This window comes from Ancylobacter vacuolatus, assembly GCF_030813595.1.
Lineage (GTDB): Bacteria > Pseudomonadota > Alphaproteobacteria > Rhizobiales > Xanthobacteraceae > Ancylobacter > Ancylobacter vacuolatus.
On sequence record NZ_JAUSUH010000005.1, the window covers coordinates 280535 to 335910 of the forward strand.

Sequence of the window (55376 nt, forward strand, 5' to 3'; positions counted from 1 at the left end):
ATCGAGGGTGGAGAAGAACGGCTTGGGGCCGGGCGGCGGCAGGCGCTCGCCGGGCATGAAGTCCACCGTCAGGCCCATGGTGATCTGGGCGATCCGCTTGATCCGCTCCTGGTCCTCCTCCGTGGGGAAGGCGAGGGCGAGCTGGGTGACGGCGGTGATGTCCTGCGAGACCGCCGCCGAGAGCCGGCGGGTGACGGTGTTGTAGTGGCGCTCCATGAAGACGAAGGCCAGCACCGATTGCAGGATCACCACCGGGGTGACGATGATGATCAGCGAGCGGGCGAACAGCCCCTTCGGCATGATGCGGTTGAACCACGCGCCGAAGCGGGCATTGTTCTCGCGCATGCGGCGCTGGGTCAGGCGAAGGCGGGCGCGGGCGGCGCCGACGACGCTGGTGTCGCGGGCGCTCAAGGAGCGACGACCAGCCGGTAGCCGACGCCGCGCACCGTCTGCACATAGGCGGGATTGGCCGGGTCGCGCTCGATCTTGCGGCGCAGCCGGTTCACCTGCACGTCCACCGCCCGGTCGCCGGCGGCGACGCCGGGGGCGACGAGGTCCTGGCGCGGCACGGTCTGGCCTGGCGCCTCGCCCAGCACCCGGAGCATGTCGCGCTCGCGGTCGGTGAGGCGCACCATCTCGCCCTCGCGGGTGAGTTCGCCGCGCGCCAGATGGAAGCTGAATGGGCCGAAGCGCACCGTCTCGATCGCCTGCGCCGGCGGGGTGGCCGAGCGCTTGATGATGTTGCCGATCCGCAGCAGCAATTCGCGCGGCTCGAACGGCTTGGCGAGGTAGTCGTCGGCGCCGATCTCCAGCCCCTGGATGCGGTCGCCCGGCTCGGAGCGGGCGGTGAGCATGAGGATCGGCACGGAAGAGGTTTCGCGCACCCCGCGGGCGAGGTCGAAGCCGGTCTCGCCGGGCATCATCACGTCCAGAATCAGCAGGTCGAAGGTGAGGCCGGCGAGCCGGGCGCGGGCATCGGCGCCCGATTCCGCCGTGGTGACGCGGTAGCCATGCTCGCTGAGGAAGCGCGAGAGCAGATCGCGGATGCGGCGGTCGTCATCGACGATGAGCAGGTGGAAGGCGTCGTCGGCAGGCATGGTGCGGGCTTCCCTTGCCGCCGCGACCGGGCTGTGGCGGGCGTCGAGCATGGCGATCCTCCCCGTCAGCCGGCTGGCCGGCTGCGGGCGGCGCTGCGCGCCTCCACGGCCTGGTCGGCGCGGGCGATCAGCTTCTCGGTCGGGCTGCGATCTTCCGGGTCGATCATGGCGACAAGAAAGCGGCGCACGACATCGCGTGCATCGCCACCGCTCTCCTCCAGCGCCCGGCGCAGGCGGCGCGACTGGATGGCGACGAATTCCTGGGTCAGCGCCTCGCCCTTCGGCGTGAGGTAAAGCAGACGCTGGCGGCGGTCGGAGGCGCCGGCGCGGCTGTCGATGAAGCCCTGGTCCACCAGCTCGCGCAGCACCCGGCCGAGGCTCTGCTTGGTGATGCGCAGAATGTCGAGCAGGTCGGTGACGCGCATGCCGGGATGGCGATTGACGAAATGCAGCACCCGGTGATGCGCCCGGCCGAAGCCGAAGCCGTGCAGGATCTCGTCGGGATCGCTGACGAAATTGCGATAGGCGAAGAACAGAAGCTCGATCAGGTCGAGCATCGGTTCGCCTTCCGGGGCGGGGGACAGACGCGGGGCAGCCCCCGGCTCGCTCTTGCCGGTGCGCGCTGTCAGCGAGACATTTATGTCAGCCATGTTGACTTTTTTCGTTATGATCGTTACCCAGATGTCCCGTTCAACGAAAGGATCGTTCGGCTAGCCGCCCGATCCGCCTCGGAACAGGATAGAGTCGCGCTCGCTCTTACTGAGCCGCGACGATAACGGGACTTCGGCCGCGAGGCAAAGCGTTGCGCTCTCGCCTGACGGGCCGTAGCCACCATGCCGAAGGAACAGAAGGGCTCCGGCGCCTCCCATGGCGCGCTGGCGCCCCGGTTGGGAGACTTACCATGGCGAGCGAACCTTTCGACAAACGCAGCGGCTGGATCTGGTATGACGGCGCCTTCGTGCCCTGGCAGGACGCGCAGGTCCATGTACTGACCCACGGGCTGCACTATGGCAGCTGCGTCTTCGAGGGCGAGCGCGCCTATGGCGGCGAGATCTTCAAGCTGGACGAGCACACGGCGCGGCTGAAGCACAGCGCCGAACTGCTCGACTTCGAGATCCCCTATGGCACGGACGAGATCAACGCCGCCTGCCGCGAGCTGCTGGTGCGGCAGAAGCTGAATGACGCCTATCTGCGTCCCGTCGCCTGGCGCGGCTCGGACATGATGGGCGTCTCGGCCCAGCACAACCAGATCCACCTCGCCATCGCGGCGTGGGAATGGCCGAGCTATTTCGATCCGGCCCAGCGGCTCAAGGGCATCCGCATCGGCATGGCGAAGTACCGCCGCCCCGACCCGATGACCGCGCCCTCGACCTCCAAGGCCGCCGGGCTCTATATGATCTGCACAATCTCCAAGCACGCCGCCGAGCGCGAGGGCTTCGCCGACGCGCTGATGCTGGACTGGCGCGGGCGCGTCGCCGAATGCACCGGCGCCAATGTGTTCTTCGCCAAGGACGGCGTGATCCACACGCCTGAAGCCGACGCCTTCCTGAACGGCATCACCCGCCAGACGGTGATCGCGCTGGCCAAGCGGCGCGGCATTGAGGTGGTGGAACGGGCGATCATGCCGGAGGAACTGGCGAGCTTCGACGAGTGCTTCATCACCGGCACCGCCGCCGAGGTGACGCCGGTCGCCGAGATCGCCGGCCAGCACTTCCAGCCCGGCCCGGTCACCAAGACGCTGCTGGAGGACTACATGTCCGAAGTGCAGCCGAAGAAGGCCGAGGCGGCCTGAGCCCGTTCGCCGATCCGCTTTTCAGATGAACGTTATGCCCGGCCTCGTGCCGGGCATTGACGTTTTTGGATGCGCGCAGCGCCGTTGTCGGGTTGGACGCCTGCGGCGGAGCGCTGCGCTGGGTCCCGGCGCAGCGCTCCGCCTTCAGCTCCGCTGGGCCAGGACAGGAAACTGTTCCGTCATCTCGGCCGCAGGGCGGAGAGCCGGGATCGCCTCCCGCTATCGGCCAACGCTCCCGGATCGGCCTGCGGCCGTCCGGGATGACGGCGGCTGGCGGTCGGCCTCGGTGTCAGGCCCAGCGTTCCGCCGCCGTGTCGTCTTCGTCCTTGGCGGCGACCCAGCCTTTGCCGTCGTCGCGCTCTTCCATTTTCCAGAACGGCGCGCGTGTCTTCAGCCAGTCCATCAGGAATTCGGCCGCCTCGAAGGCGGCGGCGCGGTGGGCGGAGGCGGTGACGACGAGCACGATGTTGTCGCCCGGGACCATGCGGCCATAGCGGTGGATGACGGTGGCGCCGACCAGCGGCCAGCGGGCGCGGGCCTGTTCCACCAGCCGGCCGATCTCCTCTTCCGCCATGCCGGGATAATGCTCCAGCGTCAGGGCGATGAGCGGCGCGCCGCCGGGCGCGTCCTGCGCGCGGCACAGGCCGGCGAAGGTGACGAGCGCGCCGATGTCGGTGCGCCCGCGCGCGAGGGCGGCGGCCTCGGCGGCGGCGTCGAAATCCTGCGCCTGTATGCGGACGGTGAACATCTCCGCCCTCCCGGTTCAGCCGCCCGTCATGGGCGGGAAGAAGGCAATCTCGCGCGCGGCACCGAGCGGCGTGTCCGGCTTGGCGTGCCGCCGGTCGAGCGCCGCCCGCACGATACGCGGATTCTCGAAGGCGTGGGCATAGCCCTCGCCGCGCGTGCCGAGGAAGGCGGCAAGCTCGGCTACGGTGGCGACGCCCTGCGGCAGTTCGATCTCCTCCGCCTCGATCCCGATACGCTCGCGCACCCAGGCGAAATACAGCACCTTCACGCGTCATCCCCGATCAGATGGCGGGCGCCGGCGCGGAAATAGTCCCAGCCGGTATAGAGCGTCAGCAGCGCCGCGATCCACAACAGGCCGATGCCGAACAGCGTGATGCCCGGTACCAGAAGATCGGCCGCCGGCCCGGCCAGCAGCACGCCCACGGCGACGAGCTGGGCGGTGGTCTTCCATTTGGCGAGGCGGGTGACGGGGACGCTGACCCGCAGCTCGGCGAGAAATTCACGCAGGCCGGAAACGAGGATCTCGCGGCACAGAATCACCAGCGCCGCCCAGAGCGACCAGCCGCGAATGGTGCCGTCCGAGGCCAGCATCAGTAGCGAGGCGGACACCAGCAGCTTGTCGGCGATCGGGTCCAGCATGCGGCCGATGGCCGATTGCTGCTGCCAGGCGCGGGCGAGGTAGCCGTCGAAGAAATCGGTGACGGCGGCGACGACATAGATGACCACCGCCACCCAGCGCAGCCAGACGCCGCCTTCCAATATGTCGGACCAGAACAGGCAGGCCGCCACCAGCGGCACCGCCACGCAGCGGCCATAGGTGAGCAGATTGGGCAAAGACAAGGCGTGACCGCGAGTCACCTTGGTCGGCTCCCGTGCTGTCTGCGGGTTTGATGCAACATCGACCATAGTGCGCCGGCTCCCTCACAGGCAGGTAAACACGCGAGCCGGCTACGTCAATTGCGTGGCGGCCATTGCTTTGCCTGCCGTGGCGCTTTCACGATGCGGCAGGGCTGTGGCCATCGCATGACGGGAATGGCCGGACAGGCGCTTCATGTGGCTTTCGCATGAAAGAAGTCATAAACCGCCCGCGCCATCGCCGCGTTCACCCCCGGCACACCCTCAAGATCGGCGAGCGAGGCACGCTCGATCGCCTTCAATGTACCGAAATGGTGCAGCAGCGCGCGTTTACGAGTGGGGCCGATGCCGGGAATTTCCTGCAGGCCGGCCTGGGTGATGTCCTTCTTGCGGCGGGCGCGGTGCGAGCCGATGGCGAAGCGGTGCGCCTCGTCGCGCAGGCGCTGCACGAAGTAGAGCACCGGGTCGCGCGGCTCCAGCCGGAAGGGCTCGCGGCCATCGGCATAGAAGGTCTCGCGGCCGGCATCGCGGTCCGGGCCCTTGGCGACGCCGACCATCGGCACGTCGGTGACTCCAAGCCCGGCCAGGGTTTCGCGCGCGGCCTTCAGCTGGCCGGGGCCACCATCGATCAGCAGCAGGTCCGGCCAGGCCGAGGAGGCGGCGGAGGCTTCCTCGCCCTCGCCCGGTTGGGGGGAGGGGGCAATGACCAAAGCCTGCTCCTCACCCGATGCCTGCCCCTCAGCCGATAGCTGCGCCGTCGACGTCTCCCCGTCGGTGACTGGTGAGGCGCCGGCCCGTGGATTCTCCTTCAGCAGGCGGGAGAAGCGGCGGGTCAGCACCTCGCGCATCATGCCGTAATCGTCGCCGGGAGTGAGTTCGGTCGAGCGGATGTTGAACTTGCGGTACTGGCTCTTGGCGAAGCCCTCGGGCCCGGCCACGATCATGCCGCCCACCGCATTGCTGCCCATGATGTGGCTGTTGTCATAGACCTCGATCCGCCGGGGCGGCGCCTTGAGGGCGAAGGCGCGGGCGAGTTCTTCCAGCAGCCGGGCCTGGCTGGCACTCTCGGCCAGCTTGCGGCCCAGCGCCTCGCGGGCGTTCTGCAAGGCGTGCTCGACCAGTTCGCGCTTCTCGCCGCGCTTGGGTGCCGCGACCTCCACCCGGTGGCCGGCGCGGGTGGAGAGCGCTTCCTCCAGCAGTTCGCGCTCGGCAATGTCGTGGCTGATCAGCACGAGGCGCGGGCAGGGCTTGTCCTCGTAGAACTGGGCCAAGAACGATTCCAGCACCTCGCCGATCTCCAGCGTGCGGTCGGCGCGGGGATAGAGCGCGTGGTTGCCCCAGTTCTGGCCGGTGCGGAAGAAGAACACCTGCACGCAGGTCGCGCCCCCCTCCTGGTGGATGGCGAACACATCCGCCTCTTCCACCGAGCGCGGATTTATACCCTGCGTGCCCTGCACGGCGGAAAGCGCGGCGAGGCGGTCGCGCAGGGCGGCGGCGCGCTCGAATTCCAGCTCGTGCGAGGCGATCTCCATCTCGCGCGCCAGCTGTTCCTTCACCGCCTTGCTGCGGCCGGAGAGGAAGTCGCGCGCCTCGCTCACATATTCGGCATAGTCGGTGTGGTTCACCTCGCCGGTGCAGGGGCCGGCGCAGCGCTTGATCTGGAACAGCAGGCAGGGGCGGGTGCGGGCCTCGTAGAAGCTGTCGGAGCAGGAGCGCACCAGGAACGCCTTCTGCAGCGCGTTGATCGTGCGGTTCACCGCCCAGACCGAGGCGAAGGGGCCGTAATAATCGCCCGGCCGGTTGCGGGCGCCGCGGTGCTTGGTGATCTGCGGCGACACATGATCCTTGGTGATGAGGATATAGGGAAACGACTTGTCGTCGCGCAGCAGCACGTTGAAGCGCGGGCGCAGCTGCTTGATGAAGTTGGCCTCCAGCAGCAGTGCTTCGGTCTCGGTGCCGGTGGAGACGAACTCCATCTCCATGGTGGCCGCCACCATCCGCATGATGCGGGCGGTCAGCCCCGTGGGGCGGGTATAGGCGACGATGCGGCGCTTGATGCTCTTGGCCTTGCCGACATAGAGCACCGCCCCGTCCGCGCCGATCATGCGGTAAACGCCGGGCCCGTTCGGCGCGTGCTTGAGGGCGCGCGCGATGGCGGCGCGGCCCATGGCGACGGAGCCCGGCGCGGGCTCGGCCTCCTCGGCAAGGTCGGCAATGAGGGCCTCGTCCTGGTCAAGCTCGGCGATGTCGGCATCGTCGGCGTCGAGGTCGGGCATGTCGCGGGTCGGTCGGGCAATCATGAGTCCCTAGATACGTATTTGCGCCCCCGGCGAACAGGGGGCGGAGCGTTTCGAGGCGCGTCTTCCCGCTACGGCACAGGGCACGAAAATGCATCGGGCGTCGGAAGGCCATGCGCCCGCAGCCGGTGTCAGCGGCGGCAAAAGGGTCTAAGGGAGCCCATCATGACCCGTTCCGGCGATGCCGTTTCCCACCCGCCCTTTCCCCTGGCCGGCTACGCCTTCGGCGCCGCCGGGGCGATGTTGTTCGCCTCCAAGGGCATCATCATCAAGCTCGCCTATGCCGAGGGCATCGACCCGGAGACGCTTCTGGCGCTGCGCATGGCGTTCTCGCTGCCGTTCTATCTCGCGGTCGGCGCCTTCGCGCTGCTGCGGCTGCGCGGCATGGGTGAGCCTTTGCCGAGCGGCCGGCTGGTGGTGCAGTCCATGCTGGTGGGCGCGCTGGGCTACTGGTTGGCCAGCTATCTCGATTTCGCCGGGCTGCAATACACATCCGCCTCGTTCAGTCGGCTGATCCTCTTCACCTATCCGATCTATGTCGCGCTGTTCGGCGCGCTGCTGTTCGGCCAGCCGATCCGGCCGAAGGCGATGCTGGCCTTCGCGCTCGCCTATGGCGGGCTGGCGCTGATCTTCCTGCAGAATGTCACCGCCATGGGCTCGGACGTGGTGAAGGGTTCCGTGCTGGTGACGCTGGCGGCGATCTCCTTCGCGCTCTACCAGCTCTGCGCCCGCTCGCTGCTGCAGCGGGTCGGCTCGGCCCTGTTCACCTGCATCGCCATGATCTCGGCCTCGATCATGGCGATCGGCCAGTTCGCGGTGTTGCGGCCGGTCGAGGCGCTGATGGTGTCGCCGCATGGGCTGATGCTGGCGGTCAGCGTGGCGATCGGCGCCACCGTGCTGCCGACCTTCCTGATGAACGCAGCGCTCAAGCGCATTTCGGCGCAGGCCAATTCGATGATCAGCACGGTGAGCCCGGTGGCCACCATGGTGCTGGCGGTGATTTTTCTCGGCGAGAGCGCCAGCCCGGCCGAGCTCGCCGGCGCGGTGCTGGTCATGGCCAGTATCGGCTGGTTCACGCTGAGCGACGCAAGACGCCGCTGAGCGCTGCCGCCGCTGAGTGCCGCCGGCGCGCAGGTTCAGTCGTCTTCCACGTCCGGCGTGCGCCAGGCGAGGTGCTGCCCGCCATCGACCGCGATCATCTGCCCGGTGACGCTGGCGGCGCGGGCGAGATAGGCGACCGTGTCGGCGATCTCCTCCGGGCTCGGGCCGCGCCCGAGCAGCACCGAGGCGGACTGGCGGGCGAAGGCGCCGTCATCCTGCCGGCCATTGGCCAGCGTCGGGCCCGGGCCGACCGCATTGACCCGCACGCGCGGCGCCAGCGCCTGCGCCAGCATCCTTGTGGCGGCCCACAGCGCCTCCTTGGTCACACTGTAGGAGAAATAGGCCGGGGTCGGCTTCAGCACGCGCTGGTCGATGAGGTTGACGATCGCCCCCGGCACGCCCTCCGGCAGCTGCGCGGCGAAGGCGCGGGCGAGCTGCACCGGCGCACGCAGATTGACCGCCATGTGCCGCTCCCACACGCCGAGATCGAGCGCTGCCACGCTGTCGGGATGGAATTCCGAGGCGTTGTTGACCAGCAGGGCAAGCGGCCCCAGCGCCGCCACGGCGGCCGGGACGACGCCGTCCACCGCCTCGGCCTCGGCGAGCTCGGCGACGATGATGGCCGCGCGTGCTCCCGCCTCCCGGATCGCCGCGGCGGTCTCCTTCGCCGCGGGGCCGGGCCGGCGCACATGCAGGGCGATGTCGTATCCCTCACGGGCGAGGCGCAGGCTGATGGCGCGGCCGATCCGCACCGCGCCACCGGTGACGAGGGCGACGGGGCGGGTGACAGCGGGCGTGAGCGTGCGGGACGTGTCGGGGCCGGGCGGCGAGGGGGGAGGGGTCATCAGATTTGAGGCGCTGCATTGGAAGGGCGGCGGGCAAGGGACGGCTTCGCCGCCCGGCTGACAATACGCTGCGCAACGGTGCGCGGATGAGGATGCCGGCGCGGATCGGGTAATTTCGTGCCGGCGTTCACGGCCACCTTTTTAGCGGGGCAATGGCCGGCGGGCCATCTCTGCCTGATGTGCCGCCGGATCTGTGATCGGTATTCAAGTATACATGAAGGTTACGTTTCATTAAGTATAATATAGCCTTTCGGCATTCGACATTATTTCGGCCGCACCTTTCTGGAATCGTCGGACTTATCTCAGCGACGGCGATGTCTTTTCGCCGGCTGGCAGGCTGAGCCAGGATCCAGGAGACGATCATGAAGAACAGCATCCGCGCAGGCCGCATTCGTGCAGGTCGCATTCTCGGCGGTCTCGGGCTTGTGGCCCTGATGGCCGTTCCCGCCGCTGCGGCGGATATGTCCTACCCGGCCCCGGCGGGGGGCGCCTATGCGCCGGCGCCGGCGTTCACCTGGACCGGCTTCTATCTCGGCGCCAATGCCGGCTATGGCTGGGGCACGGCGGATGGCTCGCCTGATATTGACGGTTTCCTCGGCGGCCTGCAGGCCGGCTACAACTGGCAGGGCAGCGGCCCGCTGGTGCTCGGCGTCGAGACCGACATCCAATATGCAGACCTGTCGAGCTCGGCCTTCACGCTGGACTATTTCGGCACGGTGCGGGCGCGCCTCGGCTTCGCCTTCGACCAGTTCCTGGTCTATGGCACCGGCGGCCTGGCCTATGGCGGCGGCAGCTATGAGCTGCTCGGCCTTTCCAATGACCGCAACCATATCGGCTGGACCATCGGCGCCGGCGCCGAATACGCCATCGGCGGCAATTGGAGCGTCAAGGGCGAGTATCTCTATATCGACCTCGGCGAGGAGACTTATGCGAGCTATTTCGGCCCGCGCGATGTCGGCATGAGCGCGAATGTGGTGCGCGCCGGCGTGAATTACCGCTTCTGATCGGCGTGCGGCGGGCATTGACGCCGAATCCGGCGCGCCCGCCCCCGTCTTCGGGCGGTGAAGTCGCGCAATTTGTGACATCGAAAACACACATGCCGACGATCTGTGGCTGATCATGGCGAAATTGTTGCGCGTTTCGCGGTTCTATGGATGCGGTATTTCTAGCGCAGGTTCAGTGCTGCGAAGGCTTTGCGGGCCCTCAGACCTCATTCGGTGGAAGGTGCGGGCGGCAAATGCGGCGGTGTTGCCCCAATCCAGCCCTTGGCCTGCCCATCTGGGCTTCTACTTCACACTCCGAGACGCAGGCCTTTCCTGGATGCCTTTCCTGGTGCCGGGATTCTTTCGGAGAATACCAATGAAGAAGATCCTCTGCTCGGGCGTCGCCGCGGTCGCCCTTCTCGCCGCTGCCCCCGCCTTCGCGGCCGACCTGGCGCAGCAGCAGTCCTACCCCACCAAGGCCGCGCCGATGTATGTCGAGCCGGTGTTCACCTGGACGGGCTTCTATATCGGCGCCAATGCCGGCTATGCCTGGGGCCAGGGTGAGGGCGGCGCGGGCGTCGTCAATCTCGACCCGACGGGCTTCCTCGGCGGTGGCCAGATCGGCGTCAACTACCAGTTCGACAACAACATCGTGCTGGGCGCCGAAGCCGACTTCCAGGGCTCGGACATCAAGGACACCTATGCCGGTTATGAGTCCAAGATGGACTATTTCGGCACGGTCCGTGCCCGCCTCGGTTATGCCTTCGGCAATGTGATGCCCTATGTGACCGGCGGTCTCGCTTGGGGTCACACCGAGGTAAACGACAACCTGTTCGGCCTGTCCTCGGACAAGACCCAGGTGGGCTGGACGGTTGGCGGCGGCGTGGAATACGCCCTCACCAACAACTGGACCATCAAGGGCGAGTATCTCTACATGGATCTCGGCGAGGACTACTACGACAGCATCGGCTACAAGACCGGCCTGACGGCCAACATTGTCCGCGCTGGCGTGAACTACAAGTTCTGACGCGAGCCTGACGGCTTCTCGACCACAAGGGCCCCGGATCGGCGATCCGGGGCCCTTTTTGCGTTGCCGGGGTCGTCGGCGGGATGAGACCTGTGGTCTCAGACCTGTGCGTCAGACTTGCGGGGTCGTTGCCTCGAAAGCGGGCACACGCTCTGAAAAAGCGTCGAGCCAGGCGACCAGTGCCGGATGGCCGGCGCGCCAGGCGCCGGCAAAGCGCAGGTCGAGATAGCCGAGCGCGCAGGCCACCGCGATCTCGCCGACGTGGGCGGCGCCGCTGACCGGCAGGGTCTGCGGCGGCGCGGCTTCCAGCGCCGCCAGCCCGCGCGCCACCTTGCCCGCCTGATGGTCGAGCCAGCGGGCGCTGTGGGTTTCCGGTTCGCGGAACCGGCTCTCATACATCTGCAGCAGCGCCGCGTCGGCAATGCCGTCGCCGAGTGCCAGCATGGTCAGCGCCGCGATACGATCCTCGCCGCTGGCCGGGATCAGCACGCCGCCTCCCGCCGCCATGTCGAGATACTCGACGATGACGCGCGAATCATAGATCGCCGGCCCGTCGTCGCGCAGCAGCACGGGGATCTTGCCGAGCGGATTCTGCTCCCGCAGCGAATCGGTGGGATCGGTGGTGTCGGCCGGCAGGACATCGAGATGGATGTCGCACAGAATGGCGCCGATCTTGACCTTACGCCCGAACGGGGACAGCGGGGAGGAACGAAGCTTCATCGGGTTCGACACCTGTTGGGGGCCAGCCGCCCCCTGCCGGATGCCCGGCGGCGCCTGCGCCCGGCCGCGGCGGAGCCGCAGCTTCGGCCGGCAGGCTTATCAGTCGGCCGGCTGCAGGTCGATCGCCTTCGGGCCCTTGCCGCGCTTGTCCGGCTCGATCTCGAAGCTCACGCGCTGCCCCTCCATCAGCGTGCCCAGCCCGGAGCGGGTGACGGCCGAGACATGCACGAACACGTCGCGCCCGCCATCGTCCGGTCGGATGAAGCCATAGCCCTTTTCGGTGTTGAAGAATTTGACGGTGCCCATCGTCGCCATGCGCCTGCTCCTGACCCTCGGATGGCCGCACCCATCCGCCGCTTGACTCTACCCGGGCAGGGTGAAGCAAGACCGATGCCGATTGATGACGCGGGGGAGGTGCGGCGGGCGGGGTCAGCGTTCCGGCGTCAGCCAGCCGAGGCGCACGCGCCCTGTGCCGTCGGTGGCGAGCACCGGCGCGAGGGCGCCCAGCACCGTGCGCAGTTCCTCGGCGAGGGTGAAGGGCGGGTTGACCACGATCAGGCCGCAGCCGGTCATCGTGTCCGCCTGCCGCACGCTGCGCAGGTCGAACTGAATGTTCAGCGTCTTGGGGATTCCCGCGCGTTCAATCTCGCGGCGGAAGCCGTCCACCGCGCGCACATCCTTGATTGGGTACCAGAGCAGGTAGATGCCGCCGGACCAGCGCCGGTGCGCCTCGGCGAGGCCATGGGCGAGGCGGTGGAACTCGCCCTGTTCCTCGAAAGGCGGGTCGACCAGCACCACGCCGCGCCGCTCCTTGGGGGGCACATAGGCGCTGAGCGCCTGCCAGCCATCGGTGGCCAGCACCTTGGCGCGGACATCATGGCCGATCGATTCCTCCAGCGCCGCCCGCACGCCCGGCTGGGTCTCGCATAGCAGCAGGCGGTCCTGGGCGCGGGTGAGCGCCTGGGCGATGAGTGGCGAGCCGGGATAGCGCGCGAGCGTCGCCGCCAGCGCGGCATCGTCCGCCGCCGGCGGGTTCACCGCCCGCACGGCGTCGAGCCAGGGAGCGAGCAGTTCGGCCACAGTGGGGGCGAACTGGGCGCGCAGCACGGCGCCAATGCCGCCCTCCCACTCGCCGGTGCGGCGGGCCTCGTCGCCCGTGAGGTCATAGAGCCCGGCGCCGGCATGGGTGTCGATGACGCGATAGGCGGCATCCTTGCGCCCGAGATAGGCAAGAATGCGCGCGAGCACGACATGCTTGACGACATCGGCGAAATTGCCGGCATGGAAGGCGTGGCGGTAGTTCATCGCGTCCTCTATTTCGCGCCGGCGCTCTCGCGCAGCGGCGGCATCACCACGCGGCCCGCCCGGCAGGCGCGGCGGTCCACCTCCTCGCAAGGGGTGAAGCCGAGCGCGCGGTCCATGCAGATACGGACCTCGGTCAGCCGGCGGCCATCGCAGGCGACGGCGATCATATCAGGCGCCAGCCCGGGATTGGCGGCGCGAAAGGCGTCCTCGACCTCGCCGGGCGACACCATGCGGTAGTCGTCCAGCCGGCGGAAGCCTTCCGGGATCGTCACCCGCTCATAGGCCCGGCGCACCTTCGCGAAATAGGCGGCGGCATCGGCGCCGTCGCAGGTGCCGTGCTTGCGCCACTGGTGCAGCACCAGCCGGCGGCTCGGCATGATATCGAGCATGCCGCGCAGCACCGGCTCGGGGACGAACGGGGCGGGGGCGACGCAGTTTTCCGGCCAGCCGCGCTTATGTTGCGGCCAGAGCCCGTGCGCGACGAAGGCGAAGGGACGTGTGCCCGCGCATTGCGCCGGCTCGGCGCGATCACCCATCGACTCGCAATAGGAGGGCGACCAGGACAGAGCGAGCACATAGTGGTCGAAGCGGCCCGGCTCGCCCTTCTGCTGGGCGAGCGCCATTGCCGGCCAGAGCAGCAGCGCGGCGAGGGCGAGCCCCGCCGTGCGCGCCTGCTTCACGGACGGGCCATGCGGCAATTCGGGGCGTAGGTCCAGGAACGGTCGAAGCCCTCGACGCAGAAATCGACGCCCCAGGAGGCGCCGAGGAAGCCGCCATCCTCGATGATCGAGTACCAGACGGTGTGATAGAGCGGGGCGCCATGGGCCTTGCCGACGACCTTCCCCACCGGCCTGCCGGTCGCCTGGCCCTCATAGGGGCTGCTGCCATAGGCACCGCTGCCATAGGCGCCCTCGGTCTGGAAGCTGGGCGTGCCCTCAATGCCGGAGACGATGACCTCGGCGCGGCAATAGCGGCGGGGCATGTATTCCTCGCCCCAGGGCCGGAACGCGACCTCGCGGACATGCTCGATGCGGTCGATGGTGAGCTTGGAATTCCAGAAGCGTGATTCGGTGGTGGAGAAATCCCGCTGGATCTTCGACAGCGCCGAGGGCGTGTCGCAGGCCGGCACGTTGCCGCTGTAATTGGGGCCCGACATCCAGAAGTTCTTTTCGAAGAAATTGGCAGCCTGCGCGCCGCCGAGCGAGCCGGCCAGCATGCCAATGACGGCGAGGCCGGTGGCGGCCCGCGCCTTGGCCCGCTTCGCCCGCCCTGTCGCGCCCTTCATGTCGGCCAGCATCGCACATCTCCTGCATCATCTGCGGCGAAGATGCGTCGCGCCTGCCGCGCGGTCAATGACGGCAAGGCCACACCCGGCCGGATTCGGGCACCGTTCTCAGATGAGGCGGATGACATAGTGCTTGCGGGTGGTCTCGATGACTTCCCACACGCCCTTGAAGCCTGGCCGCAGGGCGAAGCTGTCACCGGCCTTCACCGTCACCGGTGCCTCGCCATCCTCGTGCAGGACGGAGACGCCTTCGAGAATCGAGCAGAATTCCCATTCCTCATAATCCACCCGCCAGGCGCCGGGCGAGGATTGCCAGATGCCGGCGAACAGGGCGCCGTCCGGCAGGGTCTCGATGTTCCAGGTGAGGTGGCGGGGGTCGCCGGCGACAAGGCGCTCGGCCGGCGGCGCGGTTTCCTCCGGTTCGCCAAGAGTGGCCGGATCGAAGGAAAGCAGGAACGACATGGAAAACCTCGCAGGCGGGGCAGGGCGGGAGCCGTCCGGCGGTTGGCCGGAAACAAGAGCGGCGCGGCCATCCTGAAGGATGAGCCGCGCCGTCTCAAGCTGCTTCGACACCCCCCAGCATCGAAGCAAAAACTCATTCCGCCGGTGCCGGCTGCGGCCCGTCCGCGCTCGCCGCGGCGGGCGATTCCTCTCGAGCGGTGTATTTCGCGCAGCCGAAGAGGAAGCCGGCTACCAGAAGGTAAGCAAATGCTACCGTCGGTGTCACGCCAATTCCGACGCTTTCCCCGTGCATGAAGCCGAAAAAGGTGAGCACCGCGCCGGCAAGGGCGAAGGCGGCGGCGTTGACGAACTGCCGTTCGACCACGAAGACGCCGATGGCACCGAGCACCAGCCCCACCAGGATGGCGCCGCCGCCCATCACTTCCAGCCCGTGATAGAGCACGCCGACCGCGCCCAGCTTCTCCAGTCCGAGCGCGGCGGCCGAGGTGCCGGCGACGGCCAGCGAATTGTCGATCAGCAGCTTGGCCCAGGCGGCCAGATGCGGGGTGAGCGCCAGCACCACGGCCGGCGCGTGCTTGGAGGGCGTGGTCTGGAACGCCTGCGCCCCGATCAGCATGCCGATGTACAGAAGGATCGGCGAGATGGCGACGACCGGGATCAGCGCCAGCAGCAGCGCGATGATGCCGAACCAGGACAGGACGATGACCATCAGCCCGGTCGCGGCGGAATAGCCGATGCGCCCGCCCATCGATTTCCAGCCGGGATGGCCGATATAGACGGCGTTGATGAAGGGGTTGCCCATCAGGCAGCCGATGAGGCTCACCACGCCGTCGGCGGTGAGCACGCGGGTGGTGGGGTAATGGTCGCCCGCCGCCTCGGCGCTCTCCACATTGTCCATCGCCTCGACGAGATCATAGATGCCGAAGGGAATGGCGGTGACGAGGATGATGCCGAGATAGTCGAAGCCGTGGAATACATGGTCGAAGGCCGGCAGCGGCACGGAGAAGCCGAAAGTGGTGAAGGCGGCGCCGACATTGTCGAGGCTCATGCCGCCATAGTTCAGCCCGAACAGGTTCGAGCCCCAGGCGATGATCATGCCGACCGCGATGGCGATGAGGCCGGCGGGAATGCCACGCGGGTATTTCACCCCGCCGAACCAGCTGACCATGATGATGGCGAAGCAGGTGAGGCCGATCACCGGGGTGGCGAAGATCTCGAAGGCCGGGCGCATGGAGATGAAGGCGATGGACACGCCCGCCAGCGTGCCGAGCAGCGCGGCGCGCGGGGTGATCCTGCGGATATAGGGCGCGACGAAGCCGCCGATCATCAGGATGAAGCTCTGGAAGAACACCCAGACAAGGCCGGCCTCCCAGCCCTGTACGGGATCGCCGGTGGCGGCGCCGATCGGCAGCATGATGACGAAGGTGACGACGAACATGTGCGGGACGGAGATGCCCGAGGGCAGGGCGCAGACATCGTCGCGGCCGGTCTTCTTCGCCAGCTGGTAGCCGAGAAAGGCGTAATAGACGGTGGAGAGAAACATCATCAGCCCCACCGCCGGTAGGATGCGGCCGAAGACGATCTCGGGCGGCATTTTCAGCACGAATTGCAGCAGGCCGGTCAGCACCAGCATGTTGACCAGTATGTTGGTGCCGAAGCCGAACAGGGCATTCCAGTCGCCGCGCGTCCAAAGGGTCGGGCGCATGCCGGTGCGGGCGGGCGAGATCGGGGTCATTTCAGTCGCGGACATGCTCGGTATCCCTCAAGGGCGAATGACGGGACGCGGTGAAAGGCGGCGCCGGGCGCCGGACGCGGCAGGCGAAAATCAGGCGGCGCTGGCAGGCGCGGCGTGGGTGGCGGTGCCGGCGAGTGCGGCGAGAAGGGCGGCGGAATCGGATACCCAGCCGAAGATGCCGCCCTGCGCCTTGATCATCTCCAGGCCGACGCGATGGAATTCGGGGATGTAGGAGGCGCAGCAATCGGCCAGCGCCACGCAGCGATAGCCCCGATCATTGCCCTCGCGGATGGTGGTGTGGACGCAGACCTCGGTGGTGACGCCGGCGACCAGCAGCGTGTCGATGCCCCGGTTCTTCAGCATCAATTCGAGGTCGGTCTGGTAGAAGGCGCCCTTGCCGGGCTTGTCGAGCACCGGCTCGCCGGGCGCGGGGGCTAGGGCAGCGATGATGTCGTGGCCGGGCTCGCCGCGAATGAGGATGCGGCCCATCGGCCCCGCGCAGCCGATCCGCGCGGTGGGTGCGCCGCGCTCGACCTTGGCCGGGGGCGCGTCCATCATGTCCGGGCGGTGGCCCTCGCGGGTGTGGATGACCATGAGCCCGGCGGCACGGGCGGCGGCGAGCACGGCCTGGCAGGGAGCGACAGCCGCCTGGAGCCGCGAGACATCATTGCCCAGCGTCTCGCCGAAGCCCCCCGGCTCCAGGAAATCGCGCTGCATGTCGATAATGACCAGCGCGGCGCGGGCGGGCTGGAAGGCGAGGGGCGCGGGTTCGGCGGCGAGCAGGGGTGCGGGCAGTGCGGGCATGGGCATCCACCATCTGGAGCGGGTCGTGTGGCCGGACTCGGCTGATATGCATACAATGGTGTATGCATCAGGTATGCCAATGACTTAAATTTGTGCAAAATTGAGCTAACCCGCTGATTTAGCGACATAAACGTTGCAGGGCGTGTCCGCGCCGTCACGGCTTGCCTGCCTATCCGATCGCCAGCTGATGCCCTTACTGGCACTTGCCCTGCGCGTGAGGCCGCCAGCTGCACAAGCGGCGCGGACGGCCTTTGCGCCGACCGAATCTGACCCCATATTGCCGCCATGGCCAAAGCAGCACGTCCCGGCGGGTTCTCCGAGCGCTCCCAGCGCGCTTTCGAGCCCGCGCAATCCGCCACGCTCGATCCCGCCCTCGCCGAGAAGCTCGGCGTGGCGCCGACCTCGGGCGCCTCCGCCACCGTCGCCGCGCTGTCGGCGCTGATCGAGGGCGGCCGTCCGGAAGTGGACGGCCAGCTCTGGGCGCCGCATCGCCCGGCGCGGCCGGAGAAGTCCGAAGGCGGCGTGCGCTTCGTGCTGAAGTCCGACTACACGCCCAATGGCGACCAGCCGGAGGCGATCAAGGAACTGGTGGCGGCGGCCAATGAGGGCGAGCGCGACCAGGTGCTGCTCGGCGTCACCGGCTCGGGCAAGACCTTCACCATGGCCAATGTCATCGAGCGGGTGCAGCGCCCGGCGCTGATCCTGGCGCCGAACAAGACGCTGGCGGCGCAGCTTTATGGCGAGTTCAAGAGCTTCTTCCCCGACAATGCGGTGGAGTATTTCGTCTCCTATTACGACTACTACCAGCCCGAGGCCTATGTGCCGCGCACCGACACCTTCATCGAGAAGGAATCGTCGATCAACGAGCAGATCGACCGCATGCGCCACTCCGCCACGCGCTCGCTGCTGGAGCGTGACGATGTGATCATCGTCGCCTCGGTGTCCTGCATCTACGGCATCGGCTCGGTCGAGACCTATGCCTCGATGACCTTCAAGATCGAAGTGGGCGAGCGCATCGACCAGCGCCAGATGCTCGCTGATCTCGTGGCGCTGCAGTACAAGCGCACCCAGGGCGATTTCGGCCGCGGCACCTTCCGGGTGCGGGGCGACGTGATCGAGATTTTCCCGGCGCATTATGAGGATCGGGCCTGGCGCGTCTCGCTGTTCGGCGACGAGGTGGAGAGCATCCAGGAATTCGACCCGCTGACCGGGCAGAAGTCGCAGGACCTGAAATTCGTCAAGCTCTACGCCAATTCGCATTATGTGACGCCGCGCCCGACGCTGATCCAGGCGATCCAGGGCATCAAGGCCGAACTGAAGCACCGTCTCGACGAACTGCACGCCATGGGCCGTCTGCTGGAGGCGCAGCGGCTGGAACAGCGCTGTACTTTCGATATCGAGATGATGGAGGCGACGGGAAGCTGCGCCGGCATCGAGAACTATTCGCGCTGGCTCACCGGGCGGCTCCCCGGCGAGCCGCCGCCGACGCTGTTTGAGTACATCCCCGACAATGCGCTGATCTTCTGCGACGAGAGCCATGTCACGGTTCCGCAGATCGGCGCGATGTATCGCGGCGACTTTCGCCGCAAGGCGACGCTGGCGGAATATGGCTTCCGCCTGCCGAGCTGCATGGACAACCGGCCGCTGCGCTTCGAGGAATGGGAAGCGATGCGCCCGCAGACGGTGCATGTCTCCGCGACCCCCGGCAAATGGGAAATGGAGAAGACGGGCGGCGTCTTCGTCGAGCAGGTGATCCGCCCCACCGGGCTCGTCGACCCCGAGGTCGAAGTGCGCCCGGCCCGCACCCAGGTCGACGACCTGCTGGGCGAGGTGCGCGCCACGGCGGCGAAGGGCTACCGCACGCTGGTGACGGTGCTCACCAAGCGCATGGCCGAGGACCTGACCGAATATCTGCACGAGAACGGCATCCGCGTGCGCTACATGCATTCGGACATCGACACGATCGAACGCATCGAGATCCTGCGCGATTTGCGCCTCGGCGCCTTCGACGTGCTGATCGGCATCAACCTGCTGCGCGAAGGGCTCGACATTCCCGAATGCGGGCTGGTGGCGATCCTCGATGCCGACAAGGAAGGTTTCCTGCGCTCGGAGACCTCGCTGATCCAGACCATCGGCCGCGCCGCGCGCAATGTCGACGGGCGGGTGGTGCTCTATGCCGACAGCATCACCGGCTCGATGGAGCGGGCGATGGCGGAGACCGAGCGCCGCCGCACCAAGCAGGTGGCGTGGAATGTCGAGCACGGCATCACCCCCGAGAGCGTGAAGAAGGCGATCGGCGACATTCTCAACAGCGTCTATGAGCGCGACCATGTGACGGTGGATGCGGGCCTCGCCGAGGGCGCGAGCACCTATGGCAACAACCTCGCCACCGTGATCGCCGACCTGGAAAAGCGCATGCGCAAGGCGGCGGCCGATCTCGATTTCGAGCAGGCGGCGCGGCTGCGCGACGAGGTCAAGCGGCTGCAGGCGACCGAACTCGTGCTGTCGGACGATCCGCTGGCGCGGCAGGACAGCGTCGACGACCGCACCGGCGGCTATCGCGGCGAGCGCAAATATGGCCGCTCCGCCAACATGCCGGAGAAGAAACAGAAGGGTGGCGGCCGGGCCGGCACCGGGCGCTCCTCCCCGGGCCATGTCTCTTCCGGCGCGGAGGCGCGGGCGGACGAGGCGCAGGCGAGCTATGAGCCGGGCGAGCCGTCCATGTTCGCGCCGCGCGCGGCCTCCCGCATCGTCAAGCCGTCGCTCGACGATATGGGCCCCGGCACCGACCGGGTGGAGCCGCTGCGGGTGGAGGACTGGGTGCGTCCGGAGCGGCCGGACCCCATGACCAAGGGCTATCGCAAGGGCGGAAGGCGGGCGCCGAAGCGGTGAGGGCTGCGCTCTAGAGCACGTCCGGTGAAAACCGGTTCACCTGATGTGCTCTAGGTTTTTGTTTTTACGCATTTTCTTTACGCGAACCGGCACCCACTTCGCTCGAAAATGCTCTAGAGCCGCTTCTTCAGCCAGATGCAGGAATGGCCGGGCGGGTAGTCGTCGATCTGGCCGAAGCGCTGGTAGCCGTGCTTCTCGTAAAAGTCCGGCGCCTGGAAGCTGTAGGTTTCGAGATGGGCGCCGCTGCAGCCGCGTTCGCGGGCCTGCGCCTCGGCAATGTTCAGCAGGGCGCTGCCCACGCCGCTGCCGCGTGCCTCGGGTGACACCCACAGCCAGTCTATGTGCATCCAGCCGAAATAGGTGCGTGCCTTCAGGCCTGCCTTTGCGGTCCCTTCGTCGTCGCGGGCGATGACCCACAGCTCCGAGGCCTGCAGCGGGCCGGCCTTGCTTTCATTGAAGATGTCGAGGCCCTGGTCGATCAGGTCGCGTACCTGCGCACCAGGGTCGTCTTCCACGGCAATCTGCATAGGCACTCTCCTGCAACCCGCTGCCCGTGCCCGATGCAGGGGCTGGCGCTGCGTGTCTTTCGTGCCAAGAATAGCGCGCACCGCCAATGGGGCACGGGGGAAGACATGACCTTCACGCAGGCGATTTCGAGCGTTCTCGGTAAATACGCCACCTTTTCCGGACGCGCGCCGCGCTCGGAATATTGGTGGTTCGTCGTGTTCTCGATCTTGGCGAGCATCGCTGCCGGCGTCATCGACACCGCCCTCTTCGGCGCGTTCTCGCTGCTCACTTTCGGCGAAATCGATGCCTTCACGCCCATCAGCACGCTGGTCGGTCTCGGGCTGCTGATCCCCTCTATCGCCGTCGGCGTGCGTCGCTTCCACGACATGGATTACGCCGGCTGGTGGCTGCTGCTGATCATCACCGGCATCGGCGCCCTCGTCGTTTTCTTCTGGTTCATGGTGCGGGGCACGCGCGGGCCGAATCGCTTCGGGCCGGACCCTCTGGAGTTCTGACTCGCACGAAAAAGGGCGGCCCGAGGCCGCCCTTTCAACTGCTGAAAAAGATGACGTGCCGCTCAGCCCTGCTGGATGGCGCTGAGCTTCCACGCGCCGCGCGGCGGGCGGGCGAAGGTCCAGAATTCAACCGCCTGCTCAAGCCGGTCCGGGTCGCCCTGGACGACGCGGCCGGTGGCCTTGTCGAGAGTGACGTCCTTCAGCTCGTAGCGCATGGCGACGGTGGCGTATTCGGTGTCGCCTTCTGACCAGGCTTCCGACAGGTCGCCCTGTAGCAGCTTCACATCGGTGATGCGGTTCTCCAGCCCGTCGCGGGCCATCTCGTCGAGTTCCTCGCCCATGTAGCCGGCCATCTCAGGCGTAAGCAGGGCGGCGAGGGCAGGCTTGTCAGCGCGGCCATAGGCGGACTGAACCTCGGTGAGGGTGCGCTCAAAGGCGTCGAAATCCGAGCCTTCCAACTTGATCGGCTTGCCGCGCGGGGCAGTGCCGAAGCCCGCGCGGGGTGCCGCTGCACCGGCAGCGGTGCCCATGGAGCCGCCCCCCTGGGGAGCCGAACCCGCACCGTTCAGCGCGTCACGGTTGAGTGGGTCGGGACGGGCGCCGCCGGCATAGGAAGGCTGATTGCGCGAGCGCATCCAGCCCATCACCAGCCGCACGACGATGAAGATGAGGCCGATCTGCAGCAGCAGGCCGAGAATGCCGGACAGGCTACCGAGGCCGGAGAAGAAGCCCGAACCCATCAGCAGGCCGAAAATGCCGGCGCCGAGCAGGCCACCCATCAGCCCGCCCATGAAGCCGCCGCGCATGAAGCCGCCAGGCTGCGCGCCGGCGGCGCGGGCCGGGGAGGCGGACTGGGTCGGGGCCGCGGAGCGCTGCAGCGGCTGGGCGGTGGGGGCGGTTGGCGTCGGGGCAGGGGTCGACCAGCTGCGCGTGCCGCGACTGCCGAAGCTGCCGCTGCGGCCGGCGCGGGCCTCGGCGAAGTCGACGGCCACCAGAACGCCGGCGGCAACGAACAGGGCGCCAATGACAAGACGCAGGGCGACGGGACGCAGACGCAGGAATCGCAAGGGCTTGGCCTCTCTAGGACGGTTTTCGGGCGACAGATGCCGCAACGTCATCCATATGGGAAGAGCCGGCCCGGAATCCAGCCCCTTGCGCGTCAATCGGGGCGCGGAGTCGTGCCGACCGGGGGGGCGGGCCGGCACGAAACGGCGCTTTGCGCGCGGCACACAATCCCGTGAAGACGGGTGCGCAGCCGTGACGGTTTCACTGCGGGAGCTGCTGCATCGGCAAGCGGCGGAACGGCGCGCACTGCTGCGGCGTCGCCCCGGCTGCAGCCGCTGCGGCGTCAGAAGCCGAGCTGCGATTCGATGGCGGCGATGGAGCCGACCGGGACATTCGCCAGCTTCTTCTCGCGGGCATCGGTGGGACGCAGCGGCGAGAGGGCTCCGGTGTACGACGTCTTGGGCTGGGAGCCGGCGAGGGGGGCCTGAACCTCATTGCGGTTCATGACGGGGGGCATCTCGAATTCCTTCCTGATACGCTTACGCTGACTTTGACCAACGGCCTTTCGGCCGGCTTATTCATTCCCACGGCCTTTCGGCCGGCTTTTCCAAAAGGCACCGCCCGAGAACGACGCCCTGCATACTCACTTCTCTACAGCCTCAACCCTGAAGCTTTCCTGAGCATGGTGTTCATGCTGGCGGGGGATTCGTTCACAATCGCGGCGGCTCTGCGGCATTTCGTAAGAAACGTGGCCGCTGTGGCCCGGCGGCCTCACCTGATCCACTGACCGAGCGGTGGGCGGTATCCCTGTGGCGACAGGGCCGGCGCGGGGCGGGGACAGGGCCGGGGATAAGGCCACCCGCATGGGTGTCATCGACGGCATGCTAATTGCTAAGTTGGTCTACGCCTTAAGGAGTATCGCCATGTCCGTTGCCCTGACCATCTCGCTCTCCGATGCCGAGCCCGAAGCCGATGGCGAGCTCGATCTTTCCCTGCGCGAGGACATCCGGATGCTCGGCAGGGTGCTGGGCGACACGCTGCGCGACCAGGAAGGCGAGGCGATCTATGAGCTGGTGGAGCATATACGCCGCGTCTCCACCCGCTTTCACCGCGAGGAAGACGAGGGCGCCCGGCACGAGCTGGAGGCCATTCTGAGCGATCTCGGGCCGGACCAGACGATCTCCATCGTCCGCGCCTTCTCCTATTTCTCGCACCTTGCCAACATCGCCGAGGACCAGAACGTCATCCGCCGCATGCGCGCGGCGGCGGCGAATGGGCGGGCCGCCGGCCCGGCGACGGTGGCGCGGGCGCTGGAGCGGGCCCGCGAGGCGGGTATTTCCACCGCCGATCTGCGCGCTTTCTTTACCACCGCGCTGGCGAGCCCGGTGTTGACCGCGCATCCCACCGAGGTGCGCCGCCGCTCCACCCTGACCCATGAAATGAAGGTGGCGGAGCTGCTCGCCGACCGCGCCCGCCGCGACCCGACGCCGGAAGAGCTGGAACTGGCGACCGCCGAGCTGCGCCGGCGGGTGCTGATGCTCTGGCAGACCAATCTGCTGCGGCGAACCAAGCTGACCGTGCTGGACGAGGTGGCGAACGGCCTCGCCTATTACGACTACACCTTCCTGCGCCAGTTGCCCTCGCTCTATGCGGCGCTGGAGGACCGGCTGGCTGATATGGAGGGGCTGGAGGGCGAGGCGCCGGAAATCGCCTCCTTCGTGCGGATGGGCAGCTGGATCGGTGGGGATCGCGACGGCAACCCCTTCGTCACCGCCGAGGTGACGCGCGAGACCATGCGGATGCAAAGCGCGCAGGCGGTGCGCTTCTATCTCGAAGAACTGGACAGCCTTGGCGCCGAGCTTTCCATCAGCACCATCCGGGTGAGCGTGTCGAGCGACCTGCTGGCGCTGGTGGACGCCTCGCCCGATCTTTCGCCACACCGGCGGGGCGAGCCCTACCGGCTCGCCGTCACCTGCATCGCCTCGCGCCTGCGCGCCACCGCCTTCCGGCTGGAGATTGCCGACCTTCTAGGCATTACCCAGATGCCGGCCGCCCGGCCCTATGGCTCGGCCGCCGAGCTGCGGGCCGATCTCGATATCATCGATGCTTCGCTCAAGGCGCATAAGTCAGGCGTCATCGCCGGCGGCAAGCTGCGGGCGCTGCGGCGGGCGGTGGATGCGTTCGGCTTCCACCTCGCCGTGCTGGATTCGCGGCAGAATTCCGACGTGCACGAGCGCTGCGTCGCCGAACTGTTCGAGATCGCCGCGCCGGGCACGCACTACACCGCGCTGCCCGAGGGCACACGCGTCGCCCTGCTGCTGCGCGAGCTGACCACCGCCCGGCCGCTGACCTCCCCCTTCGCCGCCTATTCCGACGAGACGGTGGGCGAACTCGCCATGCTGCGCACCTGCGCCCGCATCCACCAGATCTACGGGAAGGAGGCGATCCAGACCTGCATCATTTCCAAGGCCGAGAGCGTCTCTGACATGCTGGAGCTGGCGCTGCTGCTGAAGGAGGTCGGCCTCGTCGATCCCGCCGGCGCGGCGGCGGTGAATATCGTGCCGCTGTTCGAGACCATCGGCGACCTGCGCAACGCCGCCAAGGTGATGGAGCAGATGTTCCGCCTGCCGGAATACCGCAAGCTGGTTGACAGCCGGGGCAGCGTGCAGGAAGTGATGCTCGGCTATTCCGACAGCAACAAGGATGGCGGCTTCCTCACCTCCGGCTGGGAACTCTACAAGGCCGAGATCGAGCTGATCGAGGTGTTCAAGCGCCATGGCGTGCGGCTGCGCCTGTTCCACGGCCGCGGCGGCTCGGTCGGGCGCGGCGGCGGGCCGAGCTATGACGCCATTCTCGCCCAGCCGGGCGGGGCGGTGCAGGGGCAGATCCGCATTACCGAGCAGGGCGAGATCATCTCGTCGAAATATTCCAACCCGGCGGTGGGGCGCGGCAACCTCGAAATCCTCGCCGCCGCGACGCTGGAGGCGACGCTGCTTTCCGGCGACGCCATGGCGCCGCGCGCGGAATATCTCACCGTGATGGAGGCGCTGTCCGATGCGGCCTTCGCCGCCTATCGGGCGCTGGTCTATGAGACCCCGCGCTTCGAGGATTATTTCTGGGAATCCACCGTCATCAACGAAATCGCGACGCTGAACATCGGCTCGCGTCCGGCCTCGCGCAAGAAGACGCGGCGGATCGAGGATCTGCGCGCCATTCCCTGGGTGTTCTCCTGGGCGCAGTGCCGGCTGATGCTGCCGGGCTGGTACGGCTTCGGCACGGCGGTGCGGGCCTGGCTGGAGGCCAATCCCGACGGGCTGCCGCTGCTGCAGGAAATGTACCGGGAATGGCCGTTCTTCCGCACCCAGCTTTCCAACATGGACATGGTGCTCTCCAAGAGCTCCATCGCCATCGCCTCGCGCTATGCCGCGCTGGTGGAGGATACGGAGCTGCGCGAGAGCATTTTCGGCCGCATCCGCGCCGAGCACCACGACTCCATCGAGGCGCTGCTGACGATTTCCCAACAGCCGGCGCTGCTGGCCTCAAACCCGCTGCTTGAGCGCTCGATCCGCGCCCGCTTCCCCTATATCGACCCGCTCAACCATGTGCAGGTCGGCCTGCTGCGGAAATACCGCGCCAGCGACACCGACGAGAAGGTGCTGCAGGGCATCCAGCTCACCATTAACGGCATTTCCGCCGGTCTGCGGAACTCGGGGTAACTCATCATGGCGTTTGCCTGCACCATACCGGCCGTGCCCACCCAGCTGGCGGACGATGCGCGCGTGCGCATCACCCGCTGGGATTTCGCGCCCGGCGCCACCACGGGCTGGCACGAGCACGCGATGGACTATGCCATCGTCTTCATCACCGAGGGGCTGATGGAGATCGACATCGACGGCGCGGTGACGCAGGTCGCCATGGCGGCCGGCGCCGCCTATTCCCGTCCCGCCGGCATCCGCCACGATGTGCGCAATGCCGGCGCCGCGCCGATGAGCTTTGTCGAGGTGGAGATGAAATAGGCGCGGGTGGCGCCCGCGCGTTGGCGGGTTTATCGCCGCTCGCCTTCGTCTATGCTGGCGTGACGTGCCCTCTCTCGTTCCGATCCGCCATGTACACGCCCCCGGCCTTCCGCGAAGACGACCCCGTTCTCCTGCGCCAGATCATGCGCGAGGCGCGGCTGGCGACGCTCGTCACCGCCACCAGCGAGGGATTGATAGCGACGCCGCTGCCCCTGTTTCTCGACGAGAGCGAAGGCGAGCATGGCGTGCTCTATGGCCATCTCGCCCGGGCGAACCCGCAGTGGAAGACGCCGCCGACAGGGGAGGCGCTGGTGCTGTTCTCCGGCGCCGACGCCTATATCACGCCGAGCTGGTACGCGGCGAAGGCCGAGCACGGCAAGGTGGTGCCGACCTGGAACTATGAGGCGGTGCACGCCTATGGAGCGGTGGAATTCTTCGACGACCCGGCGCGCCTGCGCGCGGCAGTGACGCGACTTACCGCGCTCTATGAGCAGCCGCGCGCCGAGCCCTGGGCGGTGGATGACGCGCCGGAGGCCTTTGTCGCGGCGCAGCTGCGGGGCATTGTCGGCGTGCGGCTGCCGATTGCCCGCATCGAGGGCAAGCGCAAGCTGAGCCAGAACCGTTCCGAAGCCGACCGCCAGGGCGTCGCTGCCGGGCTGGCGCAGAGCACGCGCCCGAGCGACCAGCGTGTGGCCGCGATGATCCCCACCCGGCGGGAGTAGGCGTGAAGCGCCGGCGGGGTCAATTCCCCGCGATCGGCGGCACCGTCTCCGGCGGCAGGTTGGGCGGCACGCGGGCGAGGCGGAAGGCGGCTTTGATGAGGGCGGCATTGTCCTGCGCCTCGCTGCCATCGGGCAGATGCTTGCCGTCCTCCAGCCCGATGCGGCCATCGAGCCCGCGCATCAGCGCGTCCTGGTAGAGCGGCCAGACGCTGGCATCCAGCCCGTGTTGCAGCACCGGGACATCGAGGCTGGCGCGGGCCAGCACCTTGCGGATGGCGGCGGCGACGGCGAGCCCTTCCTCGATATCCTGCTCGTTGATCTCGATCAGGATGCGCAGGCACTGCTTGGCGTCGGGCAGTGCGGTGAAACGCTCGGCATCGGCCACCGACCACAGCCCCGCCTCCACGCCAATGCCGCGCGACAGAGCGAGGGCGATCACCTCTGGCGCGTCGTCCTCGATCAAATTGACCGACACATAATCCGGCAGCACCTGCCACGCCTTCATCGCCTTGAGCCGGCCCGTCCCGCCCGGGGCGATGCCGGCATGGGTGGAGAGGCCGATGGGCACGCCGGGCACACGGGCGCGGATCGCCTCGATGGCGTCGGCGACATGGGCGGCCTCCAGCGTCTCCGTGCCGGAGGGATCGCGCGGGTGCAGATGCAGTTCACTGGCCCCGGCAGCGATCACCGCCGCCGCATCCGCCGCCAGGCGTGCGGGCGTGAGAGGGGTGTAGGCATGGAAGGCGCTGTCGCGCGATCCGTTGAGGCAGGCTTGCAGCATTGCGGTCTCCCTTTTCCTTGCCTCTTCAACCCGCCAGAAAGCCCTTTCGTTTCAGGCGTTGTACGGAGCGCTCCAGCGCCTGCAGAAATTCCGAGCGGTCGCGGGGCGAGAAGGGGCGGGGGCCGCGTGTGATCTCGCCCGCTTCGCGCAGATCCGCCATCAAATTGCGGGTCGCCAGCTGCATGCCGATGGAGGCGGCGGTGAAGGGCTTTCCCGTGGGGCCGATGGCCTCGGCCCCCTTCGCCACTACCCGCGCCGCCAGCGGCACATCGGCGGTGATGACGAGGTCGCCCTCTTCCACCCGCTCGACGATCCAGTCATCGGCGACATCCGGTCCGGCGGCGACGACGACGCGCTCCACCTCGGCCTCGCGCGGCACCGCGATCCAGGAATTGGCGACGAGGAACACCTTGATCCGGTGGCGGGCGGCGACGCGATAGGTCTCGTCCTTCACCGGACAGGCGTCGGCGTCGATATAGATGAGGATCGGCTTCGGCAAAGTAATCCTGGAGGTAAGGGGCTGATGCCCAAGAAAGAAGGGCTGCCCGCGAGGACAGCCCTTCCCATGTCAGACCGCGGTCCGGTCCGGTAACTGCCTAAAGGGGCAGTGCGACGTATCGCATCACGCGGAACGGGCCTCGCAAGAGGCAAGCGTCCAGGTCACGGATACCGACGACCGCGGATCAAGACGATCAGACACTGGATCACCTCCTTTCGATTGTTGAAGACAACTGGAGCTTAGACCGATTCGTCGAAAGGTCACGCGCTTGTTGCGGTGCGATGGCGAAATCCGCTGTTCACTTCGCGTTACGGCGCGCAATCTTGAGTGCGCGTGCACAGGAAAGGGACGAGATGAGGCGAGGCGGCTGGTTGTTCGCGCTGGTGCTGGCGGCAACGCCGCTGCAGGCCCAGCAATTCTCCGACGGCCACGCGCCGGAAGCGGCGAGCGCGCTGGCCACCGGCCAGAAGACCGCCGCCGGCCGGGACTGGATGGTAACGGCGGCCAACCCGCTGGCGGCGGAAGCCGGCGTGGCGATGCTGCGCGCGGGCGGCAACGCCATCGACGCCATGGTCGCGGTGCAGCTCGTGCTGGGACTGGTGGAGCCGCAATCCTCCGGTCTCGGCGGTGGGGCTTTCCTGGTCTATTGGGACGCCGCCGCCGGCACGCTCACCACCTTTGACGGGCGCGAGACGGCGCCGCGCGCGGCGACGCCAACCCTGTTCCAGAATGCGCAGGGCGAGCCGCTCGCCTTCATGGAAGCGGTGATCGGCGGGCGCTCGGTCGGCACGCCCGGCACGCCGGCGCTGCTGGAGACGGTGCACAAACGCTATGGCCGGCTCGGCTGGGACGCGCCGTTCGCCCCCGCGCTGGAGCTGGCGGAGAACGGTTTCGCCGTCTCTCCCCGCCTGGCCGGGCTGATCGCCAGCGACGTGGCGACGCTGGCGCGCGACCCGGCGACACGGGCCTATTTCCTCGACCCGGCCGGTGCGCCGCTGGCCGAGGGCACGCGGCTGAAGAACCCGGCCTATGCCAACACGCTCCGGGCGCTGCGGGAGAAGGGGGCGGGCGCGTTCTATGAGGGGGCGCTGGCGCAGGGAATCGTTGCGGCGGTGCGCGGTTCGGCCAATCCGGGCGGGCTGTCGCTGGATGATCTGCGCGACTACGCGGTGAAGGAGCGCCCTCCCGTGTGCGGCGCCTATCGCGGCCTCAATGTCTGCGGCATGGGGCCGCCGAGTTCCGGCGCGCTCACCTTGGGCCAGATTCTGGGCCTGCTGGAGCCCTATGACCTCAAGGCGCTCGGCCCCGCTTCCCCCGAGGCGTGGCGGCTGATCGCCGACGCCTCGCGCCTCGCCTTCGCCGATCGCGAGCGCTACATCGCCGATACCGATTTCGTGCCGGTACCGACAAAGGGGCTGCTGGCGCCCGATTATCTCGGTGCGCGGGCGAAGCTGCTGGCGGGCGATGATGCGCTGCCCGAGGTGGTGGCGGGCATGCCGAGATGGGATCACGCGATGGCTCCCCCGGCGCGGGCGGATGGCGCGGCGCCGGAACTGCCCTCCACCACCCAGATCACCATCGTTGATGACGATGGCAATGTGGTTTCCATGACCTCCACCATTGAGGCAGGCTTCGGGTCGCGGCTGATGGTGGGCGGCTTCCTGCTCAATAATGAGCTGACCGACTTCTCCTTCCGCTCGCACCGGGACGGTGTGCCGGTGGCCAACCGGGTGGAACCGGGCAAGCGCCCGCGCTCCTCGATGGCGCCGACCATCGTGCTGAAGGATGGGCGCCCGGTGCTGGCGCTCGGCTCGCCCGGCGGCAGCCAGATCATCGGCTATGTCGCCAAGACGCTGATCGCCCATCTCGACTGGGGAATGAGCCTGCGCGACGCCATCGCCGCGCCAAATGTTCTCGCGCGCTTCGACGCGGTGGAGATCGAGGCGGGAACGACGGCGGAAGCGCTGGCGCCGGGGTTGAGCGAACTGGGCTTCACCGTGAAGACCGGGCCGATGACCTCGGGCGTGCAGGCGGTGGCGATCACGCCGCAAGGGCTCGTCGGCGCCGCCGATCCGCGCCGCGAGGGCGTGGCGATCGGGGAGTGAGGGGCGCGCGTCGCGACGGCATCCTTCGAGGCTCGCCTGCGGCTCGCACCTCAGGATGACGTTGCTCGGAAAGCGTTCCGGATCGCGCCTTTGGCGCGTCCGGGATGACGGCGGTTCGGGTGGGGTGACAGCCTCACCTCAGTGGCTGATCATCCATGGCCGGGCGGAGGGGAAGCTCTTGGCGCCGCTGGCGGCAGTGGCGGTCTTGGATTTCCTGGTCCGGCTCTTCATGCCGCCGGAGCAGCAGGAGCAGCTCGACGGGTGCTTCTTCGCCGCGTATTCGCCCGTGGTCATCGGCGCGTGGCTTGCCCGCTCATTGGTGGCGTGGGCTTGGAGGCTGTCGCGCGACATGCCGGAGAAATGCGGTGCCGTCAGCATCACGCGCGGGGCCATCGCGCCACAATCCGGGCAGGGCTGGGGCGCCTGATACTCGCTCATCGGCCGCATGGCGGTGAAATCGCCGCAGCTTTCGCATTCATATTCATAGACGGGCATGAGCGTGTCCTTCACTCGGCATGGCGTTCGGGCGGGCCTTTGCTGCGGCCTTATCGTGCCCCTTGGGCGTTTCCTCGAAGGCAAGGGCAATGCCAGGCATGGCCCCGGAATCGTAGAGAAGGGCGGGGCGACGCATTGCGTCGCCCCGCATGCACCGGACTAAGAGGGGGTCAAAGGTCCGGTGAAAGCGGCATGTCGATCGAGCCGTCGATGAACTTGGTCGGGCCGGCGGCGGTCGGGTTGATGTCGAAGTCGAAGATCTCGGTCGGCAGCCACAGCGTGGCGCAGGCGTTCGGGATGTCGACCACGCCCGAGATATGGCCCTGCACCGGCGCGGTGCCGAGGATCGAATAGGCCTGGGCGCCGGAATAGCCGAACTTCTTCAGGTACTCGATGGCGTTGAGGCAGGCCTGGCGATAGGCGATGTGCACGTCGAGATAGTGCTGGCCGCCATATTCATCGACCGAGATGCCCTCGAAGATCAGGTAGTCCTTATAGTTCGGCGTCACCGGCGAGGGCTTGAAGATCGGGTTCTTGATCCCGTACTTGGCCATGCCGCCCTTCAGCACCTCGACCTTGAGGTGCACCCAGCCGGCCATTTCGATGGCGCCGCAGAAGGTGATCTCGCCGTCGCCCTGGCTGAAATGCAGGTCGCCCATGGAGAGGCCGCCGCCTTCGACATAGACCGGGAAATAGATCTTGGAGCCGCGCGACAGGTCCTTGATGTCGCAATTGCCGCCATGTTCGCGCGGGGGAACGGTGCGCGCGCCGGTGGCGGCGGCGGCGGCCCGCGCGTCGCCGGTCAGCCGGCCCATATGGGCGGTGGCGGCGAAGGGCGGGACGGCGAGGGCAGGAACGCGGGTCGGGTTGGTGTCGATCAGCGCCTGCTCGCGGGTGTTCCAGGTCTCCAGCAGCTTCGGGTCGGGCAGGCAGCCGATCAGGCCGGGATGGATCAGCCCGGCGAAGTTCACGCCGGGGACGTGGCGCGAGGAGGTGTACATGCCCTTGAAGTCCCAGATCGACTTCTGGGCCAGCGGGAAGTGGTCGGTCAGGAAGCCGCCGCCATTCTTCTTGGAGAAGAAGCCGTTGAAGCCCCACTGGCTGTCCGGCATGGCGCCGATGTCCAGCAGGTCGACGACCAGAAGGTCGCCCGGCTCGGCACCCTTGACACCGATGGGGCCGGAGAGGAAGTGCACGATCGACAGGTCGATGTCGCGCACATCGTCGGCGGAGTCGTTGTTCTTGATGAAGCCGCCGGTCCAGTCATAGGTCTCGACGATGAAATCGTCGCCCGGCTTCACCCAGGCCACCATCGGAATGTCCGGGTGCCAGCGGTTGTGAACCATGTCGTTGTCATAGGCCGACTGGTTCAGGTCAACTTTGATAAGCGTCTCGGTCATGCGTCTCTCTCCCCGGGAACGAACTGGAAATTTGGGCAGGCTGGGAACGGCGGTCTGGCGGGGGCTCAGACCGAAAGGAATCGGGCGACCTTGGCCTCGTCGATGTCGGCGCGATTGTCCTCGTGGACGATCTCGCCATTCTCGATGACGAGCACCCGGTCGGCGATCTCGAGGGCGAAGGACAGCACCTGCTCGGACACCACGATCGACAGGCCGCGCTCGTCGCGGATGCGCTTCAGCGTGCGGGCCATTTCGCGGATGATCGAGGGCTGGATGCCCTCGGTCGGCTCGTCGAGCAGCAGCACCTTGGGCGCGGTGGCGAGCGCGCGGGCGATGGCGAGCTGCTGCTGCTGGCCGCCGGAGAGGTTGCCGCCGCGCCGGCCCTTCATTTCGAGAAGGACGGGGAACAGCTCGTAGATATCGGGCGGCACCTTGCTCTCGCCGCGCGGGATGAGGCCGGTCTCGATGTTCTCCTGCACCGTCATGGTGGAGAAGATCATGCGGCCCTGCGGCACATAGGCGACGCCGTTCTTGACGCGCTCATAGCTCTTGAAGCGGGTGATGTCGGTGGCGCCGACGCTCACCGTGCCGCTCTTGGTCGGCACGATGCCCATGAGCGACTTCATGAGCGTGGTTTTGCCCATGCCGTTGCGGCCCATGATGGCGATGATCTCGTTCGGCGCCACCTTGAAGTCGAGGCCGTGCAGGACCTCGCTCTCGCCATAGGAGACGTGCAGCCTGGATACGTTCAGCATGATCCGCCCCTCAATGGCCGAGATAGACTTCGATGACCTTCGGGTCCGCCTGGACCTTGGCCATCGAGCCTTCCGAGAGAATCTTGCCCTGGTGCAGAACCGTCACCTTGTGGGCGATGTCCTCGACGAACTTCATGTCGTGCTCGATCACGATCACCGAGCGGTTCTTGATGATGGTGTTGAGCAGTTCGGCGGTCTTCTTGCGCTCGGAAACGCTCATGCCGGCCACCGGCTCGTCGAGCATCAAAAGCTCCGGGTCCTGGATCAGCAGCATGCCGATCTCCAGCCACTGCTTCTGGCCGTGCGAGAGATATTCGGCGCGCTGGTCGAGCTGGTCGGCGAGGAAGATGGTCTCGGCGATCTCCTGCACCCGCTCCTTCACCGCCCGGTCGCGCCGGAAGGTTAGTGCCCCCGGCACTGAGCGGCCCTTGGGATAGGAGATCTCAAGGTTCTCGAAGACGGTGAGGTCCTCGTAGATCGAGGGGTTCTGGAACTTGCGCCCCACCCCGGCGCGCACGATCTCGTGCTCCTTCATCTTGGTCAGCTCGCGGTCCTTGAAGCGGATCGAGCCGGTGGTCGCCTTGGTACGGCCGCAGATGAGATCGAGCACCGTGGTCTTGCCGGCGCCGTTGGGGCCGATGATGACGCGGATCTCGTTCTCATCGACATAGAAGGAGAGGTCGTTGACCGCCTTGAAGCCGTCGAAGGAGACGGTGAGGCCTTCCACCGCAAGGACGAAATCCTTGTTCATGGTGTCGGTGATGACAGCGGTGTGCATGGCTCGCGCTCCTATTCGGCGGCGGCGGGGGCGGCCGACCCGGAGGGCGGCGGGGCGGGCGGCGTCGCGGGAGGGCTGGCCCGGCGCGCGGCGGTGCCGCCGAAGAGCGGGCCGAGGCGCGGGGCGATATAGGTCTGCCAAAGGCCGGCAATGCCGTTCGGGAAGATCAGCACCACGGCGATGAACAGGCCGCCGAGGCCGAACAGCCACAGTTCCGGGAAGCTCTCGGAGAAGGAGGTCTTGGCCCAGTTCACCAGGAGCGTGCCGTAGATGGCGCCGAGGATGGACAGCCGGCCGCCGACCGCGGCGTAGATCACCATCTCGATCGAGGGCACGATGCCGACGAAGGAGGGCGACATGAAGCCGACCTGCAGGGTGAACATCGCCCCGCCAATGGCCGAGAGCGAGGCGGCGAGGCAGAAGACGAACACCTTGAAATTGGCGACGTCATAGCCGGAGAAGCGCACGCGGTCCTCCTTGTCGCGCATGGCGACGAGGATGCGTCCGAGCTTCGAGGACTTCACGAAATAGGCGATCAGGATGCAGGCGATGAGCAGGGCGACGCAGACGAAGTAGAGGATCGTCTTGGCGCTGTCGGTGCGGATGTCCCAGCCGTTCAGCGTGCGCAGATCGGTGATGCCGTTAATGCCGCCGGTATAGCCCTGCTGGCCGATGATCAGGATGGTCATGATCGCGGCGAGTGCCTGGGTGATGATGGCGAAGTACACGCCGCCCACCCGCCGCTTGAACATCGCGAAGCCGACGATGAAGGCGAACAGCGCCGGCACCAGGATCACCGCGATGAGGGTGAGGGTGAGGCTGTTGAAGGGCTGCCACATATAGGGCAGCTCGGTGATCTGGTTCCAGTCCATGAAGTCCGGAATGCCCGGCGTCGTCTGGATCTTGGTGGCCTCGACGCTGGAGGATTCCAGCTTGAGGAACATCGCCATGCAGTACCCGCCAAGGCCGAAGAACACGCCCTGGCCGAGCGAGAGAATGCCGGCATAGCCCCAGCACAGCACCAGGCCGAGCGCGACGAAGGCGTAGGTGAGGTATTTGCCAACGAATTGCAGGCGGAAATTGTCCAGCGTCAGCGGCAGGATGACGATCAGCAGGAAGGCAAGGACGGCGATCCCGATCATGTCCTGCGGGCGCAGGAAGAAGGTGCGGTCGGACTTGAGCATGTGCGCCTCCTCAGCGACGGACCTTGATGACGAACAGGCCCTGCGGCCGCAGCATCAGGATGATGACCACGCCGAGCAGCGTGAGGACCTTGGCCATCGAACCGGAGAGGAAGAACTCCATGGTCGACTGGGCCTGCGAGATGGTGAAGGCGGAGGCGATGGTGCCGAGCAGGCTCTGTGCGCCGCCGAAAACGACGACCAGGAAGGTGTCGACGATGTAGAGCTGGCCGGAGGTGGGGCCGGTCGAGCCGATCATGGTGAAGGCCGACCCGGCGACGCCGGCAATGCCGCAGCCGAGGCCGAAGGTGTAGCGGTCGACCTTCTCGGTATCGATGCCGACGGCGCCGGCCATGACGCGGTTCTGCACCACGGCGCGCACCTGCTTGCCCCAGGCCGACTTGTACATGAGCAGGGCGACAGCCACGGTGATGACGATGGTGAGGCCCATGACGAACAGGCCGTTGATCTGCACCTCGATCGTGTCGGTGACGGAGATCGAACCCATCATCCAGCTCGGCAGCTCGACGCCGACCTCGCGCGGGCCGAAGACCGAGCGGTAGAGCTGCTGAAGAATGAGGCTGAGGCCCCAGGTGGCGAGCAGCGTGTCGAGCGGGCGTTTGTAGAGCCGGCGGATCATCAGCCATTCCACCGCCATGCCGAGCGCGCCGGCGGCGAAGAAGGCCAGTATCATCGCGAGGAAGAAGTAGGCGCCGAACAAGCCGGGAAGGTAGTTCAGGAAAAATTGCGAGGTGAAATAGGTGACATAGGCGCCGAGAATCATGAACTCGCCATGCGCCATGTTGATGACGCCCATCTGGCCGAAGATGATGGCCAGGCCGAGGGCCATGAGGACGAAAACCGAGAACAGGATGAGGCCTGCGAAGCCCTGCATCACGAAAATCGAGCCAAGCTCGGCCAGCGAATAGTCAGCGAACATTCAAGGTTCCCCCGGCGTGCGCGCAGGTGCGCGGTCTTGCGTCAACGGCAAAGAGCCCCGGAGAGGGCGCGGGGCCCTCTCCGGGTGGGAGTGTCAGGCGATCACTGGTAGCCCTTCGGGAACGGGTCGGGCTCGATCAGGTCCGGGGTCTCGTAGACCACCTTGAACTGGCCATCGGGCAGAGCGAGGCCGATGCGGGCCTTCGACCAGAGATGGTGGTTGTCATGGATCTTGACGTAGCCTTCCGGCGCCTTGTTGAACTCGATGCCGGCCGAGGCGGCGGCGATCTTGTCGATGTCGAAGGAGCCGGCCTTCTCGACGGTCATTTTCCACAGCCACGGGCCGAGATAGGCGGCCTGGGTGACGTCGCCGATCACGGTCTTCTCGCCCCACATCTTCTTGAAGGCGGCGACGAATTCCTTGTTGTTCGGGTTGTCGAGCGACTGGAAGTACTTCATCGAGCTGTAGGCGCCGGCGATGTTCTCGCCGCCGATGCCGTCGATCTCGTCCTCGGTGACCGAGATGGTCAGTAGGGTCTGCTTGTTGAGGTCGATGCCGGCCGCCTTCAGCTGCTTGTAGAAGGCGACGTTGGAGCCGCCGACGACGGCGGCATAGATCACGTCGGGCTTCTTCAGCTTGATCTTGTTGATGACCGAGTTGAACTGGGTGTGGCCGAGCGGGAAATACTCCTCGCCGACGACGGACGAGTCCTTCAGATGGCCCTCAATGTGCTTGCGGGCGATCTTCATCGAGGTGCGCGGCCAGATATAGTCCGAGCCGATGAGGTAGAAGGTCTTGCCGTTCTTGGTCTTGGCGACCCAGTCGAGGCCGGCGAGGATCTGCTGGGTGGCTTCCTGGCCGGTGTAGATGACGTTCTTAGACTGCTCCAGGCCTTCATAGAAGGTGGGGTAGTAGAGCATGCCGTTATACTGCTCGACCACCGGCAGCACCGCCTTGCGGGACGCCGAGGTCCAGCAGCCCATGATGGCGGCGACCTTGTCGTTGACGAGGAGCTTCTTGGCCTTCTCGGCGAAAGTCGGCCAGTCGGAGGCGCCGTCTTCCTGGATGAACTTGATCTTGCGGCCGAGCACGCCGCCCATGGCGTTGATCTGGTCGATCGCCAGCTTCTCGGCCTGCACCGAGCCGGTCTCGGAGATGGCCATGGTGCCGGTCACGGAGTGCAGAATGCCGACAGTGACTTCCGTATCGGTAACGGCAAGGCCGGTGGTGTTCACCGCCGAGGTGGCGGGCGCCTGGGCCATGGCGGGCGTGGAAAAAAGGCCGGCGGACGCAAGAAGAGGCACCGCCGGGAGCGCCGCAATTCCCATCAAGAGCTTGCGCCGCGTCGTTGAAAACTTGTTCGATTGATCGTTTTGCGAAGACATACGATTCCCCTCCACGGGTTTGACGTGGCCTCAACAAGCTTCTCATGCGCTTGCATTGGCTGGATCGTGGCGGCCGATGTCGCGATGCAGCAATACGTCGATTGACGTATAGGGGAACCGTCTCCGCTCCCGCACAGTGGAGCCGAACATGGGAATGTGTGTCCTGCCGCGAAGATGATGGCGCGCGGCACGTGATATTTTTCGCGCGCGCGCGAGAACAAATGGCTAGTAGATAAGCATAATTGTTCGAAATTCAGCCTTGTTATTGGGCAGTTAGGGCGCTCTTTTTTGATTGGCGGTAGTTTGATGCGTGCCGGTGCTCCGCCATGACTTTATTCTGTCGGTGTCGCGCGAGTGGAATGATTTATGCTTGGCTGTCCGGGGCAGTTCTCGTAACGGGCCGGAACTGACGTGGTGCAAAAACACGACATGCCCTGGGGAGGGTGAGCGCGGAAGAATGTCTGGCGTTGGCACGGCGAGGCAGAACCCCATGGCGGCGGAGCAGAAGATCGTTCGCGTTCGGCGCCGCTATAATCAGTGGGTCGTCAACGAGACGTTGGAGGACTACGCGCTCCGCTTCACCGCCAAGAGCGCGCGCCGGTGGTCGGCGCTGCGCGTGGCCAACACCGCGCTCGGCGCCGTATCGTTCCTGGCGCTGGAGGCGATCGGCGGGGCGATCACGCTCGCCTATGGCTTCCCCAACGCGGTGGCGGCGATCCTTGTGGTCTGCGTCGTCATCTTCGCCGCCGGCCTGCCGATCAGCTATTATGCCGCCAAGTTCGGCGTCGACATCGACCTGCTGACCCGCGGCGCCGGCTTCGGCTATATCGGCTCGACGCTCACCTCGCTGATCTACGCCTCCTTCACCTATCTTTTCTTCGCCATCGAGGCGGCGATCATGGCGCTGGCGCTGGAGATGTGCTTCGGCGTGCCGCTGATGGTGGGCTATTTCATCAGCGCGCTGGTGGTGATCCCGCTAGTGACGCATGGCATCACCTTCATCAGCCGTTTCCAGCTCTGGACCCAGCCGGTTTGGCTGGTGCTGAACATCATTCCCTTCATTTTCATCTTCGCGCTCTATGACGCGCCGCTGACCGGCTGGACCTCCTATACCGGCCGCTTCGGCGCCCCGGATGGCTCGTTCGACCTGGTGCTGTTCGGCACCGCGACCACGGTGGTGTTCGCGCTGATCGCGCAGATCGGCGAGCAGGTGGATTTTCTCCGCTTCCTGCCACGCCGGGCGCCCGGCCGCACCGAGACAAGGCGCAACGTGCTGTGGTGGGTGGCGCTGCTGAGCGCCGGGCCGGGCTGGATCATCCCCGGCGGCATCAAGATGCTGGCGGGCTCGTTCCTGGCCTATTTCGCCCTCACCCAGGGCATCCCCTTCCTGCACGCCGCCGAGCCGACCCAGATGTATCTGGTGGCGTTCAGGACGGTGTTCTCGCCCGAGCTGGCGCTGGCCTTCACCGGCCTGTTCGTCATCCTGGCCCAGCTCAAGATCAATGTGACCAACGCCTATGCCGGCTCGATCGCCTGGTCGAACTTCTTCTCCCGCCTGACCCACAGCCATCCCGGCCGGGTGGTGTGGCTGGTGTTCAACGTCACCATCGCGCTGATGCTGATGGCGCTCGGCATTTACAAGGTGCTGGAGCAGATCCTCGGGCTGTACTCCATCGTCGCGGTGGCCTGGGTGGCGGCTCTGGTGGCCGACCTCGTGGTCAACAAGCCGATGGGCTGGAGCCCGCCGGGCATCGAGTTCAAGCGGGCGCATCTCTACGACATCAACCCGGTGGGCGTCGGCGCGCTGCTGGCCGGCACGCTGATCGGCGTGATCGCCTTTGCCGGCTTTTTTGGTCCGACGCTGAAAGTGTTCGCGCCGTTCCTGGCGCTGGTGGTGTCCTTCGTCGCGGCGGCCGGCATCGCCTATGCCACCGGCGGGCGCTACTACATCGCGCGGCGCACGGCGAAGAACTGGGAAGCCCGTCACACGCTCAAATGCTGCATTTGCGAGCACAAGTTCGAGCCGGAGGACATGGCGCACTGCCCGGTCTATGCCGGCCCGATCTGCTCGCTGTGCTGCTCGCTGGATGCGCGCTGCAACGACCGCTGCAAGGAGGATGCCCGCTTTCCCGAGCAGATTCTGGGCGCGCTGCGCGCCACTCTGCCGGGCTGGATGGTGGCGCAGCTCAATTCCCGGCTCGGCCATTATATCGGCGTCATGTCGCTGCTGGCGATCGTCATCGGCGGCATATTGGGCGTCATCTATTTCCAGTCGACCTTCGCTCCGCCCGACCAGACCGAGACGGTCGGCAATGTGCTGTTCACGCTCTATTTCATCCTGCTGATCATCGCCGGCGTCGCCGCCTGGCTGTTCGTGCTGGCGCAGGAAAGCCGGCGCGTGGCGCAGGAGGAGAGCAACCGCCAGACCGCGCTGCTGATGCGCGAAATCGAGGCGCACAAGCGCACCGACGCCAAGCTGCAGAAGGCCAAGGAAGCCGCCGAGGCCGCCAACCTCGCCAAGAGTCGCTACGTGGTAGGCATCAGCCACGAACTGCGCACCCCGCTCAACGCCATTCTCGGCTATGCCCAGCTGCTGGAGCGCGATGTCGCCATTCCCCCGCACCGGCGCGATGCCATCCGCGTGGTGCGCCGCTCTGCCGAGCATTTGTCCGGCCTGATCGACGGGCTGCTTGATATCTCGAAGATCGAGGCCGGCCGGCTCTATCTCACCCGTGACGAGGTGCGGATCGGCGAATTCCTCGACCAGCTGGTCGACATGTTCCGGTTGCAGGCCACCGCCAAGGGGATCGATTTCGTCTATGTCCGGCCCGACCGGCTGCCCGGAACCGTCTTCACCGACGAGAAGCGGCTGCGGCAGATCCTCATCAACCTGCTCTCCAACGCCATCAAGTTCACCGAGCGGGGCCGGGTGGCGCTGCGCGTGTCCTATCGCAACCAGGTGGCGGAGTTCGAGATCGAGGATAGCGGCATCGGCATTCCCGCCGCCGACCACAAGCGCATCTTCGAGCCGTTCGAGCGCGGGGAGCGCGCCGGCACCTATTCCACCGCCGGTATCGGCCTCGGGCTGACCATTACCAAGCTGCTCACCGAGATCATGGGCGGGGAAATCTCGCTGAAATCGGTGCCGGGGGAGGGCAGCGTCTTCCGCGTCAAGATGATGCTGTCGGAAGTGACCAACCCCTCGCGCCTCGGCCCGATCCAGCACCGGCACATCGCCGGCTATACCGGCCCGCGCCGCACCGTGCTGGTGGCTGATGACGATGTCGCCCATCGCGACCTGATGCACGAATTGCTGGTGCCGCTCGGCTTCACCGTGCTCGCCGCCACGGACGGCGTGCAGGCGCTCGACATGGTGCGCGAATGGGAGCCGGACATGCTGCTGCTCGACATCGCCATGCCCGGCCTCAACGGCTGGGAGGTGGTGCGTCAGCTCAGGGATGAGGGCTTCGGGCGCCTGCGCATCATCATGATCTCAGCCAATGCCGGGGAAATTCTCGGCGACGGCCTCGCCCAGAATGACGACCATCTGGTCAAGCCGGTGCATCTGCGCACGCTGCTGGAGAAGATGGCGGCGCTGCTGGACCTCGAATGGGTGGGCGACGGCGAACTCGCCGCTCTGGCCGCCGGCGAGGCGAGTAAGCCCGGCGAATTGCGGGCGCCGGCGGGCGTGCATCTCGACGACCTGATGAAGCTGGGGGAGATCGGCTATGTGCGCGGCATCCAGGCCAAGCTCAAGGAGATTGAAGGCGCCTCGCCCGACCACCGGGCCTTTGTCGCCCACATGCGCGACCTGATGGACACGTTCGACCTCAAACAATACATGGCCGTGCTGGAGGCGTTGCGCAGCAATGATGCATAGCGTGGAACGCCGAGACATCGTTCTGGTGGTGGACGATTCGCCCGAAACCCTCAGTCTCCTCACCGATGCGCTGGAGGCGGCGGGCGCCACCGTGCTGGTGGCGACCGAGGGCGCCAATGCGCTGGCGCTGGTCGAGCGCATCACCCCCGACGTGGTGCTGATGGACGCGGTGATGCCGGGCATGGACGGCTTCGAGACCTGCCGCCGGCTCAAGCGCAACAAAGCGGTGGCGCATGTGCCCGTCATCTTCATGACCGGGCTTTCCGAGACCGAGCAGATCGTGAAGGGGCTGGAGGCGGGCGGGGTCGACTATGTCACCAAGCCGATTTCGCCGGACGAACTGATCGCCCGCATCCGCGTGCATCTGGCCAATGCCCGCCAGACCCACAGCGCCCGCGCCGCGCTGGACGCCGCCGGGCGCTATCTGCTCTCCGCCAACCGGGCGGGGAGGGTGCTGTGGAGTACGCCTCAGGCCACGGCGCTGCTGACCGCCCTCAGCGTTTCGCCCCCCGGCGACAGCTTCACCCTGCCGGAGGTGGTGCGGCGCTGGCTGGAAGGACGCAAGGTGGAGGGGGCCGCCATCGAACCGGAGGCGATCGAGGTGGTGCTGGAGGGCTCGGCCCGCCGGCTGAAGCTGTCCTATGTCGGGCAGATCGGCCCGGAGGAATTGCTTCTGCGCATCGTCGAGGATTCCGGCATTCCGCCCGAGCAGGTGCTGAAGACCAAGCTGGGCCTCACCTTGCGCGAATCCGAGGTGCTGGTCTGGCTGGCGCGCGGCAAGGCCAACCGCGATATCGGCGAGATTCTCGGCCTGTCGCCGCGCACGGTGAACAAGCATCTGGAACAGATCTACGCCAAGATTGGCGTGGAGAACCGGGCGGCGGCGACCGCGCTGGCGGTGACGGCGCTGACGCCGCGCTGATCGGTGCGCGCAGGCTCAGTCCGCCGCGCCATAGGCAAGGGGAGCGAGGCGCTCCAGTTCCGCGTCCGTGAACAGCCGCGAGCGGGTGAGGAAGCGCTGGTCGCGCCCGTTCTCTAGGCTGAACATGCCGCCGCGCCCGGGCACCACGTCGATGATCAGCTGGGTGTGCTGCCAATACTCGAACTGCGACGGGCTCATATAGAACGGCGCGCCGCCGATCTCGCCCATCCGCACGTCCTTGTCTCCGACAATGTAGTCGCCTTGCGCGTAGCACATGGGGGAGGAGCCGTCGCAGCAGCCGCCGGACTGATGGAACAGCAATCTGCCGTGCTCATTGGCCAGCGTCGCGATCAGCGCCAGCGCCGCCTCGGTGGCAAGGACGCGGGGGATGGTGTCTTCGGCCGGGTGGGCGGGGGCGTCGGTCAGCGTGTCCATGGAAACTCCCGTGAAAGCTCCCTCTCCCCGTCGGGGAGAGGGCTGGGGTGAGGGGCGTTCGCGCTGCCCCTCACCGACCCGCTTCGCGGGCCACCTCTCCCCGATGGGGAGAGGCAAGCTCATGCCGGCTCGCTCAGAAGAAGCCGAGCTTCTTCGGGCTGTAGCTCACCAGCATGTTCTTGGTCTGCTGGTAATGGTCGAGCATCATCTTGTGGTTTTCGCGACCGATGCCGGACTGCTTGTAGCCGCCGAATGCCGCGTGAGCGGGGTAGGCGTGGTAGCAATTGGTCCACACGCGGCCGGCCTGGATGGCGCGACCGAAGCGGTAGGCGCGGTTGCCGTCGCGGGTCCACACGCCGGCACCGAGGCCGTAGAGCGTGTCGTTGGCGATGTGGAGCGCTTCCGCATCGTCCGTGAAGGTGGTCACGGAGACGACCGGGCCGAAGATCTCCTCCTGGAAGATCCGCATCTTGTTGTGGCCCTTGAACACGGTCGGCTTGACGTAATACCCGCCGGCGAGGTCGCCGCCGAAATTGTTGCGCTCGCCGCCGATCAGAACCTCGGCGCCCTCCTGCTTGCCGATATCGATGTAGGAGAGAATCTTCTCCAGCTGCTCGGAGGAGGCCTGGGCGCCGATCATGGTCGCCGGGTCGAGTGGCGAGCCCTGAACGATGGCTTCCACCCGCTTCAGCGCCTTCTCCATGAAGCGGTCATAGATGCTTTCCTGGATCAGCGCGCGGCTCGGGCAGGTGCAGACCTCGCCCTGGTTGAGCGCGAACATGACGAAGCCCTCGACCGCCTTGTCGAAGAAATCGTCATCCTCGGCCACCACGTCGGCGAAGAAGATGTTCGGCGACTTGCCGCCCAGTTCCAGCGTGACCGGGATGAGGTTCTGGCTGGCATACTGCATGATCAGCCGGCCGGTCGTCGTCTCGCCGGTGAAGGCGATCTTGGCGATGCGGCTGGAGGAGGCGAGCGGCTTACCGGCCTCAAGGCCGAAGCCGTTGACGATGTTCAGCACGCCCGGGGGCAGCAGGTCGGCGATCAGTTCCGCCAGCACCAGGATGGAGGCCGGGGTCTGCTCAGCCGGCTTCAGCACGACGCAATTGCCGGCGGCCAGCGCCGGGGCGAGCTTCCACACCGCCATCAGGATGGGGAAGTTCCACGGGATGATCTGCCCGACAACGCCGAGCGGCTCGTGGAAATGATAGGCGATGGTGTCGTGGTCGATCTCGCTGATGCCGCCTTCCTGGGCGCGCACGGCGCCGGCGAAATAGCGGAAATGGTCGATGGCCAGCGGCATGTCGGCCGCTGTGGTCTCGCGGATCGGCTTGCCGTTGTCCCACGTTTCGGCGAGCGCCAGGAGGTCGAGATTATCCTCCATGCGGTCGGCGATCTTGTTGAGGATGATCGCACGCTCGGCGGCCGAGGTCTTGCCCCAGGCGTCCTTGGCGGCATGGGCGGCGTCGAGCGCCTTCTCGATATCGTCAGCGTCGGAGCGGGCGATCTCGCAGATCTTGCCGCCGGTGATGGGCGAGGTGTTGTCGAAATAGCGGCCGGCGACCGGCTCGACGAACTTGCCGCCGATGAAGTTGCCGTAGCGGGCTTTAAAGGGCGACTGCTTGGTGATGGCGATTTCTGGCTTGTTCATTGGATCCTCCCAGACTGGGACACTCAATATTGCAGCGGGCGTGCCAGACTGTTTCCGCAGTGCACAAAATCGTTATTGCGGCACGGCAAAGGATTGGAATTGCTCGCAATGGAGATGTACTCGCGCAGGGTTGAGGATGATACCGATGGACGCGGGCTGAAAACTTGGTGCAGACTGCCGGAAAGAACAACAAGACCTGCGACATGTGTGGCATTTTGCAACACTCCGGGAGGATCGCATGCGCCAAGAGGCCTCGCCGCGCGCCGTGCTGGCGGCGCGCAAGCAGTTCTTCCAGCTCGGCCTGCACGACAGGCCGCTGGCGGCGCTGGTACCCGAGCCGATCCTGCGCTCATGGAAGCGCTGCGCCGAGCGTGGGCTCGACAGCGCCGCTCTGCCGCGCCTCGAGCCGTTGACCGCCCCTGAACTCAACGCCATTTCCGAGCGGCACGAGCGCCTGCGCCGGCTGTGCCGGCCGGAAATCGAAAGCCTCTATGCCGATGCGATGCAGACCGGCTGCGTGGTCATTCTCACCGATGCCGAGGGGCTGATCCTCGACGCGCTGGGCAATGCCGATTTCGCGGCCCGGGCGGCGCAAGTGGCGCTGCGGCCCGGCGTGCTATGGGGCGAGGCCTCCACCGGCACCAATGCGGTGGGCACGGCGCTGGTCGAAGGCCGGCCGATCTGCGTGCATGGCGGCGAGCACTATTATGACCCGCACGGCATTCTGAGCTGTTCGGCGGCGCCGATCCTCGATCCCTATGGCCAGACGGTCGGGGCGCTCGACATGTCCGGCCCGGCGGCGGTGGACCATCGCCACGCGCTCGGGCTGGTGCGCCTCGCGGTCGAGCAGATCGAGCATCGTTTCTTCGACGAGGATTTTGCCGGCCGCCGGGTGCTGCGGCTGCAGGCCGACCGGGCGCTGCTCGGCACCTCGCGCGAGGGCGTGCTGGTGTTCGAGGACGACCGGCTGGTGGCGGCGAACCGCGCCGGGCTTGGGCTGGTCGGTGCCGACTGGTCGGCGCTTGGCGAAAAGCGGGCCGGCGATTTGCTGGAGCGGCTGCCCGGCACGGCTGGCGAGACGCAGGCGCTGCGCGGGCGCGGCGGCGGGCCGCTCTATGGCCGCTTCGAGGGCTCGGGCGCGGGGCCTCAAGCCGCGCCGAAGCAGCGCCCGGCGCGCCGCGAGGAGGGGCCGCTGCTCGGTGCCGAGGAGCGGGCGGCGCTGGCGCGCGCGGTGCGGATGGTCGGCGCCGATGTGCCAGTGCTGATCCGCGGCGAAACCGGCACTGGCAAGGAACTTGCGGCGCGCGAGATTCACCGGCTGAGCGCGCGCGGCGGCGGGGCCTTCGTGGCGGTGAACTGCGCCGCCATCCCAGAGACGCTGATCGAATCCGAGCTGTTCGGCTATGAGGACGGCGCATTCACCGGCGCCCGCCGGCAGGGGCGGCGCGGGCTGCTGCGCGAGGCCGATGGCGGCGTGCTGTTTCTCGACGAGATCGGCGACATGCCGCTGGCGCTGCAGTCGCGCCTGCTGCGGGTGCTGCAGGAGCGCGAGGTCGCCCCGCTCGGCGGCGGCCGGCCGGTGAAGGTGGATTTCGCCCTGCTCTGCGCCACCCATCGCGATCTGCGCCTGCTGGTGGAGGCCGGCAGCTTCCGGCAGGACCTGTATTTCCGCATCGCCCATTACACGGTGGAACTGCCGCCGCTGCGCCGTCTGCCGGACCGGGCGGAAATCGTGCGCGCGCTGTGGCGTCGGGTGGTGGAGGATGAGCGGCTGACACTCTCGGACGGCTGCGAGGCGCGGCTCGCCACCTATGACTGGCCGGGCAATTTCCGCCAGCTCTCCGGCACGCTGCGCGCCCTGGCGGCGCTGGCCGACCCGTTCCGCCCCGTCGGCGAGGACATGCTGCCGCCGGAGATTCTGGCGGCGCCAATGGGGACGGCCCCGGCGGGCACGCTCGACGCGCTCACCGTCGAGGCGATGCGGCAGGCGGTGGAGGCCTGCGGCGGCAATGTCTCGCAGGCCGCCCGTCGGCTGGGCGTCAACCGCTCGACGCTCTACCGGCGGCTGTTCCACGCCTGAGCCGGCGGCGGCAGGGCACCGGCAGGGAACTCGCGACGATCCGGCCCGTTACCTCCTGACATGTTCATGGAGGCCGCCCGATGGTTCTTGATCCCCGCAAGCTCGACCAGAACCCCGTCGTCGTCGATCCCGCCAATGTCGACGCCGTGCTCGAAGACCGGACGACGGCGGTGTCCGATCCGCTCAAGCCGCCGATGGGCGAAGTGGACAACGACAATAACCCCACCGATGGCGAGCCGTCCGCCCGCGACGGCGGACGCTTCGCGCCCGATACCGTGAAGACGGTCGACGGCTCGCTCGACGGCACGCCGAAGAAGCCGGACGACCCGCGCCGCTGAACGCGGGCGGGCAGACCCTCACAGCTCGGTCGGCGGCGGGTCCTTCTTGGGCGCGGCGTCGTTGCCTTCCACCCGGTCGCGATAGAGCGAGGCGCTGGCCAGCAGCATCAGCGTGACCGGGGTGGTGATGGTGACGAACAGGCCGATAAGCACCTCGTGCACCAGCGGCCGGCCCTGCAGCACCGAGAAGCAGATCATCGAGGCGACGAGGATCAACCCGGTGCCCAGCGTAGCGCCGAGCGAGGGGGCGTGCAGCCGGGCGTAAAAATCCGGCAACCGCCACAGCCCGATCGAGCCGAGCAGCGTCACCAGCGCGCCGGCCACCAGGAAGAACGAGACGAGAATGGCCGCCCAGAGCGGCAGGTCCGGCGCGCTCATTCGATCACCTCGCCGCGCATCAGGAACTTCGCCAGCGCCACCGTGCCGACAAAGCCGAGCAGGCCGATGACCAGCGCCGCCTCGAAATAGAGCGTGGCGCCGCTGCGTATGCCGAGGGTGACGAGCAGCAGCATCGCGTTCACATAGAAGGTGTCGAGGCCGATGATCCGGTCCTGCGCCCGGGGGCCGCGCATGAAGCGCAGCACGGCGCAGGCCATGGCGAGGGTCAGCAGCACCTGCGCCAGCGTGATCGACCAGCCGAGGATGGCGACGCTCATTCGAAAATCTCCATCAGCAGGCTCTCATAGCGCTCCTTGATGGTCCGCACCCAGTGCCTGTCGTCCACGAGGTCGAGCACGTGCAGCATCAGCACGCGCCGCGAGGGGTCGTAGCGCACCCATTGCGTGCCGGGCGTGCAGGTGAGGATGATGGCCAGAACGGCAAGTCCATAGGGGCTGGTGAGGTCGAGCCGCAGGCTCATGAAGCCGGCATGGGTGCGCCGGTCCTCACTGCCGAGGATGATGCTGCCGACCGCGAGATTGGAGCGGAACACGTCGAGGAAGACCCGTCCGGCGAGGCGCGCCATCGCGCCGGGCCTGCGCAGCCGGCCGGCCGGCGGGTCCAGCGCCACCATCGTCCAGCAGCCGCCGAAGGCGATCACTGCGCCGAGCAGGATCTGCCCTGCCGACAGGCTCTGGGTCATCAGCAGCCACATGCCCAGCAGCGCCAGGAACAGCAGGGGGTAGGGCAGAACGCGCTTCAGCCGGGTCATGGCGGGCCTCCCGCGGGGCCGTGCCCACTGGCGCGGGGATCGCTGGTGATGTGGCCGGCGGGGCGGTCGCCGAGCACGTCGCGGGCATATTCGCTCGGCCAGTACAGGATCTGCGCGGTGGCCTCCATATAGCGCATGACCGGGCCGCCGGCGAAGGTCATCGCCGCGCACAGGAACAGCAGCGCCCCCACCGGGATCGCCTCGATGGCGCGCACGCGGGGAATCTCCGTCTCCGCCGGCACCCAGAGGGTGCGGATGCCGTTGCGGGTCATGGCGATCAGGGTCGCGAGGCCCGACAGCATCAGCAGCGCGACGAAGGACCAATGGGCGAAGGGAATATCGCCGGCCTCGTTCAGCAGCGCCGACAGCATGGCGAATTTGGCGATGAAGCCGGAGAGCGGCGGCAGGCCGGCCAAAAGCGCCGTCGTGGCCAGGAAGGCGCCGCCGAGCACGGCGATGGTGGCGGGAATGGCGACGCCCACCTCCTCGTCCTCGTCCTCGACGTCCTCTTCCGGATCGCCGAAAATCTCCAGCGTGACCGCGAGCACGTCGGCGCCCGCCGCCTGGCCGCGCTCAATCAGCTCGACCAGCAGGAAATAGGCGCTGATCGCCAGGGTGGAGGTGACGAGATAATAGAGCGCGCCTGATATCACCGCGCTGTTGCCGGTGCCGATGGCGGCGAGCAGCGTGCCGGAAGAGATCAGCACCGAATAGCCGCCGAGCCGCTGCATCGACTGCGAGGCCAGTACGCCGATGCCGCCGAACAGGATGGTGGCCATGCCGCCATAATACAGCCAGAGCGCGCCAAACTCCTCCGAGGCGCCCGCCTCGTCGCCGAAGCACAGCAGGAACAGCCGCAGGATCACATAGATGCCGACCTTGGTCATGATCGCGAACATGGCGGCGATCGGCGCGCAGGCGGCGGCATAGGTGGTCGGCAGCCAGAAGCTGAGCGGCCACATGCCGGCCTTCACCAGGAAGGCGACGCCGAGCACCGCGGCGCCCGCCTCCATCAACGTGCGCGAATCCGGCGACAGGGTCGGCACGATCCGGCTGAGATCGGCCATGTTGAGCGTCCCGGTGACGCCGTAGATCACCGCTACGCCGACCAGGAACAGCGACGAAGCGACAAGGTTGATCGGGATGTAGTGCAGCCCGGCCCGTACCCGCGCCGTGCCCGAGCCGTGCAGCACCAGCCCATAGGAGGCGGCGAGCAGGATCTCGAAGAACACGAAGAGATTGAACAGGTCGCCAGTGAGGAAGGCGCCATTGAGGCCGGTTAGCAGCAGCAGGAACAGGGTGTAGAAGCGCGGTCCCGCCTTGTGCCAGCGCGCCATGGCGAACAGCAGCGTGGCGCAGCCCAGCACGGAGGTGAGCAGCAGCATCAGCGCCGCCAGCCGGTCCACCACCAGCACGATGCCGAAGGGCGGCGGCCAGTTGCCCAAGGGGTAGACGATCATGGTCGACCAGCGGTCGCCATTGGGCAGGCCGACCAGCACCACCAGCGTCACCGCAATGGCCAGCAGCGCGAAGACGGTGACAAGGCTGAGCGACATCTTCAGCAGGCGCCGGCGCTCGTCGAACAGCAGCATGAAGGCGCCCACCGCCAGCGGCAGCAGGATCGGCAGGATGGCGAGATGGTCGAGAACCGGGGTCATCTGTCCGGCTCCCGCCCATCGACATGGTCGGTGCCGGTGCGCCCGCGCGCTGCCAGCAGCACGACCAGGAACAGAGCCGTCATGGCGAAGCCGATGACGATGGCGGTGAGCACCAGCGCCTGCGGGATCGGATCGGCGATCGCGGTCGGGTCGCCGACGCCGCCAGGTGCCAGGATGGGCGGGGAATCAACGCGCAGCCCGCCGCCGGCCATGGCGAAGATGAACAGGTTCACCGCATAGGACAGCAAAGCGAGGCCGATGATGACCTGGTAGGTGCGCGGGCGCAGCAGCAGCCACACGCCCGACGCGGTGAAAAGGCCAATGCCGATGGCGAGGACGATTTCCATCAGTCGCCCCCCTCATTGACCTGGGCGGCGCGCGAGCTGCGCAGCGACTGGTGGGCGAGGGCGATGAGGATCAGCACCGTGGCGCCGACCACCAGCGCGAACACGCCGAGATCGAACAGCAGTGCCGAGGCTGCCGGCATCTTGCCGATGAGCGGCAGCTCCACATACTGGAAATGCGAGGTGAGGAAGGGATAGCCGAACCACCAGGAGCCGACGCCGGTGGCGCAGGAGGTGAGCAGGCCCAGCCCCATCCAGCGCAGCGGCAGCACCCGCAGATGGTCCTCCACCCAGCGCGCCCCGCTCGCCATGTACTGCACCACGAAGGCGATGGAGAGGGTGATGCCGGCGGCAAAGCCGCCGCCCGGCAGATCATGGCCGCGCATGAACAGATAGACCGCCATGACCGCGATCACCGGGAACAGCCAGTGCATGATGAGGCGCGGGATCAGCATGTAGTCGGCCACCGTGTCGCCGGGCGAGCGGTCGGGGGAGGCTTCGTCATAGGCGTTCTGGATGCGTTGCTGCTCCGGGGTGCGGATGCTCTCCGGGGCGGGGCGGAAGCGGCGCAGCAGGGCGAAGACGGTGAGCGCGGCCAGGCACAGCACGACGATCTCGCCCATCGTGTCGAAGCCGCGGAAATCCACCAGGATGACGTTGATGATGTTGGTGCCGCCGCCTTCGGAATAGGCGCGCTCGACGAAGAAGCGCGAGACGCTTTCGGTCAGCGGGCGGGTCATCAGGCAATAGGCCAGGAAGGCCATCACCCCGCCGAGCGCGCAGGCGATGGTGATGTCGACATAGCGGCGCAGCAGCACCTTCAGCGGCGGGCGCGTGGGATAGACCTCCTCGATGCGCTTGGGCAGCCAGCGCAGGCCGAGCAGCAGCAGCACCGTGGTCACGATCTCCACCAGCAGCTGGGTGACGGCAAGGTCCGGGGCCGAGAGCCAGACGAAGGTGATGCAGGTGACGAGCCCCGCCCCGCCCACCAGCACCAGCGCGGCGAAACGGTGATACTTGGCCTGATAGGCAGCGCCGAGTGCGCAGGCCCCGCCGATCAGCCACAGCAGGGCGAAGGCGGGCGGCAGCGGCGTGCCGGGCATGTTGCCGGTGCCGACGGCGCCATTGGCGAGGAAGGGCGCCAGCGCCGCCACCACGGCGAGGCTGATGACGATCCGCATCTGCGGCTGCAGGCGCCGCGTGCCCAGCGCATTCTCGCCCGCGCGCGCCCATTGCCAGGAGAGTGTCGCCAGCACCTTCTCGAAAATGCGCTGGCCCTTGAAGTCGCGCAGGATCGGCGGGCCCTCTATGCCGCTTTCGAGGTAGCGGCGCAGGCCGAGATACAGCACCACGCCGCCGGCCATGGCGATCAGGCTCATCATCAGCGGCAGGTTGAAGCCGTGCCAGAGCGCCAGGCTGTAATAGGGCGGGGTGGCGTCCAGCAGACCCTTTACGGCCGTGGCCAGCACCGGGCCGACAGTCAGGCCCGGCACGATGCCGATCAGCAGGCAGATCAGCACCAGCAGCTCGATCGGGAAGCGCATCCAGTGCGCCGGCTCGTGCGGGCGGTGCGGCAGATCGATGGGCGGCGGCCCGAAGAATACGCCGAGGATGAAGCGCAGCGAATAGGTGACGCTGAACACGCCGGCGAGCGTCGCCCAATAGGGCAGGCTGTCGTCGAGCAGCGAGCCGGTATGGTCGGCCACCGCCTCGGCGAAGAACATTTCCTTGGAGATGAAGCCGTTGAGTAGTGGCACCCCGGCCATGGCGGCGGCGGCGACCATGGCCAGCGTGGCGGTGAACGGCATGTAGCGGTAGAGCCCGCTCAGCTTGCGCAGGTCGCGGGTGCCGGTCTCATGGTCGATGATGCCGGCCGCCATGAACAGCGAGGCCTTGAAGATGGCGTGGTTCAGCGTGTGGAAGATCGCCGCCACCGCCGCCAGCGGGCTGCCGAGGCCGAGCAGAAGGGTGATCAGCCCGAGATGGCTGATGGTGGAATAGGCGAGAAGTCCCTTCAGGTCCTGCTGGAAGATGGCGATGAAGGCGCCGAGCAGCAGCGTCACCAGCCCGGCCGGCACCACCATGTAGAACCAGGCATCGGTGCCGGACATGACCGGCCACAGCCGCATCAGCAGGAAGATTCCTGCCTTCACCATGGTGGCCGAATGCAGATAGGCCGAAACCGGCGTCGGCGCCGCCATGGCGTGCGGCAGCCAGAAATGGAACGGGAACTGCGCGCTCTTGGTAAAGGCGCCGAGCAGGATCAGCACCAGCGCCGGAACGTAGAGATCGCTCTGGACGATGAGGTCGCGCGATTCCAGCACCTGGTCGATGTCGTAGCTGCCGACGATGCGCCCGACCAGCAGCACCCCGACCAGCAGGCAGAGCCCGCCCGTGCCGGTGACGGTGAGCGCCATGCGGGCGCCGTCGCGCGCACTGGCGCTGTGGTGCCAGTAGCCGATGAGCAGGAACGAGAACAGGCTGGTCAGTTCCCAGAAGAAGACCATCTGGATGAGATTGCCCGACAGCACGATGCCGATCATCGAGCCCATGAAGGCGAGCAGGAAGGAGAAGAAGCGCGGCACCGGGTCTTCGCGCGACATGTAGTAGCGGGCATAGAGCACGACGAGCGCGCCGATGCCGAAGATCATCATCGCGAACAGCCAGGCGAGGCCGTCGAGCCGCAGGGTGAAGTCGAGCCCCAGCATGGGCAGCCAGGACAGCCAGAACTGCACCGGCGTGCCTTCCGCCACCATGGCGTAGAGCCAGATGGTGATCCCCATCCCCGCCACCGCCACGCTGCCCGCCAGCACCGCCGCGGCATTGCGCGCATGGGTCGGCAGAAACCCCGCAGCGAGGCTGCCGAGAAACGGCAGAAGCAGCGCGACGAGGAGAAGCGTGTCATGCGGCATAGGTAGCGGCAGCCTCCTTGCGGGCGGTGAATCCTAGAGTTGTGCGCGTGCGTCTTGCGAGATGTCGCCCATTATGGTTGATTTGGTCGTCTTCACGCAAGGCAGAAACGATGGAACTTGCGCCCGAACAATGCCGCGCGGCACGTGGGCTTCTCGACTGGACGCAGGAGCATCTGGCCGAGCGCGCCGGGGTGTCCCGTAGCACGGTGCGCGATTTCGAGCGGCATCGCCACGTGCTGCACAGGGGCACGGAAACCCTGCTGGTTCGTACCCTGCAGGACGCCGGCGTGATGCTGTTGCCGCCCGGCGAGCATGGGCCGGGGGTGCGGATCCGCTGAAGGCCATGGCGCTCAGCGCGACGCCTCGCCCCGGCCCCTCGTGGCCTCATTCGTGATCTCGCAAATAGCCTCCCTCATGGCCGGGCTTGACCCGGCCACCCAGGCTTTCACGCGCCGTGCCGGTGGCGGGGCTGGGTCCCCGGGGCAAGCCCGTGGATGAGGGAATCAGCGGCCATCGGTCAGGGCCGGTCGAGTTGCCCCCCTCACTTCCACATCGCCCGCATCCGCGCGCCGATATCGACCGCCGCGCGAGGTTCACCCGGTCGGCCGGCGGCTTCCGCCTGCGCCGGCGGCCAGCTGGCCATGGCGAAGCGGCCGAGGATGGTGGGCGGGATGAAGCGGGTGCGGGCGGCGTAGACATGGCGGTCGCCGCGCGCGGCCTGGCCATGGGTGAAGAAGCGCTGCGGCAGCAGCAGATGCAGGCTGTCCTTCGCCCGCGTCATGGCGACGTAGAGCAGGCGCCGCTCCTCCTCGATCTCCTCGCGCGTGCCGGTGCCGAGATCGCTCGGGATGCAGCCATCCACTGCGTTGAGCACGAACACCGATTTCCATTCCTGCCCCTTGGCGGAATGGATGGTGGAGAGGATGAGATAATCCTCGTCGCGGTGCGGCGGCCCAGCCTCGGCGCTGGTGGCATCAGGCGGGTCGAGCGTCAGCTCGGTGAGGAAGCGGGCGCGGGAGGGGTAGCTCGCGGCGATCTGCGCCAGCTGAACGAGGTCGGCCTGCCGGCTGCCGGCATCCTCGTGCAGGCGCTCCAGCAGTGGCTCGTACCAGGCGCGCACCAGATCGAGCTCGCCCGGCCAGCCGGCGGCATTCGCCTTCAATTCGCGGGCCATGGCGAGGAAAGCCGGCCATTCCGTCTCCGCGCGCGCCGGCGGCGTGACCGCTTCCAGCGCCGGCAACAGCGTGCCGGCGGCGTCGACCACGTCGAGAATGCGCGCGGCGGTGGCGGGCCCCAGACCGGAGAGCAGGCGCAGCACGCGGAAGCCTGCCACGCGGTCGCGCGGGTTCTCGACGAAGCGCAGCACGCCGAGCACGTCCTTCACATGGGCGGAATCAAGGAACTTCAGCCCGCCGAACTTGACGAAGGGAATGTTGCGGCGGGTCAGCTCCACCTCCAGTGGCCCGCTGTGATGAGCGGCGCGGAACAGCACCGCCTGCTGCTTCAGGACGATGCCGTCCTCGCGGTTCTCCAGCACGCGGGTGGCGATGAAATTGGCCTGTTCGATCTCGTCGCGCACGCTCACCAGCACCGGGCGCTCGCCGGTGGCGCGCTCGGACCAGAGATTCTTGGCGTAGCGCTCGCTGGCGAAATCGATCACCGCATTAGCGGCGGCGAGGATGGGCTGGGTGGAGCGGTAGTTCTGCTCCAGCATGATGGTGTCGGCGCGGGGCGTGAAGTGGCCGGGGAAGTCGAGAATGTTGCGCACTGTGGCGGCGCGGAAGGAATAGATCGACTGCGCATCGTCGCCGACCACGGTGAGGCCGCGCCCGTCGGGCTTCAGTCCCAGCAGGATCGAGGACTGAAGCCTGTTCGTATCCTGATACTCGTCGATCAGCACATGGTCGAAGCGACGTGAGATCTCGCCCGCCAAAGCGGGCTCGCCCATCATCTGCGCCCAGTAGAGCAGCAGATCGTCGTAATCGAGCACGTTCTGGCGCTGCTTGGCTTCGACATAGGCGGAGAAGATCGCCTTCAGCTCGTCAGTCCACCCGGCGCACCACGGGAAGGCGCGGCCGATCACCTCCGGAAGGGGTTGCTCGGCATTTACCGCGCGGGAATAGATGGCGATGAGCGTACCCTTGGTGGGAAAGCGCTTCTCGGTCTTTGAGAAGCCGAGTTCATGGCGGATGAGGTTGATCAGGTCGGCGCTGTCCTCGCGGTCGTGGATGGTGAAGTTGGGGTCGAGGCCGATTTCCAGCGCATGGTCGCGCAGCAGGCGGGCGCCGATGCCGTGGAAGGTGCCGGCCCAGGTCAGCCCCTCGGTCAGTGCCCTGGCGTCAGGGCCGATCACCCTTGCGGCGATGCGCTCGACGCGGCGCGCCATCTCCGCCGCCGCCCGGCGCGAGAAGGTGAGCAGCAGAATGCGACGCGGATCGGCCCGGTTGACGATGAGATGAGCGACGCGATGCGCGAGCGTGTCGGTCTTGCCCGAGCCCGCGCCGGCGATGACCAGCAGCGGCCCGCCAATCACCTCGCCATCGCCGGTGATGCCATGTTCAACCGCTCGCCGCTGCTGCGGGTTGAGCTTGTCGAGATAGGCGGCGGGGAGCATGGGCGGACGAATCTCCGGGAGCGGACCTGCTGCCCACAGAGCACGTTTCGCGTTTTGTTCCAATCGCACGGCGCTGCGGGTGGCGGCGGGCCGGGCCGCCGTCTACGCTTCTCGCCCCGCCAACGCAGTGAGTGTGAGCCGTGGTCAGCCGTGAGGATATTCTTCTGAGGGATCTGCCCAAGAGCAGCAAGGTGATCGAGATCGGCCCGAGCTTCTCGCCTCTGGCGCCAAAGCGGGACGGGTGGAACGCCGTCGTCGTCGATCACGACACGCGCGAGGGGCTATTTGCGAAATATGACGGCGATCGCAATGTGCCGGATGCCAGCCGTATCGAGGAGGTCGACGTGGTCTGGCGCGGCGG

At 67.1% G+C, this 55376-nt stretch carries 53 protein-coding genes (2 of these 53 running past the window's edge); 16 read left to right on the forward strand and 37 right to left on the reverse strand.

Annotated elements, in window-relative coordinates; genetic code table 11:
* The 3 genes from J2S76_RS13740 to J2S76_RS13750 form a co-directional block, all read right to left on the reverse strand.
* A protein-coding gene (locus tag J2S76_RS13740) for an ATP-binding protein (protein WP_307061168.1) crosses the window boundary here: on the reverse strand, nucleotides 1-345 show its 5' end (the start). 993 nt of this gene lie to the left of the window's left edge; 345 of the gene's 1338 nt are visible here — the first part of the coding sequence; it begins with the start codon at nucleotides 343-345; the stop codon falls past the left edge of the window.
* A gap of 62 nt (nucleotides 346-407) precedes the next feature.
* Complete coding sequence (locus J2S76_RS13745) at nucleotides 408-1148, reverse strand: response regulator (RefSeq protein WP_307061039.1); 741 nt, start codon at nucleotides 1146-1148, stop codon at nucleotides 408-410.
* A 14-nt stretch (nucleotides 1149-1162) separates the two neighbouring features.
* Nucleotides 1163-1747, reverse strand: coding sequence for a MarR family winged helix-turn-helix transcriptional regulator (locus J2S76_RS13750; protein WP_018387129.1), 585 nt, complete (start codon nucleotides 1745-1747; stop codon nucleotides 1163-1165).
* 251 nt (nucleotides 1748-1998) lie between these two features.
* Here J2S76_RS13750 and J2S76_RS13755 point away from each other — a divergent pair, with 251 nt between their 5' ends.
* A complete protein-coding gene (locus tag J2S76_RS13755) occupies nucleotides 1999-2889 on the forward strand; it encodes a branched-chain amino acid aminotransferase (protein ID WP_307061041.1) in 891 nt (296 codons plus the stop codon).
* 289 nt (nucleotides 2890-3178) lie between these two features.
* Here J2S76_RS13755 and J2S76_RS13760 read toward each other — a convergent pair whose 3' ends face one another.
* The 4 genes from J2S76_RS13760 to uvrC form a co-directional block, all read right to left on the reverse strand.
* Nucleotides 3179-3637 (reverse strand): molybdenum cofactor biosynthesis protein MoaE, encoded by a 459-nt coding sequence (locus tag J2S76_RS13760; protein ID WP_307061043.1) that lies wholly within the window; start codon nucleotides 3635-3637, stop codon nucleotides 3179-3181.
* Nucleotides 3638-3652: 15 nt separating this feature from the next.
* A complete protein-coding gene (gene moaD, locus J2S76_RS13765; protein WP_307061045.1) occupies nucleotides 3653-3904 on the reverse strand; it encodes a molybdopterin converting factor subunit 1 in 252 nt (83 codons plus the stop codon).
* Nucleotides 3901-4542 (reverse strand): CDP-diacylglycerol--glycerol-3-phosphate 3-phosphatidyltransferase, encoded by a 642-nt coding sequence (gene pgsA, locus J2S76_RS13770; RefSeq protein WP_370874745.1) that lies wholly within the window; start codon nucleotides 4540-4542, stop codon nucleotides 3901-3903. The genes moaD and pgsA overlap by 4 nt, the downstream gene beginning before the upstream one ends.
* A 143-nt stretch (nucleotides 4543-4685) precedes the next feature.
* Nucleotides 4686-6791, reverse strand: a complete 2106-nt coding sequence (gene uvrC, locus J2S76_RS13775) for an excinuclease ABC subunit UvrC (RefSeq protein WP_307061049.1) — start codon at nucleotides 6789-6791, stop codon at nucleotides 4686-4688.
* 162 nt (nucleotides 6792-6953) lie between these two features.
* Here uvrC and J2S76_RS13780 point away from each other — a divergent pair, with 162 nt between their 5' ends.
* Nucleotides 6954-7889 (forward strand): DMT family transporter, encoded by a 936-nt coding sequence (locus J2S76_RS13780; RefSeq protein WP_307061051.1) that lies wholly within the window; start codon nucleotides 6954-6956, stop codon nucleotides 7887-7889.
* A gap of 35 nt (nucleotides 7890-7924) precedes the next feature.
* Here the strand turns inward: J2S76_RS13780 and J2S76_RS13785 are convergent, their stop codons facing one another.
* Nucleotides 7925-8734, reverse strand: coding sequence for an SDR family oxidoreductase (locus J2S76_RS13785; protein ID WP_307061053.1), 810 nt, complete (start codon nucleotides 8732-8734; stop codon nucleotides 7925-7927).
* 434 nt (nucleotides 8735-9168) lie between these two features.
* On the opposite strand from J2S76_RS13785, the gene J2S76_RS13790 reads away from it, so the two are divergent.
* Nucleotides 9169-9738: an outer membrane protein gene (locus J2S76_RS13790; RefSeq protein WP_370874748.1), complete on the forward strand. Its 570-nt coding sequence runs from the start codon at nucleotides 9169-9171 to the stop codon at nucleotides 9736-9738.
* A 355-nt stretch (nucleotides 9739-10093) separates the two neighbouring features.
* On the forward strand, nucleotides 10094-10744 hold the full coding sequence (locus J2S76_RS13795; RefSeq protein WP_307061057.1) for an outer membrane protein: 651 nt from the start codon (nucleotides 10094-10096) through the stop codon (nucleotides 10742-10744).
* A gap of 111 nt (nucleotides 10745-10855) precedes the next feature.
* Here the strand turns inward: J2S76_RS13795 and J2S76_RS13800 are convergent, their stop codons facing one another.
* From J2S76_RS13800 to J2S76_RS13835, 8 genes are all read right to left on the reverse strand, one after another.
* Entirely contained in the window at nucleotides 10856-11464 is a 609-nt protein-coding gene (locus tag J2S76_RS13800) for a glutathione S-transferase family protein (RefSeq protein WP_307061059.1), read from the reverse strand.
* A 99-nt stretch (nucleotides 11465-11563) separates the two neighbouring features.
* Nucleotides 11564-11779: a cold-shock protein gene (locus J2S76_RS13805; RefSeq protein ID WP_307061061.1), complete on the reverse strand. Its 216-nt coding sequence runs from the start codon at nucleotides 11777-11779 to the stop codon at nucleotides 11564-11566.
* Between the two features lie 114 nt (nucleotides 11780-11893).
* Complete coding sequence (locus J2S76_RS13810) at nucleotides 11894-12769, reverse strand: 23S rRNA (adenine(2030)-N(6))-methyltransferase RlmJ (RefSeq protein WP_307061063.1); 876 nt, start codon at nucleotides 12767-12769, stop codon at nucleotides 11894-11896.
* A gap of 8 nt (nucleotides 12770-12777) precedes the next feature.
* Entirely contained in the window at nucleotides 12778-13449 is a 672-nt protein-coding gene (locus J2S76_RS13815) for a ribonuclease T2 family protein (RefSeq protein ID WP_307061065.1), read from the reverse strand.
* The gene (locus J2S76_RS13820) at nucleotides 13446-14066 is read right to left on the reverse strand and encodes a hypothetical protein (RefSeq protein ID WP_307061067.1); all 621 of its coding nucleotides are present in this window, start codon (nucleotides 14064-14066) and stop codon (nucleotides 13446-13448) included. Before J2S76_RS13820 ends, J2S76_RS13815 begins: the two co-directional genes overlap by 4 nt.
* Nucleotides 14067-14162: 96 nt before the next feature.
* Nucleotides 14163-14516, reverse strand: coding sequence for a cupin domain-containing protein (locus J2S76_RS13825; RefSeq protein WP_307061069.1), 354 nt, complete (start codon nucleotides 14514-14516; stop codon nucleotides 14163-14165).
* A gap of 133 nt (nucleotides 14517-14649) precedes the next feature.
* Nucleotides 14650-16266 carry a regulator gene (locus J2S76_RS13830; protein ID WP_307061071.1) on the reverse strand — a complete coding sequence of 539 codons (1617 nt, stop codon included), beginning with the start codon at nucleotides 16264-16266 and terminating at the stop codon, nucleotides 14650-14652.
* A gap of 75 nt (nucleotides 16267-16341) precedes the next feature.
* A complete protein-coding gene (locus J2S76_RS13835; protein WP_307061073.1) occupies nucleotides 16342-17055 on the reverse strand; it encodes a cysteine hydrolase family protein in 714 nt (237 codons plus the stop codon).
* A 285-nt stretch (nucleotides 17056-17340) separates the two neighbouring features.
* On the opposite strand from J2S76_RS13835, the gene uvrB reads away from it, so the two are divergent.
* Nucleotides 17341-19947 carry an excinuclease ABC subunit UvrB gene (gene uvrB / locus J2S76_RS13840; RefSeq protein WP_307061074.1) on the forward strand — a complete coding sequence of 869 codons (2607 nt, stop codon included), beginning with the start codon at nucleotides 17341-17343 and terminating at the stop codon, nucleotides 19945-19947.
* A gap of 113 nt (nucleotides 19948-20060) precedes the next feature.
* Here uvrB and J2S76_RS13845 read toward each other — a convergent pair whose 3' ends face one another.
* A complete protein-coding gene (locus tag J2S76_RS13845) occupies nucleotides 20061-20474 on the reverse strand; it encodes a GNAT family N-acetyltransferase (RefSeq protein ID WP_307061075.1) in 414 nt (137 codons plus the stop codon).
* A 33-nt stretch (nucleotides 20475-20507) separates the two neighbouring features.
* Between J2S76_RS13845 and J2S76_RS13850 the strand changes: the two genes are divergently transcribed.
* Entirely contained in the window at nucleotides 20508-20969 is a 462-nt protein-coding gene (locus J2S76_RS13850; RefSeq protein WP_307061077.1) for a DUF805 domain-containing protein, read from the forward strand.
* A gap of 62 nt (nucleotides 20970-21031) precedes the next feature.
* Here the strand turns inward: J2S76_RS13850 and J2S76_RS13855 are convergent, their stop codons facing one another.
* Nucleotides 21032-22036, reverse strand: coding sequence for a Tim44 domain-containing protein (locus J2S76_RS13855; RefSeq protein ID WP_307061079.1), 1005 nt, complete (start codon nucleotides 22034-22036; stop codon nucleotides 21032-21034).
* Between the two features lie 281 nt (nucleotides 22037-22317).
* Nucleotides 22318-22491 carry a hypothetical protein gene (locus J2S76_RS13860; protein WP_307061081.1) on the reverse strand — a complete coding sequence of 58 codons (174 nt, stop codon included), beginning with the start codon at nucleotides 22489-22491 and terminating at the stop codon, nucleotides 22318-22320.
* A gap of 406 nt (nucleotides 22492-22897) precedes the next feature.
* Here J2S76_RS13860 and ppc point away from each other — a divergent pair, with 406 nt between their 5' ends.
* The 3 genes from ppc to J2S76_RS13875 all read left to right on the forward strand — a co-directional run bounded on the left by ppc (nucleotide 22898) and on the right by J2S76_RS13875 (nucleotide 26712).
* Complete coding sequence (gene ppc, locus J2S76_RS13865; RefSeq protein ID WP_307061084.1) at nucleotides 22898-25690, forward strand: phosphoenolpyruvate carboxylase; 2793 nt, start codon at nucleotides 22898-22900, stop codon at nucleotides 25688-25690.
* 6 nt (nucleotides 25691-25696) lie between these two features.
* Nucleotides 25697-25990, forward strand: coding sequence for a cupin domain-containing protein (locus J2S76_RS13870; RefSeq protein WP_307061086.1), 294 nt, complete (start codon nucleotides 25697-25699; stop codon nucleotides 25988-25990).
* Between the two features lie 89 nt (nucleotides 25991-26079).
* Entirely contained in the window at nucleotides 26080-26712 is a 633-nt protein-coding gene (locus tag J2S76_RS13875; RefSeq protein ID WP_307061088.1) for an FMN-binding negative transcriptional regulator, read from the forward strand.
* A gap of 19 nt (nucleotides 26713-26731) precedes the next feature.
* Here the strand turns inward: J2S76_RS13875 and J2S76_RS13880 are convergent, their stop codons facing one another.
* Both J2S76_RS13880 and J2S76_RS13885 read right to left on the reverse strand, forming a co-directional pair.
* Nucleotides 26732-27493, reverse strand: coding sequence for a 3-keto-5-aminohexanoate cleavage protein (locus J2S76_RS13880; RefSeq protein ID WP_307061090.1), 762 nt, complete (start codon nucleotides 27491-27493; stop codon nucleotides 26732-26734).
* A gap of 25 nt (nucleotides 27494-27518) precedes the next feature.
* Nucleotides 27519-27992 (reverse strand): YaiI/YqxD family protein, encoded by a 474-nt coding sequence (locus J2S76_RS13885; RefSeq protein WP_307061092.1) that lies wholly within the window; start codon nucleotides 27990-27992, stop codon nucleotides 27519-27521.
* Nucleotides 27993-28345: 353 nt separating this feature from the next.
* Between J2S76_RS13885 and ggt the strand changes: the two genes are divergently transcribed.
* A complete protein-coding gene (ggt, locus tag J2S76_RS13890) occupies nucleotides 28346-30097 on the forward strand; it encodes a gamma-glutamyltransferase (RefSeq protein WP_307061094.1) in 1752 nt (583 codons plus the stop codon).
* 138 nt (nucleotides 30098-30235) lie between these two features.
* Here ggt and J2S76_RS13895 read toward each other — a convergent pair whose 3' ends face one another.
* The 7 genes from J2S76_RS13895 to urtA form a co-directional block, all read right to left on the reverse strand.
* Nucleotides 30236-30592, reverse strand: a complete 357-nt coding sequence (locus J2S76_RS13895; RefSeq protein ID WP_307061096.1) for an FmdB family zinc ribbon protein — start codon at nucleotides 30590-30592, stop codon at nucleotides 30236-30238.
* Between the two features lie 170 nt (nucleotides 30593-30762).
* Nucleotides 30763-31992: a formamidase gene (gene fmdA, locus J2S76_RS13900; RefSeq protein WP_018387097.1), complete on the reverse strand. Its 1230-nt coding sequence runs from the start codon at nucleotides 31990-31992 to the stop codon at nucleotides 30763-30765.
* Between the two features lie 65 nt (nucleotides 31993-32057).
* A complete protein-coding gene (gene urtE / locus J2S76_RS13905; RefSeq protein WP_307061099.1) occupies nucleotides 32058-32747 on the reverse strand; it encodes an urea ABC transporter ATP-binding subunit UrtE in 690 nt (229 codons plus the stop codon).
* Between the two features lie 10 nt (nucleotides 32748-32757).
* On the reverse strand, nucleotides 32758-33525 hold the full coding sequence (gene urtD / locus J2S76_RS13910) for an urea ABC transporter ATP-binding protein UrtD (protein ID WP_307061101.1): 768 nt from the start codon (nucleotides 33523-33525) through the stop codon (nucleotides 32758-32760).
* Nucleotides 33526-33536: 11 nt separating this feature from the next.
* On the reverse strand, nucleotides 33537-34709 hold the full coding sequence (gene urtC / locus J2S76_RS13915; RefSeq protein ID WP_307061103.1) for an urea ABC transporter permease subunit UrtC: 1173 nt from the start codon (nucleotides 34707-34709) through the stop codon (nucleotides 33537-33539).
* Between the two features lie 10 nt (nucleotides 34710-34719).
* Nucleotides 34720-35646: an urea ABC transporter permease subunit UrtB gene (urtB, locus tag J2S76_RS13920; protein ID WP_307061105.1), complete on the reverse strand. Its 927-nt coding sequence runs from the start codon at nucleotides 35644-35646 to the stop codon at nucleotides 34720-34722.
* Between the two features lie 101 nt (nucleotides 35647-35747).
* Nucleotides 35748-37031, reverse strand: coding sequence for an urea ABC transporter substrate-binding protein (urtA, locus tag J2S76_RS13925; protein WP_307061107.1), 1284 nt, complete (start codon nucleotides 37029-37031; stop codon nucleotides 35748-35750).
* 490 nt (nucleotides 37032-37521) lie between these two features.
* On the opposite strand from urtA, the gene J2S76_RS13930 reads away from it, so the two are divergent.
* Both J2S76_RS13930 and J2S76_RS13935 read left to right on the forward strand, forming a co-directional pair.
* Nucleotides 37522-40911 (forward strand): hybrid sensor histidine kinase/response regulator, encoded by a 3390-nt coding sequence (locus tag J2S76_RS13930; protein ID WP_307061171.1) that lies wholly within the window; start codon nucleotides 37522-37524, stop codon nucleotides 40909-40911.
* Nucleotides 40901-41833 (forward strand): response regulator transcription factor, encoded by a 933-nt coding sequence (locus J2S76_RS13935; protein ID WP_307061109.1) that lies wholly within the window; start codon nucleotides 40901-40903, stop codon nucleotides 41831-41833. The genes J2S76_RS13930 and J2S76_RS13935 overlap by 11 nt, the downstream gene beginning before the upstream one ends.
* Before the next feature lie 15 nt (nucleotides 41834-41848).
* On the opposite strand, the gene J2S76_RS13940 is transcribed toward J2S76_RS13935, so the two are convergent.
* Together J2S76_RS13940 and adh are read right to left on the reverse strand one after the other, a co-directional pair.
* On the reverse strand, nucleotides 41849-42268 hold the full coding sequence (locus J2S76_RS13940) for a DUF779 domain-containing protein (protein WP_307061111.1): 420 nt from the start codon (nucleotides 42266-42268) through the stop codon (nucleotides 41849-41851).
* A 133-nt stretch (nucleotides 42269-42401) separates the two neighbouring features.
* Nucleotides 42402-43919, reverse strand: coding sequence for an aldehyde dehydrogenase (gene adh / locus J2S76_RS13945; RefSeq protein WP_018387088.1), 1518 nt, complete (start codon nucleotides 43917-43919; stop codon nucleotides 42402-42404).
* Nucleotides 43920-44157: 238 nt separating this feature from the next.
* Here adh and J2S76_RS13950 point away from each other — a divergent pair, with 238 nt between their 5' ends.
* Both J2S76_RS13950 and J2S76_RS13955 read left to right on the forward strand, forming a co-directional pair.
* Nucleotides 44158-45999, forward strand: coding sequence for a sigma-54-dependent Fis family transcriptional regulator (locus J2S76_RS13950; protein WP_307061113.1), 1842 nt, complete (start codon nucleotides 44158-44160; stop codon nucleotides 45997-45999).
* Between the two features lie 80 nt (nucleotides 46000-46079).
* Nucleotides 46080-46337, forward strand: a complete 258-nt coding sequence (locus tag J2S76_RS13955; protein ID WP_307061115.1) for a hypothetical protein — start codon at nucleotides 46080-46082, stop codon at nucleotides 46335-46337.
* A gap of 18 nt (nucleotides 46338-46355) precedes the next feature.
* Here the strand turns inward: J2S76_RS13955 and mnhG are convergent, their stop codons facing one another.
* The 6 genes from mnhG to J2S76_RS13985 are packed head-to-tail and all read right to left on the reverse strand — an operon-like array spanning nucleotide 46356 to nucleotide 52401.
* Nucleotides 46356-46715, reverse strand: a complete 360-nt coding sequence (gene mnhG / locus J2S76_RS13960) for a monovalent cation/H(+) antiporter subunit G (RefSeq protein ID WP_091436096.1) — start codon at nucleotides 46713-46715, stop codon at nucleotides 46356-46358.
* The gene (locus J2S76_RS13965; RefSeq protein ID WP_018387084.1) at nucleotides 46712-46993 is read right to left on the reverse strand and encodes a K+/H+ antiporter subunit F; all 282 of its coding nucleotides are present in this window, start codon (nucleotides 46991-46993) and stop codon (nucleotides 46712-46714) included. Before J2S76_RS13965 ends, mnhG begins: the two co-directional genes overlap by 4 nt.
* Entirely contained in the window at nucleotides 46990-47487 is a 498-nt protein-coding gene (locus tag J2S76_RS13970) for a Na+/H+ antiporter subunit E (protein WP_307061118.1), read from the reverse strand. The genes J2S76_RS13965 and J2S76_RS13970 overlap by 4 nt, the downstream gene beginning before the upstream one ends.
* Complete coding sequence (locus J2S76_RS13975; RefSeq protein ID WP_307061120.1) at nucleotides 47484-49145, reverse strand: monovalent cation/H+ antiporter subunit D; 1662 nt, start codon at nucleotides 49143-49145, stop codon at nucleotides 47484-47486. The genes J2S76_RS13970 and J2S76_RS13975 overlap by 4 nt, the downstream gene beginning before the upstream one ends.
* The gene (locus tag J2S76_RS13980; protein ID WP_307061122.1) at nucleotides 49142-49492 is read right to left on the reverse strand and encodes a Na+/H+ antiporter subunit C; all 351 of its coding nucleotides are present in this window, start codon (nucleotides 49490-49492) and stop codon (nucleotides 49142-49144) included. Before J2S76_RS13980 ends, J2S76_RS13975 begins: the two co-directional genes overlap by 4 nt.
* Nucleotides 49492-52401 (reverse strand): monovalent cation/H+ antiporter subunit A, encoded by a 2910-nt coding sequence (locus J2S76_RS13985; RefSeq protein WP_307061124.1) that lies wholly within the window; start codon nucleotides 52399-52401, stop codon nucleotides 49492-49494. The genes J2S76_RS13980 and J2S76_RS13985 overlap by 1 nt, the downstream gene beginning before the upstream one ends.
* Before the next feature lie 110 nt (nucleotides 52402-52511).
* On the opposite strand from J2S76_RS13985, the gene J2S76_RS13990 reads away from it, so the two are divergent.
* Nucleotides 52512-52739 (forward strand): helix-turn-helix transcriptional regulator, encoded by a 228-nt coding sequence (locus tag J2S76_RS13990; RefSeq protein WP_307061126.1) that lies wholly within the window; start codon nucleotides 52512-52514, stop codon nucleotides 52737-52739.
* A gap of 203 nt (nucleotides 52740-52942) precedes the next feature.
* Here J2S76_RS13990 and J2S76_RS13995 read toward each other — a convergent pair whose 3' ends face one another.
* Nucleotides 52943-55015: an ATP-dependent helicase gene (locus J2S76_RS13995; protein WP_307061129.1), complete on the reverse strand. Its 2073-nt coding sequence runs from the start codon at nucleotides 55013-55015 to the stop codon at nucleotides 52943-52945.
* Nucleotides 55016-55155: 140 nt separating this feature from the next.
* Here J2S76_RS13995 and J2S76_RS14000 point away from each other — a divergent pair, with 140 nt between their 5' ends.
* A protein-coding gene (locus tag J2S76_RS14000) for a class I SAM-dependent methyltransferase (RefSeq protein WP_307061131.1) crosses the window boundary here: on the forward strand, nucleotides 55156-55376 show its beginning. It continues 817 nt past the right edge of the window; 221 of the gene's 1038 nt are visible here — the first part of the coding sequence; it begins with the start codon at nucleotides 55156-55158; the stop codon falls past the right edge of the window.

What these genes read in the sequence shown, in the direction of transcription:
- J2S76_RS13795 (WP_307061057.1), top strand. Translation starts at nt 10,094, where the DNA reads ATGAAGAAGATCCTCTGCTCGGGCGTCGCCGCGGTCGCCCTTCTCGCC.
- urtB (WP_307061105.1), bottom strand. Translation starts at nt 35,646, where the DNA reads ATGTTCGCTGACTATTCGCTGGCCGAGCTTGGCTCGATTTTCGTGATG.
- urtC (WP_307061103.1), bottom strand. Translation starts at nt 34,709, where the DNA reads ATGCTCAAGTCCGACCGCACCTTCTTCCTGCGCCCGCAGGACATGATC.
- J2S76_RS13935 (WP_307061109.1), top strand. Translation starts at nt 40,901, where the DNA reads ATGATGCATAGCGTGGAACGCCGAGACATCGTTCTGGTGGTGGACGAT.
- J2S76_RS13965 (WP_018387084.1), bottom strand. Translation starts at nt 46,993, where the DNA reads ATGAGCGTCGCCATCCTCGGCTGGTCGATCACGCTGGCGCAGGTGCTG.
- J2S76_RS13850 (WP_307061077.1), top strand. Translation starts at nt 20,508, where the DNA reads ATGCAGGGGCTGGCGCTGCGTGTCTTTCGTGCCAAGAATAGCGCGCAC.
- J2S76_RS13785 (WP_307061053.1), bottom strand. Translation starts at nt 8,734, where the DNA reads ATGACCCCTCCCCCCTCGCCGCCCGGCCCCGACACGTCCCGCACGCTC.
- J2S76_RS13995 (WP_307061129.1), bottom strand. Translation starts at nt 55,015, where the DNA reads ATGCTCCCCGCCGCCTATCTCGACAAGCTCAACCCGCAGCAGCGGCGA.
- J2S76_RS13895 (WP_307061096.1), bottom strand. Translation starts at nt 30,592, where the DNA reads ATGCCCGTCTATGAATATGAATGCGAAAGCTGCGGCGATTTCACCGCC.
- uvrC (WP_307061049.1), bottom strand. Translation starts at nt 6,791, where the DNA reads ATGATTGCCCGACCGACCCGCGACATGCCCGACCTCGACGCCGACGAT.
- J2S76_RS13940 (WP_307061111.1), bottom strand. Translation starts at nt 42,268, where the DNA reads ATGGACACGCTGACCGACGCCCCCGCCCACCCGGCCGAAGACACCATC.
- urtE (WP_307061099.1), bottom strand. Translation starts at nt 32,747, where the DNA reads ATGCTGAACGTATCCAGGCTGCACGTCTCCTATGGCGAGAGCGAGGTC.
- J2S76_RS13845 (WP_307061075.1), bottom strand. Translation starts at nt 20,474, where the DNA reads ATGCAGATTGCCGTGGAAGACGACCCTGGTGCGCAGGTACGCGACCTG.
- J2S76_RS13830 (WP_307061071.1), bottom strand. Translation starts at nt 16,266, where the DNA reads ATGTCCGCGACTGAAATGACCCCGATCTCGCCCGCCCGCACCGGCATG.
- J2S76_RS13810 (WP_307061063.1), bottom strand. Translation starts at nt 12,769, where the DNA reads ATGAACTACCGCCACGCCTTCCATGCCGGCAATTTCGCCGATGTCGTC.
- J2S76_RS13820 (WP_307061067.1), bottom strand. Translation starts at nt 14,066, where the DNA reads ATGCTGGCCGACATGAAGGGCGCGACAGGGCGGGCGAAGCGGGCCAAG.
- J2S76_RS13805 (WP_307061061.1), bottom strand. Translation starts at nt 11,779, where the DNA reads ATGGCGACGATGGGCACCGTCAAATTCTTCAACACCGAAAAGGGCTAT.
- ppc (WP_307061084.1), top strand. Translation starts at nt 22,898, where the DNA reads ATGTCCGTTGCCCTGACCATCTCGCTCTCCGATGCCGAGCCCGAAGCC.
- J2S76_RS13955 (WP_307061115.1), top strand. Translation starts at nt 46,080, where the DNA reads ATGGTTCTTGATCCCCGCAAGCTCGACCAGAACCCCGTCGTCGTCGAT.
- J2S76_RS13870 (WP_307061086.1), top strand. Translation starts at nt 25,697, where the DNA reads ATGGCGTTTGCCTGCACCATACCGGCCGTGCCCACCCAGCTGGCGGAC.
- fmdA (WP_018387097.1), bottom strand. Translation starts at nt 31,992, where the DNA reads ATGACCGAGACGCTTATCAAAGTTGACCTGAACCAGTCGGCCTATGAC.
- J2S76_RS13800 (WP_307061059.1), bottom strand. Translation starts at nt 11,464, where the DNA reads ATGAAGCTTCGTTCCTCCCCGCTGTCCCCGTTCGGGCGTAAGGTCAAG.
- urtD (WP_307061101.1), bottom strand. Translation starts at nt 33,525, where the DNA reads ATGCACACCGCTGTCATCACCGACACCATGAACAAGGATTTCGTCCTT.
- J2S76_RS13990 (WP_307061126.1), top strand. Translation starts at nt 52,512, where the DNA reads ATGGAACTTGCGCCCGAACAATGCCGCGCGGCACGTGGGCTTCTCGAC.
- J2S76_RS13950 (WP_307061113.1), top strand. Translation starts at nt 44,158, where the DNA reads ATGCGCCAAGAGGCCTCGCCGCGCGCCGTGCTGGCGGCGCGCAAGCAG.
- J2S76_RS13790 (WP_370874748.1), top strand. Translation starts at nt 9,169, where the DNA reads ATGGCCGTTCCCGCCGCTGCGGCGGATATGTCCTACCCGGCCCCGGCG.
- pgsA (WP_370874745.1), bottom strand. Translation starts at nt 4,542, where the DNA reads ATGGTCGATGTTGCATCAAACCCGCAGACAGCACGGGAGCCGACCAAG.
- J2S76_RS13880 (WP_307061090.1), bottom strand. Translation starts at nt 27,493, where the DNA reads ATGCTGCAAGCCTGCCTCAACGGATCGCGCGACAGCGCCTTCCATGCC.
- mnhG (WP_091436096.1), bottom strand. Translation starts at nt 46,715, where the DNA reads ATGAGCGCGCCGGACCTGCCGCTCTGGGCGGCCATTCTCGTCTCGTTC.
- J2S76_RS13760 (WP_307061043.1), bottom strand. Translation starts at nt 3,637, where the DNA reads ATGTTCACCGTCCGCATACAGGCGCAGGATTTCGACGCCGCCGCCGAG.
- J2S76_RS13975 (WP_307061120.1), bottom strand. Translation starts at nt 49,145, where the DNA reads ATGACCCCGGTTCTCGACCATCTCGCCATCCTGCCGATCCTGCTGCCG.
- J2S76_RS13875 (WP_307061088.1), top strand. Translation starts at nt 26,080, where the DNA reads ATGTACACGCCCCCGGCCTTCCGCGAAGACGACCCCGTTCTCCTGCGC.
- J2S76_RS13980 (WP_307061122.1), bottom strand. Translation starts at nt 49,492, where the DNA reads ATGGAAATCGTCCTCGCCATCGGCATTGGCCTTTTCACCGCGTCGGGC.
- J2S76_RS13745 (WP_307061039.1), bottom strand. Translation starts at nt 1,148, where the DNA reads ATGCTCGACGCCCGCCACAGCCCGGTCGCGGCGGCAAGGGAAGCCCGC.
- urtA (WP_307061107.1), bottom strand. Translation starts at nt 37,031, where the DNA reads ATGTCTTCGCAAAACGATCAATCGAACAAGTTTTCAACGACGCGGCGC.
- J2S76_RS13970 (WP_307061118.1), bottom strand. Translation starts at nt 47,487, where the DNA reads ATGACCCGGCTGAAGCGCGTTCTGCCCTACCCCCTGCTGTTCCTGGCG.
- uvrB (WP_307061074.1), top strand. Translation starts at nt 17,341, where the DNA reads ATGGCCAAAGCAGCACGTCCCGGCGGGTTCTCCGAGCGCTCCCAGCGC.
- J2S76_RS13755 (WP_307061041.1), top strand. Translation starts at nt 1,999, where the DNA reads ATGGCGAGCGAACCTTTCGACAAACGCAGCGGCTGGATCTGGTATGAC.
- ggt (WP_307061094.1), top strand. Translation starts at nt 28,346, where the DNA reads ATGAGGCGAGGCGGCTGGTTGTTCGCGCTGGTGCTGGCGGCAACGCCG.
- J2S76_RS13750 (WP_018387129.1), bottom strand. Translation starts at nt 1,747, where the DNA reads ATGGCTGACATAAATGTCTCGCTGACAGCGCGCACCGGCAAGAGCGAG.
- J2S76_RS13780 (WP_307061051.1), top strand. Translation starts at nt 6,954, where the DNA reads ATGACCCGTTCCGGCGATGCCGTTTCCCACCCGCCCTTTCCCCTGGCC.
- J2S76_RS13825 (WP_307061069.1), bottom strand. Translation starts at nt 14,516, where the DNA reads ATGTCGTTCCTGCTTTCCTTCGATCCGGCCACTCTTGGCGAACCGGAG.
- J2S76_RS13860 (WP_307061081.1), bottom strand. Translation starts at nt 22,491, where the DNA reads ATGCCCCCCGTCATGAACCGCAATGAGGTTCAGGCCCCCCTCGCCGGC.
- J2S76_RS13835 (WP_307061073.1), bottom strand. Translation starts at nt 17,055, where the DNA reads ATGCCCGCACTGCCCGCACCCCTGCTCGCCGCCGAACCCGCGCCCCTC.
- J2S76_RS13930 (WP_307061171.1), top strand. Translation starts at nt 37,522, where the DNA reads ATGGCGGCGGAGCAGAAGATCGTTCGCGTTCGGCGCCGCTATAATCAG.
- J2S76_RS13985 (WP_307061124.1), bottom strand. Translation starts at nt 52,401, where the DNA reads ATGCCGCATGACACGCTTCTCCTCGTCGCGCTGCTTCTGCCGTTTCTC.
- adh (WP_018387088.1), bottom strand. Translation starts at nt 43,919, where the DNA reads ATGAACAAGCCAGAAATCGCCATCACCAAGCAGTCGCCCTTTAAAGCC.